The organism is Ruminococcus sp. RTP21198st1_G1_RTP21198_201120 (genome assembly GCF_040924265.1).
Taxonomy (GTDB): domain Bacteria; phylum Bacillota; class Clostridia; order Oscillospirales; family Ruminococcaceae; genus Hominimerdicola; species Hominimerdicola aceti.
The window spans coordinates 1-57,671 of sequence record NZ_JBCOMH010000009.1 but is presented as its reverse complement, the minus strand read 5'-3'; the positions used below and the strand labels follow the sequence as shown (position 1 = coordinate 57,671).

Sequence of the window (57,671 nt, the reverse complement as noted above, 5' to 3'; positions counted from 1 at the left end):
TGACCAAATGAACGATGACCCGTTCCCTGTTGAGTCGGGGACGTTTGGCAAGGTCGATCACGTTGATGACATCGGCACTTTGCATTGTATCTTTGACAACGGGAGAACGCTCGGAGTGATCCCAGGCGTGGACGATTTTCACGTTATCAGAGAAGAATTGGAACAAATTGAGGAAGAAGAAATGAATATGTCAATGTAACGGTCAGTGGGTTTGATCGGTGAGCCTTTTGAGATCAAAACGACTTCGAAGTTCGATAAGGCTACGCTTACATATGTGATCGATAAGTCTAAGCTTGGTGATACTGAGTTTGACAACCTACTGTTTTTATGGTATGATGAAGAAAATGACAATTTTGTTGAGCTGGATACCATTCTTGACGAGGAGAATTCAACTGTAAGTGTGGAGACTACACACTTCAGTAAGTATATGATTGTTGACGGAAAAGAATGGTATAGAGCATGGCAAGATATTTACACTAAAATAAACGAATCAAAAGGCCAGCATATTCCAAATGCATTGTTTGGCGGTGATTCGGGAGCGCAACAGTATAACCTTTTGGGTCAAGAGAAAGCTGAATGGTTTTACAATAAAAGAAAAATATAAGGAGATGTTTTTTTTGAAAGTATCCATTATGAATAACATTCTCACATATAACGATAAGTCGGTAACTATGAAAAGAAAAATAATAGATTATATCGTTATGTCAGAGTATCTGATTATACTTGAGGACTTCACAGGCGACGACTATAACTTAGTTTATTGCTTTGATAATGAACTTCACAAGTTGTGGAAAATCAAAAAGCCTGACAGCAAATTTATTGGTCAAAAACAGCTTCCGTATGTGGGCATCACAATAACCAAAGGGTTGACAGTCGTTGATACTTTAGGAAGATACTTGATAATAGATATGGATACAGGGAAAATCACAGATATGTTTTGCAATAGATTTTAACCAGCACCCAGTACAATGAAATAGAGCATATCAATAATCAATTTCGGGTATTGCTGTCCGCAATGTAAGATTGATCCAAACCACGAAGGCTCAGACAGTAAGAATCATTTTAAATATACAAGAACTATTTCAACAGTTATTTGGATAAGAGATGGAAATATGTTGTATTATAACAAAACTTAGTAACAAACGGTGGTGCAGATTATATTGATACATCAACAAATAAAAAATATGATATAAAAAGCTTTCGCTCATATCCAAATGGTCAAACCGCTCCAAGAAAAGGCGCATTTAAATTACAAAACGCAACGGCGGATGTTACAAAAGAAATCAAGAAAGGTTATTATGTAATAATAGATACTGTTGGTTTAACAAATGAGCATTTGTTTGAACTTAAAGCTGCATTGGAAGAAATGGGATATTCTGAGTATATCTTGTGGTACTATTAATGGAGATGCTATATGTTTAGGAATTACGAAAATAAATCATTTTCTTATCTTAGTGAACCTCATTACGAATCTATTTATGTTGCAGATTGTAATTTTTTTAAAGTAAATCATAGCAATTTTGAACTATATGATTCAATGATTTTCGAAAGCCAATTGGATTATTGTACTTTTTCAACTGCTCGTATTGGTAAAAATAAATTTGGGTATTCATCATTATCTAATTGCAGTATTTGCCATACTAATTTTATAAGAAATGAGTTTAATGATATTAATCTTAGTTCTATCTCCTTTTTTGATTCATTAATATGTGGAAACAATTTTGAAAAATGCAAATTTGAATCTGTTATGTTTGAAAATGTTAATTTCGAGAATAGTTATTTTTCGGATTGTTTATTTCACGATATTACAATAAATAACTGTAAGGGATTAAAAAACGCATTTTTTGAGAACATTAATTTTGGAACAATCGAAACACCCGTAATATTATCGGATGAAAAAGCTCTTCAATATCTACTTAACTATAATATTTAGCTATTGCTATTATTTTTGCCGTACAGACTAAAATCTGTACGGCAAAAATAAAAAGGAGAACTTACATGAAATTGCAAATTATACCTGGGGAAAGTGTTGGCAAATATAAGTTGGGAATGACATATCATAAGTTGATAAAAACTATTCAATTAGAAAATATTGCGTATAAGAAGATAGTATTACCAACTTGTATCAAAATTGTAACAAAGAATATGATGTTCTTACTGGTTAATAATGTTATTATGCAGATTACAGTATATGGGGATTTCAAAGGAACATTTAATGATACCATAGGTATAGGTTCTTCCTTGGCTGATGTTAAAGAATACATCGGTGACATCAAAACCGGTGAATATGATATTGTGCCGACTTATGAATTACGAGATATATCGGGTATATGCTTTGAATTAAAAGATGAAGATAACTGTGATGAATATAAAGTACCTATAGATGCAATCAGTATTTATTATCCGTAGGGGTTTAACTTGAGATTATGTTGTAAACACATAGGCATGCGCGTATATCAGCCAGAACCAAATGATTTGAAATATGATGTGCGGAGATGTGAAAAATGTGGCAGTGTATATTTGTTCAAAAACAATAAAGATAAGATTCTATTTATTTGATTGCTATAAGTGGAGTAATGATTCTTCGGAAGGTGATTTGTATAATTTACATTACTATGGTCTAGCACATTCCTTTAAAGATTACGGGTGTTATGAAACAACTGTGACCTGGAAACAGGGATCGAGATATCCTAATAAACTGACCGAGAATGAATTAATGACTACATACTTTAATGGTATAGTAGATTCTAATTTAGCAAACGCATATATAGAAGGATACAATTATTATAACAAAATTAGCGCTATTATGTAAAATAAGTTACTAAGAGGTCGTTCTTATGAAAAAATATAATGTGCTCACTAAGATAAATACATTTTTACTGATTTTCATTCTATTGTTGCTATTTGTAAACAGGTATTACGAGCTATTCAGCGACCATATCAGCGTATTGCTTTTATGCACTTATCTGTCGTACCTTGTGATAGCATTGACGATCGTAAAGCTAATAAAATACCAAAAAGGTGCCCTGTCAAAGATCGAAATATTCGGCTTATTGATAATTGCGGTAATAATCAGTTTTGTTGGTAGAGATATGTTTTCTGACTGGAAAAATCATATCATATATTCATCTGATGATATATCAGTAATTGCCCGTGTGAACAGAACAATGTTCGGAAACAGGTGTGATATATGTATTTGCAGGAACGGAGCAGTAATGAAAAAAGTTGATGAGCCATTGGCTTTGCAAAGTGACTATGATCCGATTGAAAAACACTATTATGAAGTCCTAGAAGATGAACAAGAGCTGACTATTAGAGTTAAATGTTCCGAAGATAGTAGTAGATATGAAGAAGTGACAATAGAGATTTAATAGAAGTTTGTTACTTATATCAAATATGGAAGATTATCTTTACACTCGTACAAATTGATGACAATATCTCAAACTTAATAATGTTCCTAAAGACAGCCGTACTCATAAAGTGGAAGTCAAGGGCGGGGATTTTTTAGTCAAGCACACCAAATCTGGTGGGCTTCGCTCGCAGGGGATCGTCACGATGCTGTCACCTCCCTACCATAGTCCTATGCTGTCAAACAAATGACGCTGTGAGATGTTTTCGGCAACTCTTATCATTACTTTATCATAGTCTGACATAAAGCTGTCCACAACTTCTATGATGGTGAAGCCGCTGTTGTTCAGGGCTTCTGTGAGCTTTTGTTTATCCTTGGTATAGGCTATATAGGCAGTTTGCAAGGACCTGTTATTTTGCACTGTGATAAGCTGTGAATATGGTATCTTGCTGTTTTGCAACTGCTTTTCTATTGCTTCACTCTCGCCCGAAAAGACTTTGAGGGGCTTCCCTTTTGCGGCTGTGATAAGATAGCCTTGGCAGGTGAACTTTTTCTGAGCAGACTTTATGTGAGATATCACAAAGCTTGCGTCTGTGCGGTACGAGCATTCAAATATCTGCACGGTTTTGTTGTACCATTCTTCGTTGTTCTTTTCAACTGATTTTGATGTTACCATGGTATCGCCCCTTTCACTGATATTATAATATCACAACCTATGTGTGCAATTTAGGACATAGGAAACGGTATTATCATATTGAGGTGAATAATATGATATACAAGGGAATATTCTGGCTTATCGAGGGTGAATTATATACAAAGAAGTTAGAGTGCGACAAATCGGGAAATGTTATTGGTGACGGCAGTGGACTTAACTCAAAGTCGGGGGATAATTTCAATCACAGGCTGACTTGGGAGGGACTGCCGAAAAACGTAACACATGGGAAAGAGTACAATTATTATCCTCGGGGCAGAGTGGAGATAAAGGGCGGCAAGGCTGTGATATATCTTAATCCTGCGCTGAACAGTGAGGAGATGTTGGCGGAGCTTACAAGGCTGTTCGGGCTTGATGAGCTTGATTTTGTGAGGGTCAAAAATGACGGAAGCAGGCACTACAGAGCGTATGCTCCATAGTGCCTGCGCTTTATTTTATCTCATAGATATCGTCATAGAGAAATCTCACGTTGCCCACAGTACGATCTAAATGGAAATGTCCGCAGAGCCACATTTCATAGACAAGCTTATTTCTTATTTTGGAAAGAAACTTTTCGTTATCATAATGCCGTTTGAAGCACTTGGCGGTGTTCAGGTCAGGGATATAGCGGTCTGTTGGTCTATACTCATAGGGGCAGGTATGGGTCACAACATAGTCCACTTTCCAGCCATACTGCTCGAGATTGAATTTTGCTTTATCTTTGACCACTTTTTGAGGCTTATCGGGAATAAACTCTATGCCAAAGATATCTGACCGCCACTGTTTATTCTGCATACAAGCTCCGCCTATGGTGAGGATAGCTTTATCCTCGATAACAAATATCTCGCCGTCATTGGCATAGAGGATATTGGGATAGGCTTCTTCATAATCACCTTTGCCACAGTTCCATATTTTCTGTTTATAGCTGTTATCGTGTATCTTGCCATTTGTTATATGAAGATGCCAACGCTCTGATTCTGTATAGGTAATAGAATTCAGTGCGTCAAATTCTCCTCGGACGCAGAGAAAATTTGTGGGGATAGCCGCAAGCTGTTTTTTAAGGCTTGTGGCAAACATTTCATATGTGCTTGATAGTCCGGTATCTCCGAGGAGGATAACTGTATCGCTTTTACTAAGCTTCTTATCCTCATGGAGCTTTTTTATTTTTGAAAGATCTCCGTGGAGGTCGCCAACTACATATATCATCTTTTACGCTCCTCACATAGTCTAAGTCTGGTGATAAGGTTCATTGGAAGTTCTTTAAGGCCGGGGGCGTATTTTCTCATAAAGAAAGCGTCCTCTATATTATAGGCTACATCGTCCTGATCGCAATCGAACTCCTCATCGTCACAGTAAATACAGTACATATCCACATCGGGCAGGTATGTTTCTATGAACGAAAAGAGTATGCCCTCTCGGTGGGAAAGAATATATTCAAGCTCCTTTCGGGTGTTTCCGCCAATGGTGAAATGGTGATAAGATTCGCCTACATGGTCGCCTGCGGGGTCGCTTGAAACATATATATCCTTATAAAAAACTGCTATATGCCAATATCTGTTCATTTCATCATCATTTTTTCTGTCGGGGTTGCCTTCCTCATACCTTACAGCTCTGTTATAAAGCTCTTCTATTTCTTCAAGCATTTCTTCGGTGGTGAAATATTTTATTTTTGCAGGGTTGTTGCCTCCCTCAGGAAAACACTTGCCTATATCAAGCTTGCCCTCCTTATAGCTTTTGATATGATAACCCTTTGGTATCTTCCAATCCTCGTGGCCTTTGAATATTATTTCGGTCACTTCTCCTGTTTTGCCTGTATTAAGTCCTCTGCCCCAGCCATTTTCAAGGGTCTTTATGGTGGTAGGGAGAACGAGCTTTTTAAGGCTTTTGCAGTTGTCAAAGGCATTCCACTCTATTTTCTCAACACCCTCGCTTATCTCGATATTTTTTAAATTGATGCAGTTGTCAAATGTATAGCTTGTGATCTCTTTGATACAAGGGGGAACTGTTATGCTTTCAAGGCTTGGGCAATCGTCAAACCACGCATCCATTTTGGATATTTTGTCGCTGTTTATTGTGACTTTTTCAAGAAATTCATTACGGGCAAATGCAAAACGGTCGATACTCTCAACGTTTGGTGGGATAACTATTTCTGAGATATTAGTGCTTGAGAAGCTATCCTCGCCGATAGCTTGAAGAGAATTTGGTAATATCACCTCGTCAACAGGCATATGCTCAAAAGCACTATCGCATATAAACGTAACGCCCTCGGGTATTCTGGCAATAAAATCTTCATATGGGTCTTTTCGGTTAAGGATATAATCTGCGTAAAGCTCTTTGGCGTTATATCCAGTAAAAACATATCTTTCGCCGCCATACTGCTCATTGGCACTTATTACGCCATACTCTGCGAAGTGTTGTGCTGTTGGCTTCGTGGCAAAGGCAGAAAGGTCTATAGGCTCGTGGGAGTAGCAGCAGTCGATCTTTATATCAGGGTTTGAGAGTATAGTCAAGTCAAGGTGTTCGTCTTCATAAAAGCTCTCTGAACGTGCAAAAGCGTCTCTGCCGATATATTTTACGCTCCTCGGTATTTCGATACTGTATGTGCTGTTAATGTCAGTAAGACTTATGCAGTTATAGAAAGCACGATCACCTATATATTCTATAAGGTCATACTCAAACTCGACATTGTGGAGGGATACACAATCCTCAAAGGCACTGTTGCCTATATATCTGACCTGTTCAGGAAAACGCACCTCTCTCAGTCTGCAGTTTTTAAAGGCGTTATCCTCGATAACTTCAAGGGACTTAGGGAATATCACAGTGTCGATATCCATATTTTCGAAAGCGCCCTTTTCTATCCTTGTGAAGCCCTCCGGTATAGCAAGTCCAAGAGAACTCGAGCCAAAGGGAGTCTTTATTTCATAAGCTACCATTCTTTTTGCCATATCCTGTGTAAAAACTTTTGTCATAAATATTATCCTTTCTTTATCTGTTAAATCCTATATGCTTTGGCTCTTCTTCGAGGGTATCGTCCTCGGTGAGGTCAAAGTCACGGGCTTTTAGGGTCACGATATCGTCCATTGTCATGGTGCTGAAATTCTGTCTTGTGAGCCTGAGTGCCTGACCGAACAGTGCTCCCTCTATAAGATTTCTTGCAAATCTGCCGTTGCCGAAATTCGGCTTCTTGCAGACCCTTTCAAGAAAAGGCAGGAGGGTTTCGTCAACGTCGTCGGCAAGCTTATGTTCATTGTTTTTAGCCATAAGATGGACGATACTAAGAAGCTCCTCGGCGGTATAATCCTCAAAATTGACGTGGAACGCAATTCTTGATCTCAGACCAGGGTTGCGGTCGAGGAAGTCGTTCATTTCCTTTGGATAGCCTGCGAAAATGACTACCATATCGTCACGGTTGTTCTCCATTTCCTGCACGATAGTGTTTATGGCTTCGTCGCCATAAGAGCCTGAGCGGTCATCGCAGAGGGAATAGGCTTCGTCGATAAAAAGCACTGAGCCTTTAGCTTTCTTGAACATATTCTTCACCTGAACAGCTGTCCAGCCAACATATTTTCCAACAAGGTCGGAACGTCCGCACTCGATAAGGTCGCCTTTGGAAAGCACGCCGTTTTCTTTGAGTATTCTTGCAAACAGCCTTGCAACTGTGGTCTTTGCTGTGCCGGGGTTGCCTGTGAACACCATATGCATGGCTGTTCGGCTTTCTTTCATGCCCTTATCGGCAAAAATTTTCTGCGCCTTTGAATATGTTATCGCCTTTTCGATAACGCTCTTGGCGGAATCAAGTCCGATAAGCTCCTGAAGCTCGCTGTAGGCAGAGCCTTTTATCTCCTTGGCTTCTTCCCTGTCATAAAGCTTTTTGAAGTTTGAATACTGGGGATAGATTTTTGTTTTCAGGACATTTGAATACCAAGTATCGTACATACCCATAAGCTCGCTTGCTCTATATGGGGTATCCTTTGCGCACAGGGAAAGGAGGTCTTTATCGCAGGAGGTATTCTCTTCTCTGCAAAGCTTTCTGAGATATTTATGTGCATCTTCGTTTTCTACAGTATCGTCCGCAAGCTTCACGAATGTGATAGCGCCGAGCTTTTCTTCCACAGCGTCAGGGAGAGAAGGTCCGTCATTTGAAAAGGTAAAAATAAACTGTATCTCGTTTTTGTAGGCATTGATGAGGTCAAATATAATATCGGGGATAGTTTCATCGGCTGTACAATTATCGCTGTTGGTACACTTTAAACCACAACAATTCATTATGATAGTAGAGCCGCTGCAAACACGGAACAGTTCACGGATATCTGAGCTTCGGGCTGATAAATTATAAAGGTCGAGGACGGTATATCTTGCACAGCCTAGTCTGTTATTTGAATACAGGGAGCTTACAAGGGTATCGGCAAGCCTATGGGCATTATCGCTTTGGATCAAATAATGTACCGGTATGCCTTTTGTCACACCGACGCTGTTCTTTCTGAATATTCTTTTAAGCTCAGGCTCAAAGGTATCTGAGCAGAGATATTTTTTTGCTACGGCCAGTGCATCTTTTTTATCAATGGACTTTGTGATATTTTCGTTTATGTACGATCTTCTATAGTTACTGAACAGGTCGTCCAGTTCATAATCATTCAGCAGGTCTTCATCGAACTTGAAATTATCATGATAGCCGTTGGGGATCATTCTTTTGAACGTTTCCACTGTTATTTCCTCGAAGCTTATATCCACGCACTCAAGCTTTATAAAGGAGAAAAAGTTCTTTACATAGGCTTTCACGTCGGCTTCAATGTCTGTCATCATTACCCCTATGGTCGCCTGATCTTTTACGGCGCTTGATATAAAGGCACAGCTTCTGTTGGGCATGATGCGTGCCATTTCATTGAACTCGTTTATAAGCTGGTTTTTCTCATCAAAGAATATATCGTACTCTTCTTCATTATCCCTTGTTCTTCTGATAATAGACTCTTCAAGTATACATCTTGCTCTGTAACAACGCATAAAAATCCGCCTCCGTGGTCTTTTCTCATTCTTGTTTTTCGTCTGTATCTGCATTATAGCACCTGGAATGTTCAAAAATGTGGACATAGCGGAAGTTTTTAATATCCGAAATTTTACCCATGGTGGGTGGTATGATAAGAGCAACACAAAAAGAAAGGACTTGATACAATGGATAAGAGCAAGATATACACCGCAGAAATGGCGGCGAGGAAAATATGCTGACAGCGGATTTCGGGCACAGGCTGCCTATTAGGGTGCTAAAGCAGGTGATGTATCCTTTTATGATACAAAAACTTGGCGGCACACAATTGACAAAATAAAGCAAAAGTGATATATTGAAAGAAAGATATCACAGAACAGGAGGGCAAAAATGTCATATACAAAAACAGATATGCTTTCGCACAAGATCATTGAGATACTCAAAGAACACAGTGACGAAAAGCACCCCCTTACTCAGCAGCAGATCTGCGGTTATCTTGAGGAAAAGCTTGGCATAAAGCCTAACCGCAAGACGGTGGCTCAGCATTTGAAGAGCATAATAGGCAATGAAAGCTGCAATGTTTTCATCGCAGACAATGACAACGATGATGATGATAAAAGCGATAAAAAATACATCACAGATATTTACTACGCCTCTGACATCACCGCTGAGGAATATGAGTTTCTGGCAGACAGCATCATATACTCGCCAATGCTCCCTGCGGACTATGTGAGGGATCTGATAAAAAAGATAAACATCTTATCTACGGGTAACACAAAGAGCAAGGAAGCCAATCTCAGAGAGACCTTTCACTATGGCAACAAGAGCATTTTCTTGGTGATAGAAAATATCAAAGAGGCTATGAACACCAACAGGAAGCTTGATGTTACCATAAGCGATTATGACAAGAACGGCAAGCTTCTCACTAAGAGCGACCCACAGAGCGGTATAAAGCTTCAACGTGTTATGCTCAGCCCTTATGGCATCGTTATGGTAGACGGCTTTTACTATCTCCTTGCAAGTGATGTTCGTTACAATGATCTTCGTCATTTCAGGATAGACAAGATCCTAAAGGCGAGTATCTGCGAAGAGGACGGCTCTATGAGAGATGTAAAGACGCTTAGCAATGTTCCGAGGGATCTGAAGCCTGTGCAATACAAAAATCTTAACAGGTATATGCTTGACGGAACTGTGGAGCGTGTACATATCAACATAAAAAAGAAAGACATAAGTCTTGTGCTTGATACATTCGGGAATGAGTTCACCTGCAATAAGGTCATAGGTAATGACGATATCTATGACGTGACGTTCAGGGCAAATATCCAGACGGCTGTACGCTGGGCGATAGCTAACAGAAAAGCTGTGAAGCTGACCTCGCCAAAGAGGGCTGTGGATATTGTAAAAGAAGAGATCTCGGCATTGTCTGAGATGTATGGAAATCAAGAGAGGTGACTAAAATGAATGTAAATACAGTTAATTTCGGAGATATCATAAAAGAGATAAGTCATGGACTTATGGCGGAGAGTTATATTTCGGACAATGAGTTTACTAAGCCATGCGAATATCTAAGGCTTGTGGACATTGACGACGGCGTTATTGCGGAAAACTGCATTGAGATAGTTTATGACAGCAAGCGTTTTGAGAAATATGCCATAAAGGACGGAGATGTGATACTTTCTACCACGGACAAGAATTTCAAGGTGGTATGTGCAGGCGATATGGGGGACAGGAAGCTTCTTGTTTCACCCACGCTGATAAGGATAGGACTTGACAAGGAGAAGGCTGACCCTTACTATATTGCGGCTTATCTTTCATCGGCAGAGGGAAAGGCTATGCTTGACGGCTGTCGCAGCGGAAAGGTAGTAAGGATATTGCACACAAAGGGGTTGAAAGAGTGTGAGATACCTTTGCCGACTTTGGAGGAGCAGAGAGAGATCGGTGAAAAATACCGACATCGTCTTCATGAGATAAGACGGCTTAAAGCTGATATAGAGGGGCTTTATGAGGATATAGAGATGATGAGATAGAAACATAAGCGCATAACGTTGCAGTGTGTACGTTATGCGCTTTTTCATGTCCAATTTTATACCCACTGATATTTGTATAATGTGATAAGAATAAAAGGAAAGGTCTGATCACATTGAAAAGCAGAGAGTGGGAATACATATTCACAAAGAATGGAACGATAAAGCTTATGAAATATCATGGTGCGGAGACTGACGTTTCACTGCCTGCGTTCATCAACGGCACGGCGGTGACGGATATAAGCGTAAACACATTCGGTGACAGGAAGCTGAGGAGCCTGTATATTTCGGAAAACATTCAGTTTATAGAAAAGGGCTTTTTCAAATACAACTATATTTCAAAAGAAATAACGACTTCAGCGAAAAGTGACAGATATTATTCTACTGACGGAGTTCTTTACAACAGAGAACGCACTGTTCTTATAAGCTGTCCTAAAGAACGGGAGCAGGTCGAGATACTACCCATAACGCTGAAGATAGCCGACTATGCTTTTTACAAATGCCGTAGGCTAGAAAATGTTTTTATGCCAAGATGCCTGTGCGAGATAGGAGAATACGCATTTTATGAGAATGTGTCATTAATATCGGTAACGCTCCCTTGGGGCTTGACTTTTATGGGAGAGGGGTGTTTTTGCGGCTGTGAGAAGCTTGAAAGTATCGTTCTGCCTGCAAATGTGGAAGTGATAAATGACTATACTTTTGAAAACTGCGAAAGCCTTGCGAGCGTTAAATTGCCAGAAAGGCTAAAGGTCATTGGAAGTCATGCTTTTCATCAGTGTAAATGTCTTACGGATATGATCTTGCCACCTAGTCTTAGAGAAATAAGGGACTGTGCTTTTTACGATTGTCACAAGTTGAAAGAGATAGCTGTTCCAAACGAATGTATAAAGATAAGCGCAAATGCGTTTTTCTTCTGTGCAGAGCTGACAGTGTATTATCCTGAGAAAAGCAATTATTACATCATTGAAGCTGCAAGAGTGAGCTGTTCAAAAGAAAAATGCAGAAAGCTTTATCCAAAAAGAAAGTTCACCAAAAAGGAAGAAAAAGAAGCTTTCGTAAACGTTGACCCTAACCCTAGCTTTCAGCTTGCATACGATGTCAGCGACCAATACATCTACATTACGGACGTTTACGATAGTGACAGATCAGCAAAAAAACGCATAAGAAAAGAGCTGTTTGGCAAAAGTGTGTTTATCAGCACAGAAGATATGGAAGAATAGGACAGCAATAGTTTATCTCCACTTGAAAATTTCATAAATACGCTATATAATAAGGATATATCTGAAAAGGGGTGGAGATATGACCTTACAGCAGCTTAAATATGTGGTGGCTACGGCGGAGAAAGGTACTGTCAGCGAGGCGGCGCAGTCGCTTTTTATTTCTCAGCCTAGTCTTACTAACGCTATCCGTGAGCTTGAAAAGGAAATGAATATCACTATATTCATACGCACAAACAAGGGCATAACGGTATCAAAAGAGGGTGAAGTCTTTTTGGGCTATGCAAGGCAGGTGCTTGAACAGGCGAGTTTGCTTGAAGAAAAATACTGCGGAAAACAACACGGCAAAAGGCAGTTTTGCATATCCACTCAGCATTACTCCTTTGCGGTGAACGCTTTTGTTGACCTTATAAAAGAGTTTGGCGGAGATGAATATGATTTCAGCATTCGTGAGACGCAGACCCACGAGATAATCGAGGACGTGGCAAGAATGAAAAGCGAGCTTGGCATACTCTATCTCAACGATTTCAACGAGCCTGTGCTTTCAAAGGAGATAAAGTCCAAAGAGCTTAAATTCACGGAGCTATTTTCTGCAAAGCCACACGTTTTTGTAGGCTCTGCAAATCCTCTTGCGCAGAAAAAGTCTGTGACCCTTGACGACCTGCTCCCCTACCCTTATTTATCCTTTGAGCAGGGGGAATACAACTCTTTCTACTACTCGGAGGAGATACTCAGCACCATAAAGCGACCAAAGAATATCCGTGTCCGTGACCGTGCGACCCTTTTTAATCTTCTTATCGGTCTTAATGGCTACACCATTTGCAGCGGTGTTATTGACGAAAAGCTCAACGGCAGTGATATCGTGGCTGTTCCCCTTGAAGCGGAGGGGTCGATGCGCATTGGCATAGTTACTCACAAAAAGGTACTTTCTAATCCACTGACGGAATTTTATATCAATGCACTGAAAAAATATATAGGCGAGGAAACAAGGTTGACAACATGAGAAATATGTGATATTATAAAAACATACAAAGCCTATAGGAATTATGTATAAAGGAGAATTTTCATGACAGAGCTTATAAAGCTTGAACAGAATATAACTGATACTATAAAAGAGTCGCAGATAAAGCTTGGGTTTACCCCTAATGCGGTGACGCTTTTTTATCCTCTTGACTCCCTCAACGCCATAACAGGGGGCGAGCTTACGGCTGAGGAAATGATAAAAGCCATAGACGAATACAAAAGCGAGATACTTTCATGCAAGGCTTCACTTGCTCAGGACGGCAGGATAGCTGTTACGGTATCAGAGGAGAGCGTGAGGGCTATCCACGAAAAGGTGGAGGCAAGCCCGTTCCTTGTGGAGTTTATCGGAGCGGTAAAAGAGGGGTGCTCTCTTGAAAGAGCGGCTGAGATATTCAGAAAATACAATGACAAGGCGGTAATAACTGCTGCACCTGATGATGAATTTGACCTGCTTGCATACTTTCCAGACGGAGAACCTGACGGCTGCCGATACTGTTTGCAGGACGATCTGGGCGGCATAACATATCACAGATTCACCAAGCTTGACTATGACGCACTTTATCCCGAAAAGTCAGGAGATAACACAGAAAAATGAAAAATTTCACCTGCATAAGCGTAAATCACAAGCTTTGCGGACAAGCCTTTCGCAGCCTTTTCACATTTGACAGTGCTCAGTGTGAAAAGCTGCTTTTTGACGTAAAGGACCTTTCACCTGTGCTTATTTGCACCTGCAACAGGACGGAGCTTTACTTTTGCGGAACACCTGAGGAGGGCATAAGGCTTCTTTGCGAACAAAGCGGAGTGGAGATCGCAAAGCTCAAACGCAAGGTCATGATATTCACAGACAAGACGGCGGTAAAAAGGCTTTACAGCGTATCGTGCGGTATAGAATCAGCGGTCATAGGTGAGGACGAGATACTTGGACAGGTTCGCCGTGCATATGATCTTTCAAGGGAGCGCATTGGGCTTTCCTCTGAGGTGAACATGATATTTCAAGGGGCTATCGCTTGTGCGAAGAAAATAAAGACGGAGACGGAGCTTTCAAAGACTTCCGTTTCCACGGCTACTCTTGCGGCTAAGGAAGCGGCACATTATAAGGATAATGTCAGGGTGATGCTTTTGGGAGCGAGCGGTGAGATAGGCTCGCTGGTCTTGAAAAATCTTCTTTCATACAAGAACGTAACTGTGCTTGCGACGGCACGTTCTCACAGAAATGCGCTGGAATATATTTCAGACGATCCAAAGCTTGAGCTTATACCATACGAAAAGAGATATGAGCGCATTGGCGAATGTGACTGCATAATTTCGGCGACTTCAAGCCCACACTACACTGTTACGGCGGATATGCTCAGTGATAATGAAAACAAGCTTTTTATAGACCTTGCAGTGCCGAGAGATATTGACCCTGCCGTAGAAAAGCTTGCAGGGGCCAGGCTTATAGACATGGACTTTTTCACGGAGCTTGCCAAAGAAAACAATCTCAAAAAGCTTGACAGCGTGGAGAGGTCAAAGCTTATCATTGACGAGGAAACTGACGAGCTTGAAAAACAGCTTATGTTCCATGATTTTCTTCCGCAGTTTGAGAGCCTTGACAGAAGACTTTGCGAGGTTTCGGCGAAAGATCTTTTTTTCAGGCTAAAGTCGGAGCTTGATTCACAGACTTTTGGCAAGGTTATAGAAGTAATAAAAGAATACGGAGAATGACAATGCCATACTTTCCTTTTTTTGCGAATATTGAGAATATGCCATGCCTTGTGGTGGGTGGCGGACAGGTAGCTTTGAGAAAGCTCGAAAAGCTTCTTGACTTTTCGCCTATAATAAAGGTGGTGGCATTAAAAGCTTGCGGTGAGATAAGAGAACTTGCAGACAGGGGCATGATAACACTGTTTGAGCGTGCTTTTAAGGACAGCGACATAGACGGCAGTACATTTGTGATAACTGCCACAGGGGACAGCGGTGTAAACAGGCACATTTCTCAACTTTGCAGGCAAAGGCACATTCCATGCAACGCAGTTGATGACCCTGAGAGCTGTACGTTCTTCTTCCCTGCCATTGTTACAGAGGGGGACGTGTGCATTGGCATTTCAACAGGCGGAAAAAGCCCTACCCTTGCTTCTCACCTGAGAAAGACGATCCAATCGCAGACAGGGGGCAGGCTTGGGGATATATGCAATGTCATGGGAAAAGCCCGTGACTATGCACTTGAAAATATATCCACGGAGCAGGCTAGGAAAAAGGCTATGGCAGAGGCATTGAAAATATGCCTTGAAAGTGACGTGCTTCCAACAGAGGAACAGCTTATAGAGATGATAAAGGAGCAAAAATGAAACTGAGAGCAGGCACAAGAAAAAGTCCACTTGCAATGGCGCAGACTTATATGGTACTTGACATGATAAAGGCGGCATTTCCTGAATGTGATACTGAGATAGTCACCTTCACCACAAAGGGCGACAGACAGCTTGACCGACCTCTTGACAAGATAGGCGGCAAGGGTGTGTTCGTCACGGAAATAGAACAGGCTCTGCAAAGCGGAGAGATAGACTTTGCAGTACACAGTGCAAAGGACTTGCCTGTTACGCTGGGCGAGGGTCTGGAGATATCAGGAGTTTGCCCTCGTGGGAACTATCGTGATATGCTTGTGACCAAAAAAGGCGTTGTATTTAACGATTGTGATGTTTTCACTGTTGGCACAGGAAGTCAGCGTAGACGCGGGGGCTTTGCAAGGCTTTATCCTAACGCAAAGTTTGCTGATATAAGAGGCAATGTTGGTACACGGCTCAAAAAGCTTTCCGATGGGCTTTATGACGGCATAATACTTTGTGCGGCAGGAACGGAGCGTTTGGGACTTTCCCTTTCGGAATACGAGGTAAAAGAGTTTGAGCCTTGGGAGCTTTTGCCTGCACCTTGTCAGGCTATAATTGCAGTGGAATGTGCAAAGGAGAGCAAGGCGGCTGAGATAATTTCGCAGGTATCACACAAGGAAACTATGCTCAGGTTTGAAACCGAGCGTGAGGTGATAAGACTTCTGGGTGCGGACTGCACTGTGCCTGTGGGGGCATACAGCGAGATAAATGGGGAAAAGATATCTCTCACTGTTTCAGACGGCAAGGGGCATTTTGCTCAGGGCGAAAAAGAGATAGAAAAAAGATTTGAACTTGTTAAGGAGCTGACTGATAAGCTATGAGCGGCAGAGTTATAGTTGCAGGGGCAGGCTGTGGAGATTATGACCTTATCACAATGAGAGGTTATGAGGCTCTGAAAAGCTGTAACGTGGTGATATATGACAGCCTTATAGACAGCCGTTTGCTTGACTTTTGCAAGGACGGTGCGGAGAAAATATGCGTTGGAAAGCGTGCAGGCAGACACAGTTCCACGCAGGAGGAGATAAACACGCTTCTTGTGGAAAAAGCCGCAGAGGGCGGTGTTGTTCTCAGGCTAAAAGGCGGCGACCCTTTTGTGTTCGGCAGAGGGGGCGAGGAGATAACTGCACTCAAAGCCGCAGGCATACCATACAGCCTTATACCGGGGGTGACTTCCTCGTTGGCAGTGCCTGAGCTTGCAGGTATACCGGTGAGCCACAGGGGACTTTCAAGGAGCTTTCATGTTATAACAGGTCACACTGCGAACGACCTGCTCCCTGAGCATTTTGAAAGCTATGCAAAATGCGGTGGAACGCTTATTTTTCTTATGGGGCTTAGAAATCTCCCTGAGATAGCAGGCAGGCTCATTGAAAACGGCATGGACGAAAATACTCCTGCGGCGGTGATATCAAAAGGGGCTACCCCTGAGCAGAGGGCTGTAAAGGGCTGTCTTGGCGACATTGCCGAAAAGGTGAAGAAAGAGGATCTGCCTGCGCCTGCGGTGATAATAGTTGGAGAAACCGCCGGGCTTGATCTTTCGCCTACCTACCTGCCTCCATTGTATGGAGTTTCTGTGGCTGTCACTGCCACAAAGGGGCTTTCAAGGCGGCTTATAAAGTCGCTCAATGCCCTTGGGGCTTATGCTCACCGCTGCGGCGGATTTGAGCTTAGGGAGCTTCACGATGAGGTCACGGAAAAAGCTTTCCAACGGCTTGCAGAGGGCTTTTACAGCCATGTTGCTCTTACAAGTCCAAATGGTGCGGAGATATTTTTGAAAAGGCTCAGAGAAAGCCGTATTGACATAAGAAAGCTAAACGGAGTGAAGATAGCTGTCATAGGCAAAGGCACTGGGGCGAAGCTTGAAAAGGCTGGGCTTTATGCAGACATAATGCCTGAAAAATTCAACAGCGTGGCTCTTGGAAATACGCTCTCGGGCACTCTTACCTGTGAGGACAGGCTTCTTATAGTACGCTCCTCGGAGGGGTCAGCGGAGCTTGTTAAGCCATTGGCTGAAAAAGGGCTGAACTTTGATGATGTTCATATTTACGAGCCTGTTTACAGCACAGGCGAGAAGATAGATGATGACTACGCTGTGTTTGCCAGTGCAGGCGGAGTGAGGAGCTTTTTCCGTGGTGGAGGAAGCTTATCAGAGAATACAAAGTGTATCGCCATAGGCGAAGTGACGGCGGCAGAGCTTGAAAAATACGGTATAAATGGCCCTCTGCTTCCAACAGAAAGCACGGCAGAGGGAATAATACAAAAGATACTTTCAGATAAGTGAGAGGAAGATAAAAATGCGAAGATTCAGAAGATTAAGGGCAAACCCAGCAATGAGAAGAATGGTTTGCGAAACAAGATTAAATGCGGCAGACTTTATCTACCCGATTTTTGTGGCAGAGGGCAATGACATCATGAAGCCTGTTGACTCTATGCCAACAGTTTATCAGTATTCTATCGACAATCTGGAGCAGATATTGCCGCAGATAGCAGACAGCGGGATATCAGGCTTGCTTATTTTTGGCATACCAGAGAAAAAGGACGAGCTTGCAACGGAGGCTTACAATGACAAGGGTGTTACACAGCAGGCAATAAGATACATCAAAGAACATTATCCTGACCTACTTATTATTGCGGACGTTTGTCTTTGCGAATATACGAGCCACGGACACTGCGGAGTTGTAAAGGGCGACAAGATACTCAATGACAGCACTTTGCCGCTTCTGTGCAAAATGGCGGTGAGCCTTGCAAAGGCCGGCGCTGATATTATCGCACCATCCGACATGATGGACGGCAGAGTTGCGGCAATAAGGGCGGCGCTTGACGAGAATGCTCTTACTGATATCCCTATAATGTCATACAGTGCAAAATTTGCTTCGGGATATTATTCTCCGTTCCGTGACGCCGCAGAATCTGCACCATGCTTTGGCGACAGAAAGTCATATCAGATGGATCCTTGCAACGGACGTGAGGCTCTCCGTGAGATAGAGGACGATATCGAGGAGGGTGCTGACATGGTAATGGTGAAGCCTGCACTTTGTTATCTTGATATCCTGAGAGCCGCCAGGGACAGATATGATCTGCCTATTGCGGCATACAACGTAAGCGGTGAGTTCTCTATGGTAAAAGCGGCGGCACAGCTTGGCTGGATAGACGAGAAGCGTATCGTTCTTGAAAATCTCACTGCTATAAAGCGTGCAGGTGCGGACATTATCATAACATACCATGCTCTTGACGCCACAAAATGGATAAAGGAGAACAACTGACATGAAAACTGCTAAGTCTGAACAGCTTTACAAAACTGCCTGCGGTTTTATGCCCGGTGGAGTGAACAGCCCTGTCAGAGCCTGCAAGGCGGTGGGCACTGTTCCGCTTTTTATCGACCATGCGAAAGGGTCAAGGATATGGGACGAGGACGGAAACGAGTTCATCGACTATGTATGCTCATGGGGACCGAACATTCTCGGTCACTGCTGTGAGCCTGTGATAAATGCTGTGAAAGCCGCCTGCGACAAGGGGCTTACCTTCGGTGCTTGCCACAAGGGCGAGATAACCTTGGCGGAGCTTATTAAAAAGCACTTTCCGTCTATGGAAATGCTCAGGCTCGTAAACTCAGGCACTGAGGCTGTCATGAGCGCAATAAGAGCCGCAAGAGGATATACTGGCAGGGACAAGATAATAAAATTCGAGGGCTGTTATCATGGTCACTCGGACGGACTGCTTGTAAAGGCAGGCTCTGGACTTATGACGCAGGCTATCCCATCGGGTGCAGGAGTGACTGAGGGCTGCACAAAGGACACGCTTCTTGCAAAATACAATGACACTGCTTCTGTGGAAAAGCTTTTTGAGGAATACGGCAGCGAAATAGCCGCACTTATCGTTGAACCATGCGCGGCGAACATGGGCGTTGTTCCGCCTGAGAAGGGTTTTCTTGAATTTCTCAGAGAGATAACGAAAAAGCACGGCACTGTGCTTATATTTGACGAAGTGATAACAGGCTTCAGGCTTTCAGAGGGAGGAGCTTCAAAATATTTCGGAGTTACCCCTGACATGACAACTTTGGGCAAGATAGTGGGCGGAGGAATGCCCCTTGCCTGCTATGGGGGAAAGCTTGAGATAATGCAGTGCGTTGCACCACTAGGCTCGGTATATCAGGCAGGCACGCTGTCGGGAAACCCATGCGCAGTGGCGGCAGGAATAGAAACTATCAGGCAGATAGAAAGCATACCAAACTTCTATGAGGAGCTTGACAAAAAGTCGGCTATGATAGAGAATGCCATAAGGGAAAAGGGTCTGAACGTGAATCGCTGTGGCTCGCTTATGACGGTATTTTTCAATGACGAGAGAGTGAAAAGCTATGATGAGGCAAGGGCTTGCGACACGGAAAGCTACGGCAGATACTACCGCCATATGCTTCAAAGCGGCATTTACACTGCACCGTCGCAATTCGAGGCAATGTTCGTTTCCTATGCTCACAGTGACGAGGATATAACAAAGACTATAGATGCTATAAAAGCTTACAGATAACAAAAACGGAGCTGTTCAAATAAACCGAACAGCTCCGTTTTTTATATTCAATATATGTAGGGGCGAACAGTGTTCGCCCGCTTTGTTTGCCTGACAAACTCACGATATCCGCACAATATTTGGCTCAATATTCCGAAGAAGTGGCTTATCAACATAAATTTGCGATAAAATCATGCGGGCGAACGCTGTTCGCCCCTACAATGTGCCAACGTGTTATGCAGAATATTTTTTATATCAGCAAATTCTAGGGAGAAGCTCTCCGCCCGGCTGTGGAAGAAGGGTCTGTGAGCCTATCTCTGTTTTCATTACAACTCTGCCTGCGTTATCCTCTGTGACCTCGCCTATGACAGCGGCGTTCTCTGAGTTTTTGCACTTTCTAAGGGCAGAAACGATATCCTCCGCTTTGTCCTTTGGTGCGAATATAACAAGTCTGCCCTCGCAGGCAAGATACAATGGTTCTAAGCCCAGCATACCGCACACGCCTTTCACCTCGTCTGCCACCGGTATTTTCTCAGCGTCAAGGGTTATTCCCACACCGCTTTGACCTGCTATCTCGTAAAGAACAGTGCCTACACCGCCTCTTGTTGCGTCACGGATAACGTGGATATCGTTTGTAACGTCGAACATTGCTTTTACGTTTGCCCAGAGGGGTGCACAATCGCTTGTTACGTCTGCCTCTATGCCGAACTCGTCACGAGCTAAAAGTATGGTACAGCCGTGTCTGCCGATATCACCTGACACTATAACGGCGTCGCCTGCTTTGGCAAGCTTGCCTGAGGTGTTGGCGTTGTCCATTATCCTGCCTATGCCCGTAGTGGTAATGAAAACGCCGTCTACCTGACCTTTTCCTGCCACCTTTGTGTCACCTGCACATATCTCGACACCTGCTTCCCTAGCGGTCTTTGCCATGGCGGCGGCTATCTCCTCAAGCTTATCCATTGGAAAGCCCTCCTCGATAACGAAAGCACAGGAGAGATACAAAGGCTTTGCGCCCATGCAGGAAAGGTCGTTCACAGTGCCGCAAATACTTAGCTTGCCGATATTTCCCCCTGCGAATTCGTATGGAGAAACTATAAAGCCGTCTGTGGTGAATGCTATCTTGCCCTTTTCCATGGAAAGCACGGCGGCATCGTCGGCGGTCAGGTCAGGGTTAGCGAAATGCTCCTTAAAAACACGGTCGATAAGCTCGGAAGTCTGCTTTCCTCCTGCGCCGTGGGCAAGGGTAACAAATTTATCTGTCATAATTATTCCTCTTTTCGGATAGTTTATTTTACAAATTGCCATACTGATAATATGCTGAGCAAGCGCCCTCGTTTGACACCATGCACGCACCTATAGGGTGCAGCGGTGTACAGACCTTGCCGAAAACTTTACAATCCGAGGGCTTGCACTTGCCCTGCAAAACATCTCCGCAGCGGCAGGCTGGGTTTGGCTTGCCTGTTATTTTCGGCAGGGCGAATTTCTTTCGTGCGTCAAAGTCGGCATATTCGTCACGGAGTATCATGCCTGACATTGGTATGATACCAAGTCCACGCCACTCGCTGTCGCATGGGGTCATGACCTTTTCCATAAGCTTTATGGCGGCAGGGTTGCCCTCGGGCTTTACCACTCTAGGATAGCAGTTTCTGAAAAACGGCTCGCCACGCTGAGAAAGCTCTATGGTAACAGCAAGAGCCGTAAGAAGTTCAGCAGCCGTGAAGCCCGTAACAACGCCTGAAACGCCCTTTTTCACAAGCTCCTCGCACACGGCTGTGCCTGTGATAGCGTTGACATGGCCGGGATACAAAAATGCGTCTGCGCTTCCCTCCAAAGCCTTATAAGCGTTTGGCATGGTCTTGTTTGCACCAAGAATAGAGAAGTTTTCAAGTCCCAGCTTTTTCGCTTTTTCTACTGCAAGGCAGGCTGATGGGGTTGTGGTCTCAAAGCCAACGGCGAGAAATACCACCTGCTCATCCCTATGGCTTTCGGCATATGAAACTGCGTCAAGGGGCGAATAAACTGTCTTTATCACAGCACCCTTTGACCTTGCTCCTGCAAGACTCATTTCTGTACCGGGTACTCTTATAAGGTCACCGAAAGTGCATATCACCGCACCTTTTTCAAGGGCGAGCATACAAGCCTCGTCGATAAAGCCAATGGGGGTAACGCACACAGGACAGCCGGGACCTGAGATAAGCTCAACGCTCTCAGGAAGGAGCTTTCTTATGCCAAGCCTGAAAATCTCGTGGGTGTGAGTGCCGCAGACCTCCATTATGCGAAGCTTTTTGCCGTCCTCACGTTTGTAGGAGCTTATTATCTCCTTTGCATTTTCTATAGTGTTCATTGGATACTCTCCATTATCTCGTCAGTTTCTTCGCTATCGTCAGAGGTTATCTTTGCGATAGCCACCCCTGCGTGTACCATGACATAATCCCCTACCTCGAGATCGTCGATAAGGTCAGCAGATACCTCTCTTTTTGCACCGCTTGCGTCAATAACAGCAGTGCCCTCGTTTACACTTACTACCTTTGCAGATAAACCTACACACATATTAATACCTCCAAAAAATTTAATCTATATCACCAAGTCGAAATCACAGAGCAAAAAATGAGATACACAGGCGACCCAAGGTCGCCCCAGCTTATTGAAAAAGTTCGACAAAAGCGGGACGTCGAGGGCGCCGTCCCCTACAATTGGCGTAAATACGCTGTTTATATGTAGGGGCGAACAGCGTTCGCCTGTTATTTTGGTATTTTTAAACAGCCTCAGGCGACCAAAGGTCGCCCCTACAGAATAAGAAAATCATCGCCGCAGGCGATACCTTAATTCCTCACTCCTCACTCCTCATTCCTCATTCAGATAAAACGCCTGTCCCAAAGCTATACCACCGTCATTGGCAGGCACAAGGCTGTGGATAAGCACTCTAAGTCCCATTTTTTCAAGGCGGCACTTCACCATTTTAAGCAGAAGCTTGTTCTGAAAAACTCCCCCGCTCAAGGCACAGACCTTTACGCCTGTTCTCTCGCTTATGGTTCTGCACGCCTGTGCGGTCATGTCCGCAAGAAGTGAATGGAACTCATAGGCAAGGCGGTTTTTATCCTCACCATTTTGCATACCCTGGCAAAGACGCTTGATAAGAGCCTGAGTGCAGAGCATTATCCTGCCCTCTTTTTCGGCAGTGAGCTTTTCCATAGGCTCGTAAATGCCAAACGACTCACGGCTGAATTTTTCTGCCGCAAACTGCAACGCCATGGAAGCTTCGCCCTCAAAGGTTGAAGAACGCCTTATGCCAAGCACCGCAGAAGCGGCGTCAAAAAGCCGTCCTGCACTTGTGGAGCTTACTGCGTTTACTTTTTTCTCTGCCATTATGGACAGAAGCTTGTACTCTTTCGCTGTACAAATACCAAGCTTTTCACAGATCTCTCCGCCCCTTTCCCCATAGGCTGAGCCTGCAATCATTGCGGCGATACGCCAGCCCTCTTTAGAGGAAAGGTCGCCGCCCACCTGCATGAAGGGCTTTATGCTTCCCATACGCTCAAAGCCTGTGCGGTCGCAGAGAAGTAGCTCTCCTCCCCATATGGTGCCGTCTGTGCCAAAGCCTGTGCCGTCATATGATACGCCTATGACCTTTTCACTATAGTCGTTTTCTGCCATGCAGGATAGGATATGAGCATAGTGGTGCTGGACTTTTTTCAGAGGCAGGTCAAGCCCCTCGGCAAATGCAACTGTATTGTATTTGGGGTGCATATCACAGACTACGTTTCGGGGTGTTGCTTCCAGAAGTTCGCACATACGCTTTACTGACTCCTCAAGCGCCTTTACAGTGCGGATATCCGCCATATCCCCCACATAGGAAGAGAGATAATAAAGGCTTCCCTTTCTGATACAGAAAGTATTTTTAAGCTCACCGCCTATGGCAAGGGTCTGACCTTTATCACTGCATGATGTCATAACAGGCAATGGGGCATATCCTCTTGAACGCCTTATTATGTAAGGCTTGCCCTCAAATGTGTCCATGACAGTATCGTCTGAGCGTATCAAGATACGTCTGTTGTGGGATAATATCAGGTCGCAGAAGCCTGAAATCTCGCTGAGTGCGTCCTCGTCGCTTCGACAGATAGGTGCGCCACGGACGTTTCCGCTGGTCATAACAAGGCTGTCGGTCATTTCCACGCCGTCATCGTAATCAAAAAGGAGCAGGTGCAAAGGGGCATAGGGGAGCATTACTCCCACTGTAGGATTATCGGGTGCAACGCTTTCGCAAAGGCTTCCGCTAGTTTTTTTATCAAGAAGCACGATAGGCTTTTGCCAGCCTGTGAGAAGCTTTTCCTGCACTTCGCCAAAATCGCACTCACGCCTTGCGGCAGAAATATCCTTCAGCATAACGGCAAGTGGTTTTGCAGGGCGGTTTTTAAGCTCTCTGAGCCTTTTCACTGCGCTCTCGTTTTTTGCGTCACAGCAAAGGTGAAAACCGCCTATGCCTTTGACAGCGATTATCTTTCCTGCCATGACGGCTTCTCTTGTGGCTGTGATAGCCTCAGCGCCTTTCTTTTCACTGCCTATGATATAGACCTCCGGACCGCATTTGTTACAGCACACAGGCTGGGCGTCATAACGCCTTGTGGCAGGGTCGGTGTACTCCTCCTCGCAGTCTTTGCACATTGGAAAGTCAGCCATTGTGGTGCGAACTCTGTCATAAGGCATAGAGTCCATAATAGTGAGCCTTGGACCGCACTGAGTACAGTTTATAAAAGGGTGGAGATATCTTCTGTTTGTTTTATCGAAAAGCTCTCCCTTACATTTTTCGCACACAGCGATGTCAGGGGATACGAAAATATCACCTTTTTCCTTTTCGCTTTCGATTATCTCAAAGCTGTCAAAAGGCGGTTCGTCGGCATGGGCTGAAATTATCTCCATTATCACCGAACGCTCAGGGGGACGGCTTTCAAGGGCTTTTTTCAGCTCCTCCACAGCCTTTTCACTGCCCTGTGCGTGTATCTCAACATAAGAGCCTTTGTTTGCCACAGTGCCGCAAAGTCCAAGGTCTGACGCTTCACGGCTAACAAAAGGTCGGAAGCCCACGCCCTGAACGATACCATAAACACGAATCATCTCAGTTTTCATCAGATAAGCTCCCTGACGGTGTCCTTTATCTCGTCCTCTGCTTCACTGCTGAGAACGTCTATAAGCACGTCCTCAAACTCCTCGCCGTCCTGACCCTCATCTATGGCGGCATTTCTGAGCCTGCCTAACATTCTCACAGTATGCACTGTAGGTCTGCGACGAACGGAGTCCATGAGAATGTTCTCATAACCTCTGCCGTAAAACTGCTCCATATATCTCACCACGGCACTTGTCATGCTGATATCAGCCATGGGGTGTCTTTCCAGAAATCTAAGCAGGGGCAAAACTGCATTTATCCCCTCACCGCTTTCGTCAAGCTCCTCCATGCAGTTTTCAGCTTCATATTCAAACTCCTCTGAGCCGAGATATTCTTCAAGACGCTCTATAATTTCTTCTGTCATATCTTTTCACTCTCTCCCTGCAAAAGTCTGCCTGAAAGTCCGAAATGCGGAAAGTCTATAAACTCGCCGCTGAAATTTTTCATAACACGTCTGAGGGTCTTGTCTGCAATAACAACGTCATAGTTATCACCAACATTGTCGCAAAGGTCGCTTTCGTCTGCAAGGAAAAAATCACTCTGCTGCAAAAGCTCCTTTTTCTGCATAAAAAACGTTGCCGATGTGCAATGACACTTGCCGCTTTTTTCTGTGATAAGCTTTCTTACAGCGTCAGCCGCTGTTTGGTTATGTATCACAAGGACGTTTTTATCCGTAAAGTTATAAGCTTTTTGCACTATCTCCTCAGGCAGACAGCTTTGTGGATATTCTATCTCATAAGGCGTGCCGAACTTTTCTTTGAGATACTCCGCCGCCTTTATTGCCGCCGCTGAACAGACTATGTTCATCTCTGCCGCAGCCGCATTTTTCACATCATCAAGGGAGCTTCCCATGCCGTAGCATATAACATTCTCCCAACCCTTTGCCTTATATTCCGCCACTATCTTCTCGGGGCTTATGATACTAAGCTCCAAAGGCGTTGCACCTATAATGCCAAGCCTGCCTTTCTGAACAGGCTTGCTCTCAGTGGCAAAGGTCTTGAAAAGCTCTATCCACACCGGCTCTGAGCCACTGTCATAATAGTTCGTGCCTGTACACTCGGCTGTTATGCAAGGAAGTCCTGTTTTCTTCTCTGCCATTCGTTTCAACGCTCTCATATCTGTTGCGATGACAGCAGGCACAGGTGTGCCTATTATGGCGGTGAAAGCAGGTGATATCTGCTCACAGGCTTTGGAGAGCTTTTCGATAAGCCTGTCGTCACGTCCTAAAATTGCGTCCATATCACGAAGCCCCGCGCTGAAAACTGCGCTCTTTTTGGTAAACCACCTTGGCTCGTCAAAGCCACAGACGTTGCCTGCACAGCCGCCTGCGTCGCATATTACCATTAGTCCTCCAAGCTCGTAAAGCACTGCCGATGCACCTGATTGGTCAGGGGCAAAGGGTGACAAAAGCTTCAAAAGATTTTTCATTTATCCTCCGCTCCTTTCCAATCAAGCGCCTTTTCAAGGTCGCAAAACAGCTTTTTTACACCTGCATAGCCAAAAGGCTGGATCTCGTCATTGAAGTCTGCTCCTGCTATGTCAGGGTGATAATAGGCACAATCCTTGCCGATATAAACGTTCACCCTCTCGTCAGGCTCATAAAAGAGCATTGTTGGCGAGAGGTTTGAATATATTTTTGTTTCAGGGGAAAGCTGTGCTATCTTTTTCACAAAGCCGAAATTTCGCTCCCCCACAGTGCCGAATATCTCCGCCACCTTGAAGCCGTATCTTATAAGAGCCAATGCCATTTCTATAGGGTCGCAGTTGGAAAACTCGCCCACTGCAAAGCACAGCCCTTTATGCTTTTCTCTGAAATCATCTATAAGAGCCATTGTCTGCTCATAATACTCTTTATCGCAAAGCTCCGTTCCTATCGCCTGACCCAGCAGACGATACTGCGTAGATATCTTATCAGCCTGAAAAACTCTCGCAAGCTCTATAAAAGGTATGTTAAGCTCCTGCTCCATTTGCTGGGCGGCATATCTTGCTTCCGCATTGAGTACAAGAGAAAAATTTGCCTGCGACATCTGCTCATACTCCTCAAAGCTTTCGCACCTTGAAAGCTCCCTTATGGTCTTTACGCCTGCGCCTTTGAGCAGGCTGTAAAGCTCGCAGTCCTCCTGCAAGGGTGAGAAATAACCGAGGATATTCACCTCGTCAGACTTTCTCTTGCGAGGTTTCAGCAGTGAATACACCGATTTTCGCACTGAAGCCATAGGGGGCAGACGCTTTTCCCTTGTAAGGGCATACATATAGCATGGCACAACAGGCACGCCTGCTCGGTCACTGGATTTTCTGCACACTCTGTCCATATCAGTGCCGAGGAGAGCGTCAACGCAGGTTATACATATCATCACCGCTGAGGGAGTGTAATCAAGGCTTTGACATACCTCCTCCACGGCTTTCGGTATCTTTGTAAGGTGCCTGCCTGTGACGATATCGGTATCGTCAAGAAGCAGGTAGAAAAATCTGTCGCCGTAGCCGCTTTCCGCACTGAGCATAGTGGTGTTTCGTCCACAGCAGGCAGGAGCTACAAGAAGCATAACCGAATTTGGCACTGCAAGTCCTGCTCTTTTTACACCAAAGCCCTGCGCTCCCGGTGAATTGAATGCCAATGTTGCAGGAGAACTGTAGATAAGGTGCTTTGCCGAAAGAAGCTCGTCGGGGATATTATCTTTTCCCTTTTGGGCAAGCTCCGCCGCTGTTATGTAAAACGCTTTAGTCATCGTCGTCCTCCTGCATAAGGGTCTGGGCAAGCTTCAAAAAGCATTTTGCCGCCTGACAATCAGGCTCGCCCTCTATGACGGTCATGCCCTTATCCTCACATCTTATGATATCGTCGCTTCTTGGTATATCCGCAACGATATCAAGCCCTGCGCTTTCTGCAAAGGCTCTGACCTTTTCTTCCTCGCCCTCAACGTTTCGCCTGTTCATGACGATACCACGGACTTTTGCATAGCTTCTGTCGGCAAAGTTTTTCACCGCACTGTTTATATTATTTGCGGCATACAATGCCATTTTCTCGCCTGAGGTGACGATAAGCACCTTTGAAGCGTAGCCCTCTCTGATAGGTGCGGCGAAACCTCCGCACACAACGTCGCCGAGGACGTCATAAAGCACAACGTCAGGCTTATATTTTTCAAAAAGCTTTAAGTCTTCAAGCAGGCTGAACGTGGTGATTATACCTCTGCCTGCACAGCCAAGTCCGGGGGTAGGACCGCCTGTTTCTATACAAAGCACTCCGCCATAGCCCTCTTTTGATATCTCCTCTATGCTCTCAGGCTCATCGTCATGCTCTCTGAGATAATTCATCACAGGCATAACAGGCTCGCCCCCAAGAAGATTTATGGTGGAGTCAGCCTTTGGGTCACAGCCTATTTGTATAACTCTTTTCCCAAGACTTGCAAATGCGGCGGCAAGGTTTCCCGTAACTGTGGATTTTCCTATTCCGCCCTTTCCGTAAACGGCTATTTTTATCATAAAAGTATCCGTGCGAAAGCACGTTCCTCCTTTTTATAGGTTAAGTATTTTGCTTACATCTTTATCTATCAGATCGGGGATATCTTTAAGAAAACATCTTCCCGAAAAAGCAACGTGTGGCAGTGAAACAAAGCTTGCCCCTTTGCATATAGGTCCGAAAAGCGGGTCTGCTATGACGGTCTTATGCTGTGAAAAAAGCTTTTCAAGCTCTGCTTCTTCCTCACAGAAAATGTCCGTCCCTGACAGCACCTCGCTGTTTCTTATGCCAACTGTCGCCACAGTTTTTGCGCCAAGTTCAGCACCTAGGGAAGAAGCAAAAACGCTTTCCCCTGCAACTATCCTATGAGCATTCTCTACAGATTTTTCACCGCAGGAATTTATACAAACGCCCTCTGACACTGCTCTTTTCATGTCAGCGGAAAGCTTTTTGGAAAAGCTTTTCCCCACAGGCACGCCCACTACATATGGCACTCCATAGGTATCAAAAAGATACTTTGCCGCAGCTATCCCGTCTGAGGATATAACAAGGCTTACAGCCGCCTGTGGTGCAGTAGAAATCTCATTAAGACCGCTGTCCATAGCAAAACAGCTTTGCACTGAAAAACCGTTATCCAAAAGCCACTTTTTTATGGAGCTTACGCTTGTGTTCACTGAAAAGTCAAGAGGCGTTGCACCAATAATATTCACTGAATTTGCCTGCTTTTCTTTTCCCTCACGGCAGAATAGCTTTGCAATATTCAAGAAAGCTCCCTCTGCTCCTTGAAGATAGGAATGAGTGCCGTTGGTATCAACGAAAAATGTGGTCAGACCCGTTTGGCACTCTATCTCCTCAGAGGCTGAACAGTAGTCAAAGCCTGTCATTGCAGGCATTGGCGAACCGCAAATGGCTATGAATTTGGGTGAAAGCTCACCTGCCGCTTTCGCCACATCACGAATGAACTTGCCGTCATTGCCCATAACGGCGTCCGCTTCTGTTAGTGCAGAAATATATATCATGCTTTTGCGGTCATACCAGCGTGGCTCGTCATGAGTGGCGTAGGTGGAGTTACAGCCCGAAGCGTCATGGACGACGGTCATTCCACCAAGCTCATAAAGCGCCGAGCATACTCCCGAAGTATCCGCCGCATATATGGATATCACTTTTGCATTCATAGACAGCTTTCACACCCCCAGCCCTTGTGTTGTATCACCTTACGTCTGTCCTTTTTGTTTACTGCACCCTCAGCCATAAGCTCTGCAAGCCTTTTTATGCCCTTGAAGCCGTATCCACCGCCCCCTGCGACTATATCAACAAAGTTATCAGTCTGGCAGAAAAACGCTGCTTTCTGACCTACTGCAAGATATTTTTCTTCGCAATGTGAAAACTCCATTTTCACATTCACAGTAGGGAGAATTTCAAGGTCGTGGCAATGGGCTTTCAGCCACTCAAAATCTGCCCTTTCCTCCTCTGAAAAGCTGTCGGCGTAGCAACGCTTCACATTGAAGCCTTTCTCTGCAAGAAGTCTGCAAAAGCCAAGGGGTCTTGGCAGAGCGGTATAATCCACGGCTATAGGCATATTTTCCACTATCTCAAGGGCATTTGCAAGAGCCTTGTCGGCACTTTCCCTATCAGCCGCAAGGTCAGGCATCTTCACACCAAGCTGGGTGCAAAGCCTGCTGTAATTTTCCTCTATCTCATCATAGCCATAGCACAAGGGCAGATACAAATGCTTTGTGCCAAGTCGCTTTTCAAGTTCCTCTCCTGACGGCTTTGCCGTGGGTATATAGGTGATATTCAAAGAGCTTTCCGCCATGGAGAGATACTCCTCATAGGTCTTGCACTTTGTTATGTCAAGAAGCTCAAAGCCTGCTGAGTTTATTATTTTTACAAGTTCGGAGGCTTCGTCTGTGGCTCTGTCACAGCCTATTATTGCCGCCGTTTTAGGCTTCTTTTCGCACTTTTCAAGTGGCTCGTAAAGCTGTTTTCTCATAAGGCTGTCAGGAGAGATAGACTTTCTCATGGTTGGCGTCATGTAACAATCTATAAAATGCACCTGCGGAAACAATGCCGAAAGTTCGTCTATTATCATTTTGAAGTCACAGCCCGCAAAAAGGTGAACACAGCTTAGAAAAATCAAAACGCATTTTGGCTTTTCCTCAAGCCTGTTTATTATATCACTCACTCCGTCGATAACGTCCTGCTCCATTGTGCCGTCATACAGATCCTGCTCAGAAACAGTCACCCATGACATTCTGTCCATGGCATTCATCTCTGCCGCAGTGAGGATAACGCCCCTTAAACAGCCCTGTGCGCAGACAAATATCTGACGTGACTCAGGGATAAGCATACCGGTATGGACGATATTCCACACGCCCCTTGTTGGGGGATTATATTCAAGACCGCTTTCAAAAGGCGCAGGAAAAGCCGCCTTCGTTATATTTATGCCGCTCTCTTTTGTCATTTTTCTTCTCCCATACCGCACAGCTCGGCTATCTTATCCGCCAATGCTCTATACTGCTCTGCCGCAGTGCTGTCAGGAAAAGCTTCCATGACAGTTTTGTGCATATCCTCAGCTTCGCTCACAAGGTCGCTTCGGTCTATCTCGGCTATCACAGAGCTGTGAAAATCAGCCGCAAGTTCTGCCGCTTTTTCCTCCTCGTTTTTTACGTTGCGTTTATTGAGGATAAAACCGCCAAGTGAAGCATATCCACGGCTTTTGAAATTTTCCACCGCCATTGCGATGTTTGCGGCGGCATATACAGACATACTCTCGCCTGATGTGATGATAAACACCTTATCGGCATAGCCCTTTCGCATTGGCATTGAAAAACCTCCGCACACCACGTCTCCGAGAACGTCATAGATAACAACGTCAGGCTGATATTTTTCATATGCGCCCTTTTTTTCAAGCTCCTCCAAAGCGGCGATTATACCTCTGCCTGCACAGCCAAGTCCCGGCACTGGACCGCCTGCTTCAACGCACACAACACCGTTATAGCCTACCCTTACCATATCTTCAAGGTCAAAGCTTTCGCCTTTTCGCACAAGGTCAAGAACGGTGGGTATCCGCTCTCCCCCATGGAGAAATATGGTGGAGTCAGCCTTAGGGTCACAGCCTATCTGCATGACTTTCAGCCCTTTTTGTGCAAGTGCAACACTGACATTTGATGCCGCCGTTGACTTTCCTATTCCGCCTTTTCCGTAAAAAGCAAGCTTTATCATTATCTGTGATCTCCTCTTGATATCTTTATTTTATAGCCTATGGACTCCATTCGTCTTTCAAGGCAAGCCCTGCACTGTGCAGACTCGTCACCTGTGCATATCTTGTTGTCATAGAGCATATATTTTTTTCTCACTGCCACAGGGGACAGATTTGGCATTATAACGTTCGCACCTGACAGCACCCCTTGTTCTCTCCCTTTGGGGTTTATAGTACCAAGGGCTGTGGTGGCAGGCAAAAGAACGTCAGGGAGCATTATCCTGCAAATGCTCAGCAGAAAGAGAGTAAGCTCATATGAGCCTTGTGGACAGCTTCTGAAAGGCGTGTCTTTATGTGGGAGAAAAGGTCCAATGCCTATCATTTCGGGCTTGAAATCGCACATAAGCTCCATATCCTCAGCAAGACACTCCGCCGTCTGATACGGCGAGCCTATCATCATTCCACAGCCTGTCTGATAGCCTATCTCTTTTATATCTGAAAGACACTCCATTCGGTTTTTCCAAGACATTTCGGCTGGGTGGAGCTTTTTGTAATGCTCCTCGTCGGCAGTTTCGTGCCTGAGAAGATACCGGTCTGCACCTGCATTGAAAAGGGCTTCATAGTCCTCATGGCTTTTCTCACCTAGGGATAATGTTACCGCACAGTCAGGGTGGCGTTTTTTTATTTCTCTGACGATACAACAGAGCATTTCCCTGTCATAAAAAGCGTCCTCACCGCTTTGAAGCACAAAGGTACGGAAACCATAGCCGTAGCCCTCGTCACAGCACTGCAAGATCTCCTCAGCGGTGAGCCTGTATCTGCTCACGTTGCCATTTGAACGTCTTATTCCGCAGTAAAGGCAATCATTTTTGCAGATGTTTGAAAACTCCACTATGCCCCTTATGTAGATATCCTTGCCGAACATTTCCTGCGAAATGCCCCTTGCAAGCTCTGAGGCATATGCTCTGTCGTTCTCGTCATATTCTTTTATAAGCTTCACCCACTCTCCATGGGAAAGCTTTTTCTCGCAGTTTAGTTTATCAATAAGTTCTCTGACCGCCATTGTGATCTTCAAGCTCCTTTACAAGATGTGGAAACACCCCTATGCTCCGTTTGAGAATACCTTTCATGTAGGCAATTGCAATGCCATAATTTGTGAACGGCACGCCTGCATCATCTGCACATTTCATTCTGTAAGTAAGCTCTTTTGAGCCGAGCATACAGCCGCCACAGTGTATACAAAGCGCAAAGTCTGAAAGCTCCTCTGGAAAGCCGTGACCTGAGGACAATGTTATATCAAGTTCCTTGCCTGTGTATTCTTTCAGCCAGTTCGGAAGCTTCACAGAGCCTATATCACCGCACTGTCTGTGATGTGTACAGCCCTCTGAGATAAGCACCTTGTCACCGTCTTTAAGATCGTCGATAGCTTTCACGCCCTTCACCGCGGCGTCAAGAAAGCCCTTATATCTAGCCATAAGAATAGAAAACGAGGTGAGAGGGATATCCTCAGGAGTATCCTTTGAAACTCTTGCGAAAGCCTGACTATCCGTTATAACAAGTGCAGGCTTCTCTATCCTGCCAAGCACTCCTGAAAGCTCAGTTTCTCTTACCACCACTGCACAGGCGTTTGCTTCAAGAACATCTCTTATCGCCTGCTGTTGTGGCAGGATAAGCCTGCCCTTTGGTGCAGCGCTATCGATAGGGGTGACAAGCACCACCATATCGTCAGGCTTTATAAGGTCGCCCACAAGCTTCATTGTCATGGTGTCTGTTTCAGTAAGCTTTGCAACGGCGTTTTTAAGCTCCTCTATGCCTGTTTTCTCTTTTGCGCTGACGTACACTGCGCCCTCCTCTTTTGGGATATCAGTGAGCAGGTCGGCTTTGTTTTTGGCTATAATAAAAGGTATGTTTTTCTCTTTGAATATTGAGATAAGCTGTTTTTCGCAGTCGCCAAGGGGCAAAGTGCAATCGGTAACAAGAACTGCGCAGTCCGTTCTGTTTAGTATCTGCTTAGTTTTCTTCACACGAAGCTCTCCAAGCTCGCCCTCGTCGTCAAAGCCAGGGGTATCTATTATCACAACAGGGCCAAGGGGCAAAAGCTCCATTGCCTTTGTAACAGGGTCAGTGGTAGTGCCTTTCGTATCGGATACCACTGCAAGATCCTGATTTGTTACTGCATTCACAACGCTTGATTTTCCTGCGTTTCGTCTGCCGAAAAATCCTATATGTATACGTTCTCCGCTTGGTGCGTCATTAAGTCCCATTGCAAAAGCTCCTCTCAAAAAAAAAAGCCATACCCCTATGGATACAGCTTTTCTATAGCAAAACAAGACCACACGATAGTGCAGTTTTCTGCTTGATGTGTATTCTTTCGCCTTAAAGGAGAAAACTCGTTTTCGGCGTCAGGGTCACAAATATTTATTAGATTTTTATTGTGGCGAATAAAGGGTCTTGGCGGTCACTCCCTCAAGCCTGCCTATCTTGCCTGCAAGAGAATTTATAACGTCCTGCGGAGCGTCAACTGCCACACTTATTATGTTCATGCCACGCTCTCGGTATGGCAGACCCATTCGTCCTATTATATACTCGGCATGCTCATGAAGAATTGCGTTTATCTCCTGCGCAGAGCCGTTATCGTGTGCGATTATTGCAAGTATTGCCACACGGGTATCCATAAAACACCCCCGTAATGTAAAAGTGTACTTTATCTTACTTTATGATAGCACGATTTGTTGGCGTTGTCAATTGGAAGTTATCTATTTGAATAAAATTTTTAGATAACATTTGACTAAAATATACGACATATACTATTGACAAGTAAAGTTAGCCATGGTAAACTTATTTTGTGGAGTTCTTTTAGATAAAACATAAGAATAAAATATAGCTATGGAGGAAAAGACAATGACTCTTGATAAGCTTAAAACGGGTGAGTCTGCCGTAATAAAAGCGGTAGGCGGCGAGGGTGCGCTTAGGCTGCGTTTTCTCGACATGGGACTTATACCCAAAACAAAGGTGAAAATGCTAAAGCGTGCGCCAATGGGCGACCCTCTTGATATAGTACTGAGAGGCTACGAGCTGACGCTCAGGATAGAGGACGCAAAAAACATAGAGATAGAAAAAACAGAGGAGAATGACCATATATGAGATTTGCCCTTGCAGGAAATCAGAACTGCGGAAAGACCACGCTTTTTAACGCCCTTACAGGATCTAATCAGCACGTTGGAAACTTTCCCGGTGTAACAGTCGAGCAGAAGGTCGGTGACATAAAGGGGCAGAAAAACTGCACTGTGGTGGATCTGCCGGGAATATACTCACTGCGCCCTTACACGCAGGAAGAGATCGTCACCCGTGACTACATAATAAATGAAAAACCTGACGGCATTATAAACATTGTTGACGCCACCAATATAGAGCGAAATCTGTATCTCACTTTACAGCTTCTTGAACTGCGTGTGCCAATGGTGCTTGCCTTAAACATGATGGACGAGGTAAGAGCCAACGGTGGAACGATAGACGTAAAAATGATGAGCGACGCACTTGGCATACCTGTTATACCAGTAAGTGCGGCAAAGGGCGAGGGTATCTCAGACCTTATCGACAAGGCTGTAGAAACTGCCCGGAACAAGACAAAGCCTGTTGTCACAGACTTTTGCTCAGACGATTCCGCTGTGCACAGATGTATACACGCTGTTGTCCATCTTATCATGGATCACGCAAACCGTGCAGGCATACCGCCGAGATTTTGTGCTTCAAAGCTTATTGAGGGTGATAAGAATATCGAAGATCAGCTTGAGCTTAATCAAAACGAGTTGGAGCTTCTCGAACACTGCATAGTGGAAATGGAGGACGAATCAAAGCTTGACAGAAATGCGGCGCTTGCAGATATGCGATACGACTTTATCGAAAAAGTCGTTGCCATAAGCGTTGTGAAATGCCACGAGAGCCGGGAACACAAGCGGAGCGTAAAAATAGACCGCATTTTAACGGGAAAATACACTGCACTGCCTGTATTTTTCGGGATAATGTTTCTTGTATTTTTCCTCACATTCAATGTTATCGGCTCGACCCTTTCTGATTGGCTTTCCCTTGGTATAGACAAGCTCACCGACCTAGCAGACAAAGGGCTTACAGCCTACGGCATAAACCCTGTTGTACACAGCCTTATAATAGACGGAGTTTTTGCAGGCGTTGGAAGCGTTCTAAGCTTTCTGCCTATAATAGTGACGCTGTTCTTTTTCCTTTCCATACTGGAGGACACGGGCTACATGGCACGAGTGGCGTTCGTAATGGACAAGCTTCTTAGAAAGATCGGTCTTTCGGGACGAAGCTTTGTGCCTATGCTCATAGGCTTCGGCTGTTCAGTGCCTGCCATAATGGCGACGAGAACGCTTGTATCAGACCGTGACAGAAAAATGACCATACTTCTTACCCCTTACATGAGCTGTTCGGCAAAGATACCTATTTACGCAGTTTTCTGTGCAGCATTTTTCAAGAAATATCAGGCGCTTGTGATGATAGGCTTATACATAACGGGCATAGTGCTTGGGATAATAATTGCGCTGATACTGAAAAATACAGCTTTCCGTGGCAAGCCTGTGCCATTTGTAATGGAGCTTCCAAACTATCGTCTTCCTTCGGCAAAAAGCGTAGGACTTCTTCTTTGGGACAAGGCAAAGGACTTTATACAAAGAGCTTTCACAGTTATATTCTTTGCGACTATCATAATATGGTTTTTGGAGACCTTTGACGCAAAGCTCAACGTTGTAAAAGACTCCTCCGACAGCCTGCTAGCTCTTATCGGTCAGGCTATATCGCCAATATTCAAGCCTTTGGGCTTTGCAGATTGGAGAGTGACCACCTCGCTTATATCAGGCTTCACTGCAAAAGAGGCGGTAGTAAGCACAATGGCGGTACTGATGAACACAAGCACTGCAAATCTTGGCACTGCTCTTTCGGGAGCATTCTCCACCCTTTCCGCACTGAGCTTTCTCGTATTCACCCTGCTTTACACCCCATGTGTTGCGGCGGTGGCGACCATAAAGAGAGAGCTTGATTCAAGGATACAGACAGTAGGCGTTGTGATAATGCAGTGCATGGTGGCATGGCTTTGCGGCTGTGCGGTATATCAGATAGGAGCGTTATTATGAATACAGCCGACTGGATAGTGGTGATACTTCTGCTTTTATGGGCAGTAACGGCGGCAATAAGTATATCAAAGCAAAAGAAAAAAGGTAAATGCTGTGGCTGTTGCTCACACTGTCACAGCAGATGCGGCAAAAAATAAGGCATAAAAATAGCGGAGAACTGCAAAAAGAATGCGTTCTCCGCCATTTTATTAATATATAAGCAACACTAAGAAAATCAAAAATTTACAATACGTCTGGCTTTTTTCGTTAATACACCTGACAAATAATCAAAAGTGTGATATAATATAGCTTAGGGCAAAGTTATCCACCCTGTTTTTTTTGAGATATGGTTAGTTCAATCTAACTTTATAAAGAAAACCAGCTTAGAAAGGTCGGTATTATGAAGAAACAATTTTTTAGCAATGAGAAAGACGGTTTTTATGGTACATATTATGAAAACCCAAAGGGTGCAAACTACGCAATGATAGGTCTGTTCGGCGACGATCCTAATGACTTTATGGCAAAGTGCGGAGCAAAATGGCTTCACAAAAATGGCGTGAACGTTATGTGTATGTCGCCTGACATGAAGAACTACAGCCATGTGAACTTCCCGCTTGAAAGGATAGAGACCTCTATAAAGTGGCTCAAAAGCCATGGAAACAAGAAGATAGGCATAATGGGAATGAGTACGGCAGGAATGGATTCCCTTGTGGCAGCTTCATATTTCCCTGACATAACACTCACTTTCGGTCTTACGCCAAGCGACTTTGTATGGCAGGGCTTTGAGCAGGGCGAAAAAGACGGCTGCAAGGAATGGCCTATCCCTGACGCTTCCACACTTTCATGGCAGGGCAAGCCGCTTGCCTATATGCCGTTCGTTTATGCCCACCCTGAATACTATCACAAAATAGAAGAAGAAACCAAAGGCTCGGGAGATATAACACGAAGCACGCACCTTTTTATCGACTCTGAAAAGGCAAGAGAACATACAGAGGAAGAAATGATAAAGGTTGAGAACATCAAGGGCAAGCTTATAATGGTGGGTGCTGATGACGACAGCTTCTGGGAGGCAGGAAAATACGTCCGCCGCATGGATAAGCGCTTGAAAGAACGCCCTCACGAGTGCGATTACGAAGCCCTGACTTACGAGCATGGAACGCACTTTGTGCTCCCTGAGACAATGCTCAGAAAAGCACTTCCTGTGGGACTTAAATTCGTAATGAAATTTATTTTCAAGGCTGCAAAGGACTATCCTAAGGAGTGCGAGCAGACAAGAAAGGATATCGACAGACGGCTTTCTGCGGCTTTAAAACAGTGGGTAGCTGAATAAAAAAGCCCATAAAATACGCTATTTTGTGTAGGGGCGACCTCTGGTCGCCCCTTGCTCGATATGTTTTACGATAAACAAAGACCGACTTCCAGCGAAAAAAGCTGAAAGTCGGTCTTTGTTTTTTGCAACAGAATAAATGCTTTCAAAAAGAAGATTTTTGTGAATTTTGTGAGTTTTCTATTGACATTAGAGTGCGGATATGGTAAAATTAACGGTATGTGAATATTTTCTAATAGCAGTCACATATCAAAGCAAAAAAGCGATTATTTTATATAGATAGTGGTGGGTCATCATGACCCTGACGAAGGAGCAAGCTATGTTTATAAGCGATACAGCGAAATATAAAATAATAGGTATCTGCACTTCATGCGTACAATCTGACTATGTGAGAGATATAGTATCTTCCATAAGCCGAAAGGGTGTAAAAGAGGGCTACAAGGTGCTTCTTTTTAACACCTTTTGCGACCTTTATCACAACATTTCCTACAACCATGGTGAAGCAAGCATTTTTGATCTTATAAATTATGACATTCTTGACGTACTTATAATAATGCCCGAGGCAATAAAAAGAGACAGCATTTCCAACGAGATAAGCAAGCGTGCCCATGAACACGGTGTTCCTGTCATATGCGTTGACAGTACAATGGATAATTGCTGCAGTGTGACATTCAATTACTCTGACGTTTTTGAAAAGATAGTTCGCCATGTGATCGAATTTCACGGCTGCAGAAGAGTTAATTTCATTGCTGGCGTAAAGGGCAATGCTTTCTCAGAAGAGCGTATAGAAGCATACAAAAAGGTGCTTGCGGAAAACGGCATAGAATTTGAGCCTGAGCGTCTTGGCTATGGTGACTTCTGGGATATGCCAACAAAAGGAGTATTGGAGAAATTTTTAGAAAGCAGTTTGGAATTTCCGCAGGCGATAATATGTGCAAACGACGCTATGGCGATAGCAGCTTGCAGCATACTGAGAGAACGCGGCATAAAAGTGCCTGAAGACGTTATTGTAACGGGCTTTGACGGCATCGAACTTGAACAGTATAACAGCCCTCGTCTTACAACGGCGGCTGTAGACAATGATGTGCTTGGCGAAAAGATAATAAACGCCATAGACCATATGATGAACGGAGTGCCTCTTCCTGAAAAAATAGAGGTCAGCTACACCATGAGGATATCCCAGTCATGCGGTTGTAAGAAAATAGACCCGAGAGAAGTAGGCGACAAGATCCTTGAGCTTTACCACAGAATGAACAATTCTGATGGTCACGAACAGCATATGTTCTCTTATCTTGCAAAATCAGTGGAATGTCACACCGTAGAAGAAATGGCAAAGGTAATGGCACGTTCGGGAGATTATTATAGCTGGGTATGCACAAACTCTGATTTTCTGTCAAACACGAGGCAGAGAGAACGCTTTAATAACAGCTTTACAAAGCAGATGAGAGTTTTCATGCAGACTTTTGACAACAAATACAAGACCGGTGAAGTTTTTGACACCAAGGATCTTTTGCCTGATATGGAGCAAGTCCTTGGACGCCATAACTGCTTAATGTTCTCGCCGCTTCATTTTCAGGACGAGGTCATAGGCTATGCGGCAAATTCATTTAGTCCTATATATTTTCTTTTCCAGAACACAAGACGTTTTATAAACAACACCAATCAGATAATGGAGAGCTTTAAAAACCGCCAGCGGCTTGAAAGGGCAAATGCGGAGCTTGCAAGGATACATATGCTTGACCCCATGACGGGGATATATAACCGCAGGGGCTTTTACAAGAACGTAAAAAAGCTTATTTCAAAGGCTGAGAAACAGGGCGTAGGCGTATGGGTATTCTCTATTGACATGGACAACCTTAAAAAGATAAATGACCTCTATGGTCACAACGAGGGTGACAAGGCGATAAAGGCAGTGGCGTCGCTGATGACAAAATGCACTGCAGAAGGTGGGATATGCTCACGCTTCGGCGGTGATGAATTTGTAGCTGTTATCGCTGAAACAGACGGTGCGGACAGCTTTTACGAAAAGGTATCCCGCAGCATTGCAGAGTACAATCGCAGAAGCAAGTCGCCATATGATGTGTCGATAAGCTGTGGCTACAAGGCGGGAAAGCCGAAAACGTTGAAAGAGATCGACGATCTTATGAAAGCGTCAGATCGTGAGATGTACACGCAAAAGCGTAAACATCATAGTCGGCGGGACTAACAGACATAACCAGAGGGCGGATAGTTTGAAAACTTCCGCCCTTGTTTTTATGCTATTTGAGTATGCCAACTCCCTCAAGAAAGATATTCAGGAAAGCGAACGTTATTCCGACTGCAAGTGCGTCGATACTTGTTGCTATGGCGAGCCAACTTTTTTTGTCAAATAAACATTTGACAAAATTGCAAAACTGTGATATAATAACGATTGTAATGTGTTTCCGTAGCTCAGCTGGATAGAGCGACCGCCTCCTAAGCGGTAGGTCGGGTGTTCGAATCACCTCGGGAACGCCATAATGTGGAGACAAAAAAGATGTCTCCTGCGAAAAGCCCGAATATATCGGGCTTTTTTGCTACCCAAATGTAAACAAAAACGAATGAAGGCGAAATGGGGTCTGTTTATGACCGAACAGAAAAAGAATACTATCATAACAAGCGGCATCGCTGTACTTGCCGTGATACTGGCATATTGCTTCCGAATTGTGGGCAGGGGCAGCTTTTACCCGATGCTGTTTTCCTATCTGCGCAGCTTTATCTATATCGGTCTGTTCGCCGCCTGGGGGCTCTCCGTCCGTCAGCGGATCGTGCAAAAGCAGGTGTGCAGGTTTATGACGGTCACCGCAGTACTGCTCATCATATGGATGGTAGTCCGTTCGGCAAAGTATTTTATATTCTGGCAGCCGGATGCCGTCCGTTACCTGTGGTATCTGTTCTATCTGCCCATGCTGTTTGTGCCTATGCTGGCGCTGCTGATCGCCATGTCATTGGGAAAGCCGGACGAATACAAATTCCCCAAGGGAATGTCGATTCTGTGGATCATCTCCGGCACATTGCTTCTGCTCGTGCTCACAAATGACCTGCACCAATTCGTATTTACCTTTCCGAAGGACGCCGCCGTGTGGACAGACAAAAACAACGGCTACTCGATAGGCTACTTCATTATTGTAGGCTGGCAGGTGCTGTGTGCCTTTGCCGCACTCGTAATTATGTTTTTCAAATGCCGTGTGCAAAAAGGAAGACTCCACTTTCTGCCCATTGTTCCTATGCTGCTGACGATCGTTTACAGCGTGCTTTACTATGCAGGTGCGGATTGGCTGCTCCACTTGTTCGGCGATATTGCCGCATTCCAAAGTGTGATGTATATTCTGACCTTTGAGCTTTGCATCGCCTGCGGATATATACATTCAAACAGCCGTTATGTGGACTTGTTTGCCTCCTCTGTCGGCACATCGGCAGAGATCACCGACAAGGACTTTACCGTTCGGTATGCAGCTGTAAACACTGCGCCTATTTCAAAGGAAACGATGAAAAAAGCCGAGCAAAGCCCGGTCACGATGGGCGGCTTGACCGTTCACACCATGCCCATTGATGGCGGCTATGCCGTATGGACAGAGGATGTGTCGGCTTTGCGTGACATCAAGGAGGACTCTGAGCTTCTTGCAGACGAGCTTGCCGACAGGAACGAAATACTCCGTTATGAATACAAGCGTGAAGCCAAGCGCCGCAAGGTGGAGGAGCAAAACCGCCTGTATGATCTCCTGCGTTCCGCTACGCAGACGCAGATCGACCGCATTGCAGAGCTCACTAAGGAATACCGCCGAATCTCAAGCACCGATCCCGACAGTGCCAAAACGCTCCTTGCCGAGATTGCCGTGCTGTGCAGCTATATTAAACGCCGCAAGCATCTGACGCTCCTTACCGACCGAGATATTAAAATAGCGGAAACGGAACTCCACCGTGCCTTCAATGAGTCCCTCCAAACGCTGAAGCTGTTGGGCGTCCGCAGCTCGCTCTATGTGGACGAATCTCTTTCCATGCTCTCCGGCAAAACGGCGACTGCTGTATTTGATTTTTATGAATCGGTTATTGAAGCCGACATTTTGAATTTAACAGGCATACAGGTAAGCCTCATAAAGGCAAACGGCTTGCGCTTGTCACTGAATGTGTGCTGCAAAGCCGACCTTTCCGCTTTGGTAAACGGAGACAGTATCCGCTGTGAAAAAGAGGATGACGAGGAATACCAGCACCTTGTATTTGAAGCGAAAGAAGGTGACAGAAAATGAGTGCATTTTCTTCCCTTTCCGAATTTTGGCAGACCATGCTGCCGTTTATCATGCTTGTGGAGATCGTCCTTGAAATCGGGCTGTTTATGTATCAGCTTCTTCGCAGCAATAAGCCGGTGCGCAGCCTGCTGAGTCTGGCGGTCATGGCGGTGATGATCCCGCTGCTATTCTCCGTTTCTCAGGCAGATCCCGATAATATCGGGGACGCATTTCTGCTGGACGCACCGTGGCTGATATTTGCCGCTGCCATTTTCCTTGCGGCAGTTCACTTTGCCATTGCTCTGCCGCGGGAATACCGCCGTAAAAAGAACGAGCTCTCGCCGTTCTCCATTAAGGAAGCAACCGATAAGCTGCCTATGGGCATCTGCTTTGCCGACCCGAACGGCAGGATCATCCTGTGCAACAACCGTATGCGCAGGCTCTCCTTTGCCCTTTGCGGCCACGAGCTGCAAATCAAAAGCGATATGGAAAATGCCCTGAGCGTGCCGGACAGATCCGTAACCGTCAAGGATGATTGCTACATCCTGCCCGACAAGACCGTCTGGCAGTTTCGCACACAAAATATCACCGTGGACAGCGATGACCGCTGGCAGCAGATAACGGCGCACAATGTAACCGAGCTGTATAACGGCTACCAAAAGCAAGAGGAAATAAATGAAGAACTGGCAGAAGTCAATCGAAAGCTCAGGAAGATGTACGCTCGCATGGAGAACGATGTCAAAGAGAAGGAAAGCCTTGACCTAAAGGTCTATATTCACGATACCATCGGGCGAAGCCTCCTGACCATACGTGACATCATAGACAGCGGAGAGGATACCGAGCGAAAGCTTGAGGCGCTGCAAAATGCCATCGGTATGCTGGCAAGCAACCGTGTCACCTCTGTCAGCACAATGGACGAGGTAAAAAGAACTGCACAGCAGCTTGGCGTGGCTGTAAAAATCGACGGCTACCTGCCCCGTGATACCGCAGCCGAGGAGCTGACCGTTGCTGCCGCCAAGGAGTGCGTGACCAACTGCATCAAGCACGCAGACGGGAATGAGGTATATATCCGCATTGCCCAGCGCGGCGAACGCTATGATGTTACCATAACCAACAACGGCAAAATACCCACAGAACCGATAAAGGAGGGCAGCGGCCTGTCAACGCTTCGCCGCAGTATTGAAAGCTCCGGCGGTGAAATGCATATTTCGCACAATCCACGCTTTGCTCTTCTGATTACGATTCCCGCAAAGGAGATCAGCCTATGATAAACACCATACTTGTAGAAGATGATCTATACATCCAAAAGCACTTTGTCGATCGTCTTGCGGCAGACGGCGAGTTTCATCTTGTCGGCGTTTTCCGTGACGCCTTTGAAGCGGAAAAGCACTGCGACGCCACCGTAAAGCTCGTCCTTATGGATGTGCAGACGCAGCATAAACATTCTGGTCTTGCCGCCGCAAAGCGCATCAAAAAGGCTTTTCCGCAAATCAAAATCGTTGTGGCTACCTCGCTTGTCGATCCCGAAGTTTTGCAAAGAGCCAAAATGGGTGCTGCCGACAGCCTGTGGTATAAGGACCACGGAACAGAGGAGCTGATGAGCGTGGTAAAGCGCACTCTGGCAGGGGAAAAGGTATTCCCCGATACCGCTCCGGCCATTGAAATGGAGGGTACGATGTCCGATGTCTTCTCGCCCCGGCAGTTAGACATCCTACGCCTTTATATAAAGGGCTTTACCTATCAGGAAATTGCCGATAAGCTGGGCATCTCCAAAAACGGCGTTCGCTGGAACCTGGACGATATGGTGGAAAAGAGCGGCTTTGAAAGCAGAGAAGCGCTGGTTGCAACCGCCATTGAAAACAAACTCATGGTGATCACCTTAAAAGACGAATAAGCAAAACTGAACCCCTTGGCTGTACGGTCAAGGGGTTTTTCGCGCCCAAAAGGCAAAAATTTTTGAAAAAATCGGGATTTTTCTTCTGTCACTGGCACAAGTGCCAGTGACAAACGCCAAAAAATCAGTATAATAGATAATGTAAGATTAGGATTGTGCTTTTAGAAGGTGGTGATGAATGATGAAAAAAATCGTTCTTGACATTCAAAGCGATATCCATGCGCACACCATGGAGCGAATGCTGATGCAAAAATTGGACGATTGCCAAGTTGTGATCTCCGAGTCGCCGGACGCAACCGCCGAGTGGTGCAAAACGCATCAACCGGATGTGCTTTTAATGGAGGTCAAGGCGTATTCGCCATGGATGTTCAAAGAACGAATGGCAATCCGTGACAAGGTAAAACGGAACACGGAAAGCTGTCGTGTCATTCTCTTTGTGGATGATGATACAGATGAAGATTTGACCGAAAAGGTACGGCAGGCAAAGCGCGAGGGTCTGATAGACGCTTTTCTCTTCGGTTCGGTATCCGAAAACTACTTTGCTTCGGTCATCGACAGTGTTTAAATCAGGCAACACAAAAAGCATAAAAATCTTCAAAATAATTATGAGGGAGGAATAATAGTATGACAAAAACGAACAAACGAAGGCGCGTCGCCAGCGTCCTGTTGGCGCTTGTGATGCTGCTCTCACTGATGCCGAGTCAGGAGCTTCATACCCATGCCTTTTGGGAGGACTACGACCAAGGCACAGATTGTATCTACTGCGACCACTACCACTGGGCTGAGAATATGTGCGACGGTTGTGGGTTCTGCACCGTTGACTGCAACTCCGACTGCTTCGCTGAATTTCACTGCAACGATTGTGGTGAGTGTCTGTTCAATACACCCAATTGGTGCGATCAATGCTACAAATGCGCCGACTGCATGGAGGAAACGCACTGCTCGACCTGCGGCAAATGCTACATCGGCGAGGATGACCAGCTATGCGGCGAATGCTATAAGGGTCCCTGCTGCTCCATAACCATTTGCGACTCCTGCGGCTTCTGCGATGACTGTGCAAACGATGACAGCGACCCGATGCACTGCTCGCTGTGTAACGCCTGCTTCGGTTCGGTGGACGAGTGCGTGGACGATGATGATACCGGCGTCATCCACTGCATCGATTGCCACACGGCCTGCGAACAGTGCGAGGAATGCCTGCTGAATCAGGAGTCCTGCGAGGATTGCGGCCTGTGCCTTGAGTGCTGCCGAGATAACTCTGAGGGCGGCGGCTGCCCGGACGGCGAGACCTGCGTGGAAAGCGCCGAGTGGGACGAGCACATCTGCCAGGGCTGTGACGGCTGGGTCACAGATAAGGAGGACGAGGACGAGTTCTGCGAAACCTGCGAGATGTGCAAGGAGTGCTGCGAGGGCAACTCCGACTGCTCCGAGGGAATGTGCGCAATGGACACGGACTATGCGGATCACTTCTGTGAGGACTGCGGCCTGTGCTTCCACGACAGCGATCCCTGCGAGGACGGCTGCGATCAGCGCTGCAAGGACTGCTGCCGAGATGCCGTGAGCGCTATGGGCTGCGATCATGACGACTGGTGCTTCAGCGACTCTGATTTTGAGGATCATTTGAAGACGGAGCATTCCGGCGCCGGACATACTCACATAGCCTCCGCCACCTGGGAGGCTGACGGAACGCAGCACTGGCACCCCTGCCGCTATTGTGACGATAAAAAGCTGAATGCCGCCAACCATGAATTTGACGCCAAGGGCGTGTGCAAGGTCTGCGGCTACATCAGCGGCAGTTCCATCGTCATCAACCGCCAGCCGAGGGGCGTCAAGTGTAAGACCTCTATCTACGATGATTATAACGAAGAGCCGGAAAACGGCCTGCTGTTCTATGAAAATAACCCGCTCACCTTCTCTGTCTCGGCAAGAAGCCTGAAGGGCGACGAGTTGACCTATCAGTGGTATCGGAAGAATAATGAGAATCCAACGGCGGCGCCCTACAAGCTGCCGGAGGGTAGGTTTTACACGGGTGTGACGACCTCCACACTGAAGATGTCGGTTTCCACTCAGGCCTGCATGGAGGACTACTCCTACTACTGCGTCATCGGCAGAAAGGGCGACCCTTCCGACACCATGAAAACGGCGGAGGCAAAACTGACTGCCACCCATGCCTACAGCCACAAGCAGGCGGGTGTGCGTGTGCCCACGGAAGACAGCGAGAAAACGCCGGAATACAAGGTCACTTGGGTCGATAAGCATGGGAATACCCATAACGGTGTCGTGGGCGGCGACCCGAAATGCGACGGTCACAAGCTCCCGTGCCTGTTCGAAGCAGGCGAATACGAAGCGCATTATATGACCACCGGCTCCAAGGAGCGCATCTTCCCGCATACCTTTGTGCTTGACAGAAGCCTTGACGCGGTAGGCGGCGGCAGAGTCGATGTGCTCAGATGTTCCGTCTGCGACTATACCGTTCCTGTGAAGAGCCATGTCCATGATTACGGCTGGAACTGGGACTGCACCGGCTTCGGCAGTATCTATGAGTATACCTTCAACATCGGCGGCTCGACCAAGACGGTGGAGCAGCTCATCATTGAATCTGACTATGCCCACCCCGAAAAGTGCAAGGTTCCCGGCTGCGAGGAATTCATCATGGTTCCCCATAGTTGGGGCCGCTGGAATGTGGTCGAAAACCCCGATACCACAGGCAGCAATGGCGGCATGGAGGCTGAATGCAGCATTTGCGAGTACACAAAGACAAAAATCGACAAGGATGATGACGGAGGAGCCGATCAGTGGACAAAGGACACTGCGCTGGTGACAGTGAAAAACGGCCGGGCAACCCGTATGATCGTCAAGCCCGGCGACAAGATCAGGCTTTATCCCGAAGAGAGAACCGATCAGAAGGCCATCGGCTGGAAGGTGGAGTATCTCCGCGAATACAACGTGTCTGACAGCACTGCACCGGTTCATAAAAATTGGAGTGCCAACGAGGCGAAGTCCCAGTTCAAGCTGGTGACCAACGGCTCCGCCCTTGAGTGGGGCTGCACGATCCCAGAGTTCAGCGCCATGGGTGCCCCCGGCGGCGGCAGTTTCTTCTTTGAGCCTGTCTATGCAAGCTGTGACCACAGCGGCGACACCACGGTGCTCAATGCGAAGGAGCAGATCTGCGACCGTAAGGGCTACACCGGCGACACCGCCTGTGCAGACTGCGGCCATGTCATCAGTGCCGGTTCGGATATCTACCCACCTGCAAACGCCGGTCATACCGGTCCACTGCAGCCGCTGTACTACTACGGCACGGCCAACTCGGCAACCACAGACGCGAGCCATGGCGGCAAACGCTATAACGCCAAATCGGGAGACTGCCGACACCGCGCCTATGAAGGCGACTACCGCTGCACGGCTTGCGGCGGCACCGTAAAGGGCGAGACCGGCGACTTCAGGCATAGCGGTCCCCTTGAACTGCGGGATGTAAGAACGGCGACCTGTACAGAGAGGGGCTATTCCGGCAACCAGTACTGTACATCGTGCGACAGGATCGCACAGAAGGGCGTCTCTACCCCGTCCCTCCACGAAATTGCCGATAACTACAAGCTGATCAATGAGGTTAAGCCCGGATGCACCACCTCAGGCTATAGCGGCGACCAGCAGTGCACAGCCGGCTGCGGACAGATTATCCGCTACGGTCATGTCGTTAATAAGCTCAGCCACGACTGGGACGGCGGCAAACCTGCAAAACAGGGCAAGAGCGAAGGAATTCTCTACACCTGCCAGCGTGCCGACTGCGGCGAGACAAGGTTCGTAAAGAACTCCGCTGCGACCGGATACGTTGTCACGGTCATCAAGGGCACAGCCTCCCTTGCCGCAGGGACACTCATCACGGACAAGATCGCGCAGAACACCGTTGTGACCGTTACGGCGGACGCACCGGAGACAGGCAAGGTCTTTGACAAGTGGGTCGTGCTGGAGGGCAATGTCACTCTGGCAGACGCCACCAAGGCGACTACCACCTTCACCATGCCCGGCAATGATGTGAAGCTCGAGGCCACCTATAAGGATGCGCCTCCAAGCCATACCCACAGCTACGGTACAGAGTGGAAGTATGACGGCACCAACCACTGGCATGAGTGCGAGTGCGGCGATAAGGCCAATATTGCGGCTCACAGCGCCAGCGAGTGGATCGTTGACACGGCAGCTACCGAAACCGCCGACGGCACTAAGCATAAGGAATGCACCGTCTGCAAGAAGGTTCTTGAAACCGCACCGATCCCCGCAACAGGCAGCACTCATACCCACAGCTACGGTACAGAGTGGAAGTATGACGGCACCAACCACTGGCATGAGTGCGAGTGCGGCGACAAGGCCGACACGGCAGCACACAGCTTCCAGTGGGTGATCGACAAGGCCGCTACCAAGGAGGCCACCGGCATCAAGCACGAGGAATGCACCGTTTGCGGCGCCAAGCGCAGCGAGAATACGGTCATCGACAAGCTCCCCGACGGCGGCAACACCAACAATACAGGCAGCAGTGATAATAACACCAATAAGCCAGGAAATGACGACTCCACCAAGTGTCCTCAGACCGGTGGCAGCAGCAACCACATCTGTTGGCTGGCTGCTCTGTACGTCAGCGGCGGCGTTCTGACTCTGCTGGGCGTAAGCGGCAAAAAGAGAAAGGAATCCTAGGTTAAATAAGCCGACGCTTCCGAAATCGAAATAGCCTAAACACAATAGGCGGTGACGGATCATTCCGCCACCGCCTATTTTCCTGAAAGCGAGTTTGCCAGCAAGTCCCTTTCCTAAAGGCGGCAAGCGACACCCACATTCTGACCATATATCCCCAACCGAACGGGGACGGCAATCTCCAGCGCTCTTTCTTTATGCCTTCGACAAAAATCAGAGCAAAGCTCAAAAATCTTTTAGAAAATTAAAAAACTTGGTTGTAGCCCCCTCAACTTTTCGGCATGGAAAGTGAGGGGGCTTTCTCTATAGCCTCCGCCCGTTCTTTGAAAACCGAATAGTACAGCGCATCCTTTTGTAGGGCATAATTTTTTTGTGCCTAAAAGCAAATTTACTCACTGTCAAAAGCTTGAACTCACTACAAATAAAAAAATGGTAACACCAGCAGGAAGTTATTTTCCTGCTAATGTTACCTCATTTACAAGTATCACAAGATTTAAAGGGGAAATGATAAAGACTTTGTAATGCTTATCGTAATTCTTGTAGCTTTACGCTTAATTCTTGTAAATGTTTTTTGGCTCTTTAGCTTGATAGCCACCATACATTGATGCACATCCGCAGGCAGCTATACCCATTCTCTTAGTTGCTCTGGCAATAAGGCTGGCAAGCAATTTCTTAAATGATCTCATTTTTATCACACCTCTTTTCTTTGATCTTCGCTGATATTATTAAAACTGCAATTAATAGATTTGTTAACAGGATCATAGATCCAACCATCTGATATCTATTGATAATCGCCCCGCCAAACAGATCAAGCAACAGAAAAACTATCATTCCCATCGCTTTGAACTTTGGCTTTTTATCTTTTTCTATAGGCTTATTTTTGTTCTCCACAGGGCAGAATACAAAAGCTATTATCTCTTCAAACACCACAAAGGCAACTATCACCCATATATTTATATATCCGCATACCTTGTCATTAAGAAAAGCTGTAGCAATAAATGTCGAACACATCAGCAGATTGCATCTGAAATATGTATCTGCATGATACCCTCCGGTAATAACCCTGACAGCAATAAACACTGCCAAATATATTACGCTTTCCAGCAAATGCCCCGTCAATGCTCCCATAAGCAATACAAGCACAATGTTTAACATTGATGAGATAGTTATTTCTATGCCATACCGATAAAAATCCTGTACCTCATCTGCTTTTCCGATAGCTTCCTGCTCGGTCAAAAAATTAAGTATACCCGATACAACAAGATCCATAAACTACCGCCTCGCTTTTGTCTTACCCTAATTTGAATTTTACTAGAATAACAGCAATATGTCAAGCTTTTTGGAATGAGTTGCAGGTTTTTGTCACGAAATGCAGCAACGGTCCGGAACAATTAGTTCAGGACCGTTGTATCTGCCATCAATGTTACCTGACAGCAAAACATTCCCTCCGACTCATAGAAATCGCATCTGCCATTATATTTTCTTGCTATCTCTCTGATTATTGAGGTCCCCAGACCATGCTGTTTTTTATCAGCCTTTGTGGTCGTAAGCCTTGGATTACTATCCATAACAGAATGATCTATTGAATTTTTTATCAAAAACGTATATGTATCCGTTTCTCGGTCGATCTTCAGATACAGAAATTTATTTGCGTCGTCGGCTATTTCCTTGCATGCCGTTATAGCATTCTCCAACGTGTTGCTCAACAGGTCGCAAAGGTCAGTTCCCTTTATTCCCTCAAAATCTGAAACTGTTATACATGATATTTTTATCCCCAAGGAAGAAGCCATCGTAAGCTTTGCGTTAACGATAGCATTTACAATATTATTTTTCGTTTTAACATAGGACTCCGACTTCCCGATAAGGTCAAAGCTTTCTGAGATAAATTTTCTCGTTTCATCTATTTTTGGGGCTTTCAACAGTTCATTAACCGTTTCATATTTGTCTTTTATATCATGCCTTAGTTTTCTCATGGCGTCATATTGCGACTCGGCGTTTCCGATAAACTGCTCAAGATACTGCTCTCTTAGTTTGACTATCTCCATTTCCTTGAGCTTCCGATTCTTTTTTATCAAAGAATTTATTATCCAGAATATAAGTATATTAAGAACAAAGACAAGCATATATGACAGATTTATATACAGCCTATGGCCATCGTCTGCCGAAAGGGACAGTTCATGTATTACCATAACGAGAGAAAACGAAATAATAAGCACTGCAATTATCGTAACCCAATCTGAAGCCGTATAATCATCTGTATGTTTAAAGGCCATCAGTATTAATCTAAATACAATGAATATAGAGATCTGGAGCATTATAAGCGTCACAAATCTAAGCAAGCTTTGTTCGACCACAAGCTCCCTGAGGGATATTTTAAAAAATGACGATACAGCATTTAGTTCCAATGACGTTATCAACAAGATCGCAACCTGCGAGAGGGATATGGAAAGAAATTTCTTTACTGCATTGTCACTAAAAAAGCAAAACGCAAAAACAAGCAGACTTGCCCAGTACAAAGCACTTCCAAAGCCCTCAAATACAGTGAAATAATTAAAAGCAGTGACCAGACAGCCTTCACAAACGGCAAATATAACAGCCCATATCTTAGCCCTTTCATGAGATCTTGGCGTAAGAAATCTATATATAAACCATGTTTCCAGACCGCCCTGATAAAAGTTTATCAAGATCTCAAATATCGTCCACAATGTAATAGTCATCACTTTCTCCTCAGATATTCAGTCAAAGCGTCGTCAACTGCATTCTTATATCCTCGGCTCATGGGAAGCTCTGAGCCGCTTTTGAAGATCACTGTTTCATTTGAACGGCTTATGTTAAAAACATATTTCAGATTGACGATATATTTTTTATGCACCCGTATAAAATCAAATTTACGATAAGCTTCTTCTATCTCGCCAATGCTATCTCTGACTGCAATAGTATCCTTATTATTTGCAAAATGATATATGATGCTGTGGCTATTGCTCTCTATATAAGTTACATCCCGAAGCTTTACAGAGATCCTTCCCTGCTCCCTATTCTCCAAAACCACTGTCTTTTCCTGCTTAAGTGCGTCCGTCAACTGTCCTGCTACCATATGGAGCCTATCATTCATAACATCGGCGTCAGGATCTTTGCAGATAAAATTCAGCGGTCTGAAATTAAAGCTGTCATAAACCAGCTCCTGATGACTTGTCACAAAGATCACGAAGCAATTACCATTCTGACCTAGCTGCCGCGCGACTTCAAAACCGGTCATTTCAGGCATATCAAGGTCAAGAAATATAGCCGCAAAAGGCTTTTTACCATGGCAGTAAAAAAAGCTCTCAGCTTTGGTAAACGTTTCTATTTCAGCTTTGACCGACCTTGATTCAAGTTCATTTGCCAGCATAGATTTAAAAAACTGAAGAAAAACAGCATTATCATCACAAACTGCGATCCGCATTTTTTCACGTCCTTTTATAACATAGTCTATGTACGATTTTATATTACCATAATTATACCATAAGGTCAAGCCATAAGGCGTTTCACAGCTTCCTGCGTCAAGACCACACCTTGCTGCAAACAAAAAAGGGCTGTTCTAACAGCCCTTCAGTCTGCCGCAAAAGTGTAAGACCAACGTCCCACTTATTTAGGACTTTTCCAGCTTATTTCGTTTTGGATCCCTACACCTTAGGCTTTTTCATAGTAAGCGAAATACGCTTTTTCTTCAGGTCAACGTTAATTACCCAAACCTTAACTACCTCCCCGACCTTTACGACCTCAAGAGGGTGCTTTATAAATCTGTCGCACATCTGAGAAATATGTACAAGTCCGTCCTCATGAACACCGATATCAACGAACGCTCCGAAGTCTATTACGTTTCTCACTGTGCCCATAAGCTCCATGCCCGGCTTCAAGTCTTTAAGCTCCATAATGTCGCCACTTCTCATAAGCGGTGGCGGCAACTCGTCACGAGGGTCACGACCCGGCTTTTCAAGCTCCCCTACTATGTCCTTTAACGTCGGAGCACCAATGCCGATATCTGTGGCAAGCTTCTTCATGCCCATTGCATTGACTTTCTCAGCTATCTGCTTTACATCGCCCATGTCCGCAAGGCTCAGCCCGCACCTGTCAATAAGCGCCTGCGCGGCCTTATATGACTCAGGGTGAACAGCCGTGTTATCCAGCGGATTTTTTCCGCCACGCACTCTCAAAAAGCCTGCACACTGCTCAAATGCCTTTGCGCCAAGCTTCGGAACTTTCATAAGCTGCTTTCTTTCGGTGAAAGCTCCGTTTTCCTCACGGTAGGAAACAATATTCTTTGCAACTGTCATATTTATGCCCGATATGTATGACAACAATGAGTATGAAGCCGTATTAAGGTCAACGCCTACTGAGTTTACGCAGTCCTCAACAACGCCCTTTAAAGCCTCGTCCATTCTCGCCTTTGGCATATCATGCTGATACTGTCCAACACCTATTGCCTTTGGGTCTATCTTTACAAGCTCTGCAAGAGGGTCCTGCAAACGGCGTGCTATTGATACTGCTGAACGCAGTGAAACGTCATACTCAGGAAACTCCTCAGCCGCAAGCTTTGAAGCGGAGTAAACGGAAGCGCCTGCCTCAGACACCACCATGTAAGAAACTTTCTGCGGAATTTCTTTGATAAGCTCGGCTGTGAACTGCTCCGTTTCTCTTGAAGCAGTGCCATTGCCTATGGAGATAGTCGTAACGCCATATTTCTTTATAAAGCCCGTCAGAACACGCTTAGCACGCTCTGTATCCTTCTTTGGCGGAGTAATGTAGATTATCGCAGTGTCAAGCACCTTGCCCGTAGCGTCCACTACAGCGGTCTTACAACCGTGAGCATATCCTGGGTCAAGACCAAGGGTAACAGTGTCTTTAACAGGCGGCTGCATAAGAAGCTGTCTGAGGTTTGAAGAGAACACCTTTATCGCCCCCTCCTGAGCGTTTGCCGAAAGCTCCGCCCTTATCTCACGCTCTATGGACGGATAAATAAGTCTTTTATAGCCGTCCTCACAAGCAGCCGTAACAAGCTGTCCGCACTCTGACTTGTTTTTCATATATCTTGACACGCAGGCTCTCTCCCCTGCGCCCTCCGGGACATTCACTGATACTTTCAGAACGCCCTCTTTTTCGCCTCTATCCAAAGCCAAAACTCTGTGACCTGCTATCTTTCCCACAGCCTCGGCATAGTCATAATAGTTCTCATACACCGACTCGGTATTCTCGTCAGATGCTTTTGAGCTTATCACGCCTATCTGCGAAAACAACGTTCTTATGTATTTTCTCAGGTCAGCATCGTCAGAGATATCCTCTGCGATTATGTCCATTGCACCCTGCAAAGCTTCGTCCGCAGACTTTACGCCCTTTTCCTCGTTGATAAATTTTGACCCCTCGACCTGCGGGTCGCATTTTTTATCCTGAGTCAAGATAAGTTCAGCCAGTGGTTCAAGCCCCTTTTCTCTTGCCACCGAAGCCCTTGTTTTACGCTTCGGCTTAAAAGGTCTGTAGATATCCTCCACCTCCACAAGGGTCTTTGCATTTTCGATAGCAGACATTATCTCGTCTGTCATTTTCTCCTGCTCAGTGATAGAAGAGATTATCTCGCTTTTACGTTTTTCGAGATTTCTAAGATATGTGAGCCTGTCAGCGATCTCTCTAAGCACCTGATCGTCCAACGAGCCTGTAAGCTCCTTTCTGTATCGTGCAATAAACGGTATAGTTTTATCGTCATCAAGGAGTGCAACAGTGTTGTCTATCTGCTCCTGTCTGAGCTTAAATTCTTCCGCAAGGGTCTTGTTAATGTCCATGTTTTTACCAATCCTTTTTATTACTTTTTGCGTATTATCACATATAATATTATAGCACATTTTCGATAAAAACGCAACGAAAATGCGGTCGAAAACTGTAACAAAGATATTATATAATACATATAGGATTTATCAGAAAATTAATAAAAGCAGGCAAAAATGCACTTGAAAAAAGGGCTTGGATATGTTATCATAAAAGAATAAAACAGTATTCAGGAGTGTTTATATGCTAAATCAGTTTTCAAGAACCGAGCTTTTATTCGGCAAAGAAGCAATGGAAAAGCTCAGCAACAGCAGGGTTGCGATTTTCGGCATAGGCGGTGTAGGCGGATATGCAGTTGAAGCCCTTGCACGAAGCGGTGTAGGCGAGCTTGACCTTATAGATGATGACAAAGTGTGTCTGACCAACATCAATCGTCAGATAATTGCCACAAGAAAAACAGTAGGAAAATACAAGGTAGACGTGGCGGAGGAGCGTGTTCACGACATCTGCCCTGACATAAAGGTAAACACATACAAGTGTTTTTATATGCCTGACACAGCGGATCAGTTTGATTTTACTCAGTATGATTACATTATCGACGCCATTGACACTGTTACAGGCAAGCTGGAGATAATAAAGCGAGCAGACGTCGCAGGAGTACCTGTTATATCCTCAATGGGTGCAGGCAACAAACTTGACCCTACAGCATTCCGTGTGGCGGACATTTATCAGACAAAGGTCTGCCCTCTTGCAAAAGTCATGCGACGAGAGCTTAAAAAGGCAGGCATAAAGTCGCTTAAAGTTGTTTACTCAGAGGAACAGCCTATCAGACCGATAGAAGATATGGCTATTTCATGCCGTCAGGACTGCATTTGTCCTCCTGGTACGGCAAGAAAATGCACAGTGCGCCGTGATATTCCAGGCTCAACAGCATTTGTTCCGTCAGTGGTGGGTCTTATCGTGGCAGGAGAAGTTATTAAAGATCTGGCTAAGAAATAATACAAACAAAGGACGAACTATTGATCAGCTGTGGTATAATGGTTTTGGAAATCAATCGGGTATACAGCCCGACAAATCGTAATTTAGTGGAGGAGTACAAAAAAAATGGATAAAAGTGAAATTATTAAAAAGGTTGCACCATGTTCTTTAATGTGCCACACTTGTTCGGCATATAATGATGGGATAATTTGTGCGTCGGCTAAAACATTATTAAAATATTTAGAGGGCATAAAAGAATTTTATGAGGTACATATGCCCGACGCCGTAGAAAGCTATAACAACTTTGAGGGAGTACTTAGCATATATGCGGGTGCTTCTTGTTCAGGTTGCCGCAGCACAGAACATAATGGATGCAGCATCGAAGGGTGTTTTTTGCTTGAGTGCACAAAGAACCATGGCGTTGATTTTTGTGGAGAGTGCAATGAGTTTCCGTGCAAAAAAACGCAGGGAATTTTTGAAGAAATAGTATACAGGCAGTGGCTGGAGGGTAATCAACAAATTAGAGAATATGGTATAGAGGCATTTTGGAAAAATAATTCCGAAAATCCGCATTATAGACCATATAAAAAAATGATTTAAATTCCAATTTGTCGAGCAGATCACTTATCACAGCACTATTATTTGAATTTTTCAGAAAGGAAAAAATGTTATGCAAGAATGGCTCATGACTATAACGCTTGGAATAATCGGAGCATTTTTGATAGCTGTTACATATGCCGCATTATATCAAAGCAAAAAAAGCAAAAAACACATATCTGGATTTCCATTTTTCGGTGGGTTTATTCTTGCTGTTGCATTTCTCTTCTCTCCTATTAAATGGTTAGCTTTTCTGGGCTTCATTGATTATGGTTTGTGGCTCCTGCCATATGTATTGATTATGGATTATTATAACAACAAAAAATTCAAAAAGATATATATGCAGCAGAATTTTGAACAACGCATCAGTGATGAATCAAAAGAATTACGTATCAGAATTTCTGAAAGAAATGAAGAATGGGTACAGCCGTATATTACGAATTTAGTTTATGAACTCAAAGTGCCTAAGCTGTTATATGCTGTTTGTACAGACCAAAATGGAAAGAAATTTTTACTTATTGATAAATGCAAAAGAAAAAGCAACATTGAAATAGTTCCTTTTGACAATAATACTATTCTACTTACAGACCTCAACTCAAAAGATGTTGATTATTCAGTAGAAATTGAAATCAAAGACAATCCATAAATAGTTTCCCATTTATCGAACAGCTCCCTCATCGCAGCACTCATAACGGGTGCTATGATTTTTTCTACTTAAAGATTTTGTGCAACAAAAAGGACTTCCGTACACCTACATTAGTGTAAGCATACGGAAGCCCTGTTTCCATACATTACATTTACAAACTTCAATACAAAATCATATATACAAAAAAAGAGCCACAGCAAAAGCTACAGCTCTTTGGCTCCCCCTGTTGGACTCGAACCAACGACCCTTCGGTTAACAGCCGAATGCTCTACCGACTGAGCTAAGGAGGAATATGACTAAACAGAGAAGAAAATTATCTTCTCTGTTTAGTAAGGTGTCGGCAGCACCCTATCTTACCGGAACGTTACCATCCAAGTATTTTCGGCGAAGAAGAGCTTAACTACTGTGT

55 protein-coding genes and 2 tRNA genes (1 of these 57 running past the window's edge) are annotated in these 57,671 nt (G+C 45.2%); 32 read left to right on the top strand and 25 right to left on the bottom strand.

Annotated elements, in window-relative coordinates; genetic code table 11:
* The 6 genes from AB5627_RS07355 to AB5627_RS07330 all read left to right on the top strand — a co-directional run.
* Nucleotides 1–199 carry the 3' portion of a DUF4314 domain-containing protein gene (locus AB5627_RS07355; protein ID WP_265291069.1) on the top strand. It extends 68 nt beyond the left edge of the window, so the window shows 199 of its 267 coding nt (coding positions 69–267); the start codon falls outside the window, past its left edge; the stop codon is at nucleotides 197–199.
* A gap of 12 nt (nucleotides 200–211) precedes the next feature.
* Entirely contained in the window at nucleotides 212–604 is a 393-nt protein-coding gene (locus AB5627_RS07350; protein ID WP_265291068.1) for a hypothetical protein, read from the top strand.
* A gap of 13 nt (nucleotides 605–617) precedes the next feature.
* On the top strand, nucleotides 618–953 hold the full coding sequence (locus tag AB5627_RS07345; RefSeq protein ID WP_022287692.1) for a hypothetical protein: 336 nt from the start codon (nucleotides 618–620) through the stop codon (nucleotides 951–953).
* A gap of 461 nt (nucleotides 954–1,414) precedes the next feature.
* Nucleotides 1,415–1,933, top strand: coding sequence for a pentapeptide repeat-containing protein (locus AB5627_RS07340; RefSeq protein WP_038670388.1), 519 nt, complete (start codon nucleotides 1,415–1,417; stop codon nucleotides 1,931–1,933).
* A gap of 65 nt (nucleotides 1,934–1,998) precedes the next feature.
* Nucleotides 1,999–2,409 (top strand): hypothetical protein, encoded by a 411-nt coding sequence (locus AB5627_RS07335; RefSeq protein ID WP_022287858.1) that lies wholly within the window; start codon nucleotides 1,999–2,001, stop codon nucleotides 2,407–2,409.
* A 428-nt stretch (nucleotides 2,410–2,837) separates the two neighbouring features.
* On the top strand, nucleotides 2,838–3,371 hold the full coding sequence (locus AB5627_RS07330; protein ID WP_022287082.1) for a hypothetical protein: 534 nt from the start codon (nucleotides 2,838–2,840) through the stop codon (nucleotides 3,369–3,371).
* Between the two features lie 198 nt (nucleotides 3,372–3,569).
* Here the strand turns inward: AB5627_RS07330 and AB5627_RS07325 are convergent, their stop codons facing one another.
* A complete protein-coding gene (locus AB5627_RS07325; protein WP_022287083.1) occupies nucleotides 3,570–4,025 on the bottom strand; it encodes a hypothetical protein in 456 nt (151 codons plus the stop codon).
* A 92-nt stretch (nucleotides 4,026–4,117) separates the two neighbouring features.
* Here AB5627_RS07325 and AB5627_RS07320 point away from each other — a divergent pair, with 92 nt between their 5' ends.
* Nucleotides 4,118–4,480: a hypothetical protein gene (locus AB5627_RS07320; RefSeq protein WP_022287084.1), complete on the top strand. Its 363-nt coding sequence runs from the start codon at nucleotides 4,118–4,120 to the stop codon at nucleotides 4,478–4,480.
* A gap of 10 nt (nucleotides 4,481–4,490) precedes the next feature.
* On the opposite strand, the gene AB5627_RS07315 is transcribed toward AB5627_RS07320, so the two are convergent.
* From AB5627_RS07315 to AB5627_RS07305, 3 genes are read right to left on the bottom strand one after another with little or no spacing between them, the layout of a single operon-like run.
* Complete coding sequence (locus AB5627_RS07315) at nucleotides 4,491–5,246, bottom strand: metallophosphoesterase (protein ID WP_022287085.1); 756 nt, start codon at nucleotides 5,244–5,246, stop codon at nucleotides 4,491–4,493.
* Nucleotides 5,243–7,009, bottom strand: coding sequence for a leucine-rich repeat domain-containing protein (locus tag AB5627_RS07310; RefSeq protein ID WP_368369761.1), 1,767 nt, complete (start codon nucleotides 7,007–7,009; stop codon nucleotides 5,243–5,245). The genes AB5627_RS07315 and AB5627_RS07310 overlap by 4 nt, the downstream gene beginning before the upstream one ends.
* A 16-nt stretch (nucleotides 7,010–7,025) precedes the next feature.
* The gene (locus tag AB5627_RS07305) at nucleotides 7,026–9,041 is read right to left on the bottom strand and encodes an AAA family ATPase (RefSeq protein ID WP_265290912.1); all 2,016 of its coding nucleotides are present in this window, start codon (nucleotides 9,039–9,041) and stop codon (nucleotides 7,026–7,028) included.
* Nucleotides 9,042–9,411: 370 nt separating this feature from the next.
* Here AB5627_RS07305 and AB5627_RS07300 point away from each other — a divergent pair, with 370 nt between their 5' ends.
* From AB5627_RS07300 to hemL, 11 genes are all read left to right on the top strand, one after another.
* Nucleotides 9,412–10,473 carry a YafY family protein gene (locus AB5627_RS07300; RefSeq protein ID WP_022287088.1) on the top strand — a complete coding sequence of 354 codons (1,062 nt, stop codon included), beginning with the start codon at nucleotides 9,412–9,414 and terminating at the stop codon, nucleotides 10,471–10,473.
* A 5-nt stretch (nucleotides 10,474–10,478) separates the two neighbouring features.
* A complete protein-coding gene (locus tag AB5627_RS07295; protein ID WP_022287089.1) occupies nucleotides 10,479–11,048 on the top strand; it encodes a restriction endonuclease subunit S in 570 nt (189 codons plus the stop codon).
* Nucleotides 11,049–11,161: 113 nt separating this feature from the next.
* Complete coding sequence (locus AB5627_RS07290; RefSeq protein ID WP_022287090.1) at nucleotides 11,162–12,265, top strand: leucine-rich repeat domain-containing protein; 1,104 nt, start codon at nucleotides 11,162–11,164, stop codon at nucleotides 12,263–12,265.
* Between the two features lie 79 nt (nucleotides 12,266–12,344).
* The gene (locus AB5627_RS07285; protein ID WP_022287091.1) at nucleotides 12,345–13,265 is read left to right on the top strand and encodes a LysR family transcriptional regulator; all 921 of its coding nucleotides are present in this window, start codon (nucleotides 12,345–12,347) and stop codon (nucleotides 13,263–13,265) included.
* A 63-nt stretch (nucleotides 13,266–13,328) separates the two neighbouring features.
* On the top strand, nucleotides 13,329–13,880 hold the full coding sequence (locus AB5627_RS07280; RefSeq protein ID WP_022287092.1) for a DUF3877 family protein: 552 nt from the start codon (nucleotides 13,329–13,331) through the stop codon (nucleotides 13,878–13,880).
* Nucleotides 13,877–14,989, top strand: a complete 1,113-nt coding sequence (gene hemA, locus AB5627_RS07275) for a glutamyl-tRNA reductase (RefSeq protein ID WP_022287093.1) — start codon at nucleotides 13,877–13,879, stop codon at nucleotides 14,987–14,989. Before AB5627_RS07280 ends, hemA begins: the two co-directional genes overlap by 4 nt.
* Before the next feature lie 2 nt (nucleotides 14,990–14,991).
* Entirely contained in the window at nucleotides 14,992–15,612 is a 621-nt protein-coding gene (locus tag AB5627_RS07270; protein WP_022287094.1) for a bifunctional precorrin-2 dehydrogenase/sirohydrochlorin ferrochelatase, read from the top strand.
* On the top strand, nucleotides 15,609–16,469 hold the full coding sequence (gene hemC, locus AB5627_RS07265) for a hydroxymethylbilane synthase (RefSeq protein ID WP_022287095.1): 861 nt from the start codon (nucleotides 15,609–15,611) through the stop codon (nucleotides 16,467–16,469). Before AB5627_RS07270 ends, hemC begins: the two co-directional genes overlap by 4 nt.
* The gene (cobA, locus tag AB5627_RS07260; RefSeq protein ID WP_265290915.1) at nucleotides 16,466–17,926 is read left to right on the top strand and encodes a uroporphyrinogen-III C-methyltransferase; all 1,461 of its coding nucleotides are present in this window, start codon (nucleotides 16,466–16,468) and stop codon (nucleotides 17,924–17,926) included. The genes hemC and cobA overlap by 4 nt, the downstream gene beginning before the upstream one ends.
* Before the next feature lie 13 nt (nucleotides 17,927–17,939).
* Nucleotides 17,940–18,908: a porphobilinogen synthase gene (gene hemB / locus AB5627_RS07255; RefSeq protein WP_265290916.1), complete on the top strand. Its 969-nt coding sequence runs from the start codon at nucleotides 17,940–17,942 to the stop codon at nucleotides 18,906–18,908.
* A 1-nt stretch (nucleotide 18,909) separates the two neighbouring features.
* Nucleotides 18,910–20,169: a glutamate-1-semialdehyde 2,1-aminomutase gene (gene hemL, locus AB5627_RS07250; RefSeq protein ID WP_022287098.1), complete on the top strand. Its 1,260-nt coding sequence runs from the start codon at nucleotides 18,910–18,912 to the stop codon at nucleotides 20,167–20,169.
* Nucleotides 20,170–20,403: 234 nt separating this feature from the next.
* On the opposite strand, the gene hypE is transcribed toward hemL, so the two are convergent.
* The 14 genes from hypE to AB5627_RS07180 form a co-directional block, all read right to left on the bottom strand.
* Entirely contained in the window at nucleotides 20,404–21,411 is a 1,008-nt protein-coding gene (gene hypE, locus AB5627_RS07245) for a hydrogenase expression/formation protein HypE (protein WP_022287099.1), read from the bottom strand.
* Between the two features lie 28 nt (nucleotides 21,412–21,439).
* On the bottom strand, nucleotides 21,440–22,492 hold the full coding sequence (gene hypD / locus AB5627_RS07240; protein WP_022287100.1) for a hydrogenase formation protein HypD: 1,053 nt from the start codon (nucleotides 22,490–22,492) through the stop codon (nucleotides 21,440–21,442).
* A complete protein-coding gene (locus AB5627_RS07235; RefSeq protein WP_022287101.1) occupies nucleotides 22,489–22,698 on the bottom strand; it encodes a HypC/HybG/HupF family hydrogenase formation chaperone in 210 nt (69 codons plus the stop codon). The genes hypD and AB5627_RS07235 overlap by 4 nt, the downstream gene beginning before the upstream one ends.
* Nucleotides 22,699–22,992: 294 nt before the next feature.
* Nucleotides 22,993–25,272, bottom strand: a complete 2,280-nt coding sequence (gene hypF / locus AB5627_RS07230; RefSeq protein ID WP_022287102.1) for a carbamoyltransferase HypF — start codon at nucleotides 25,270–25,272, stop codon at nucleotides 22,993–22,995.
* A complete protein-coding gene (locus tag AB5627_RS07225; RefSeq protein WP_022287103.1) occupies nucleotides 25,272–25,673 on the bottom strand; it encodes a hypothetical protein in 402 nt (133 codons plus the stop codon). Before AB5627_RS07225 ends, hypF begins: the two co-directional genes overlap by 1 nt.
* Nucleotides 25,670–26,737: a nitrogenase component 1 gene (locus AB5627_RS07220; RefSeq protein WP_022287104.1), complete on the bottom strand. Its 1,068-nt coding sequence runs from the start codon at nucleotides 26,735–26,737 to the stop codon at nucleotides 25,670–25,672. The genes AB5627_RS07225 and AB5627_RS07220 overlap by 4 nt, the downstream gene beginning before the upstream one ends.
* On the bottom strand, nucleotides 26,734–28,035 hold the full coding sequence (locus tag AB5627_RS07215; protein WP_265290917.1) for a nitrogenase component 1: 1,302 nt from the start codon (nucleotides 28,033–28,035) through the stop codon (nucleotides 26,734–26,736). The genes AB5627_RS07220 and AB5627_RS07215 overlap by 4 nt, the downstream gene beginning before the upstream one ends.
* A complete protein-coding gene (locus tag AB5627_RS07210) occupies nucleotides 28,028–28,789 on the bottom strand; it encodes an AAA family ATPase (RefSeq protein WP_022287106.1) in 762 nt (253 codons plus the stop codon). The genes AB5627_RS07215 and AB5627_RS07210 overlap by 8 nt, the downstream gene beginning before the upstream one ends.
* 33 nt (nucleotides 28,790–28,822) lie before the next feature.
* Nucleotides 28,823–29,941 carry a nitrogenase component 1 gene (locus AB5627_RS07205; protein WP_022287107.1) on the bottom strand — a complete coding sequence of 373 codons (1,119 nt, stop codon included), beginning with the start codon at nucleotides 29,939–29,941 and terminating at the stop codon, nucleotides 28,823–28,825.
* The gene (locus tag AB5627_RS07200; RefSeq protein ID WP_022287108.1) at nucleotides 29,938–31,230 is read right to left on the bottom strand and encodes a nitrogenase component 1; all 1,293 of its coding nucleotides are present in this window, start codon (nucleotides 31,228–31,230) and stop codon (nucleotides 29,938–29,940) included. Before AB5627_RS07200 ends, AB5627_RS07205 begins: the two co-directional genes overlap by 4 nt.
* Complete coding sequence (locus AB5627_RS07195; protein WP_022287109.1) at nucleotides 31,227–31,991, bottom strand: nitrogenase iron protein NifH; 765 nt, start codon at nucleotides 31,989–31,991, stop codon at nucleotides 31,227–31,229. The genes AB5627_RS07200 and AB5627_RS07195 overlap by 4 nt, the downstream gene beginning before the upstream one ends.
* Nucleotides 31,991–33,031: a [FeFe] hydrogenase H-cluster radical SAM maturase HydE gene (hydE, locus tag AB5627_RS07190; RefSeq protein ID WP_368369760.1), complete on the bottom strand. Its 1,041-nt coding sequence runs from the start codon at nucleotides 33,029–33,031 to the stop codon at nucleotides 31,991–31,993. The genes AB5627_RS07195 and hydE overlap by 1 nt, the downstream gene beginning before the upstream one ends.
* Nucleotides 33,009–34,232, bottom strand: coding sequence for a [FeFe] hydrogenase H-cluster maturation GTPase HydF (gene hydF, locus AB5627_RS07185; RefSeq protein WP_117892841.1), 1,224 nt, complete (start codon nucleotides 34,230–34,232; stop codon nucleotides 33,009–33,011). The genes hydE and hydF overlap by 23 nt, the downstream gene beginning before the upstream one ends.
* A gap of 165 nt (nucleotides 34,233–34,397) precedes the next feature.
* Nucleotides 34,398–34,643, bottom strand: a complete 246-nt coding sequence (locus AB5627_RS07180; RefSeq protein ID WP_022287112.1) for a TM1266 family iron-only hydrogenase system putative regulator — start codon at nucleotides 34,641–34,643, stop codon at nucleotides 34,398–34,400.
* A 226-nt stretch (nucleotides 34,644–34,869) separates the two neighbouring features.
* Between AB5627_RS07180 and AB5627_RS07175 the strand changes: the two genes are divergently transcribed.
* The 5 genes from AB5627_RS07175 (at nucleotide 34,870) to AB5627_RS07155 (ending at nucleotide 40,627) form a co-directional block, all read left to right on the top strand.
* Nucleotides 34,870–35,112, top strand: coding sequence for a FeoA family protein (locus AB5627_RS07175; protein WP_022287113.1), 243 nt, complete (start codon nucleotides 34,870–34,872; stop codon nucleotides 35,110–35,112).
* Nucleotides 35,109–37,115, top strand: a complete 2,007-nt coding sequence (gene feoB / locus AB5627_RS07170; protein ID WP_046441150.1) for a ferrous iron transport protein B — start codon at nucleotides 35,109–35,111, stop codon at nucleotides 37,113–37,115. The genes AB5627_RS07175 and feoB overlap by 4 nt, the downstream gene beginning before the upstream one ends.
* Nucleotides 37,112–37,252, top strand: coding sequence for a FeoB-associated Cys-rich membrane protein (locus AB5627_RS07165; protein ID WP_171028911.1), 141 nt, complete (start codon nucleotides 37,112–37,114; stop codon nucleotides 37,250–37,252). Before feoB ends, AB5627_RS07165 begins: the two co-directional genes overlap by 4 nt.
* A 242-nt stretch (nucleotides 37,253–37,494) precedes the next feature.
* Nucleotides 37,495–38,424: an acyl-CoA thioester hydrolase/BAAT C-terminal domain-containing protein gene (locus AB5627_RS07160; protein ID WP_278643467.1), complete on the top strand. Its 930-nt coding sequence runs from the start codon at nucleotides 37,495–37,497 to the stop codon at nucleotides 38,422–38,424.
* Between the two features lie 292 nt (nucleotides 38,425–38,716).
* A complete protein-coding gene (locus AB5627_RS07155) occupies nucleotides 38,717–40,627 on the top strand; it encodes a diguanylate cyclase (protein ID WP_368369759.1) in 1,911 nt (636 codons plus the stop codon).
* 52 nt (nucleotides 40,628–40,679) lie between these two features.
* Here AB5627_RS07155 and AB5627_RS07150 read toward each other — a convergent pair whose 3' ends face one another.
* Complete coding sequence (locus tag AB5627_RS07150) at nucleotides 40,680–40,823, bottom strand: manganese efflux pump (RefSeq protein WP_272481044.1); 144 nt, start codon at nucleotides 40,821–40,823, stop codon at nucleotides 40,680–40,682.
* A 17-nt stretch (nucleotides 40,824–40,840) separates the two neighbouring features.
* On the opposite strand from AB5627_RS07150, the gene AB5627_RS07145 reads away from it, so the two are divergent.
* The 6 genes from AB5627_RS07145 to AB5627_RS07120 all read left to right on the top strand — a co-directional run bounded on the left by AB5627_RS07145 (nucleotide 40,841) and on the right by AB5627_RS07120 (nucleotide 49,248).
* Nucleotides 40,841–40,917, top strand: a tRNA-Arg gene (locus AB5627_RS07145).
* A 107-nt stretch (nucleotides 40,918–41,024) separates the two neighbouring features.
* Nucleotides 41,025–42,686, top strand: coding sequence for a hypothetical protein (locus AB5627_RS07140; protein WP_265290919.1), 1,662 nt, complete (start codon nucleotides 41,025–41,027; stop codon nucleotides 42,684–42,686).
* A complete protein-coding gene (locus AB5627_RS07135) occupies nucleotides 42,683–43,933 on the top strand; it encodes an ATP-binding protein (RefSeq protein ID WP_265290920.1) in 1,251 nt (416 codons plus the stop codon). The genes AB5627_RS07140 and AB5627_RS07135 overlap by 4 nt, the downstream gene beginning before the upstream one ends.
* Nucleotides 43,930–44,559 (top strand): LuxR C-terminal-related transcriptional regulator, encoded by a 630-nt coding sequence (locus tag AB5627_RS07130; RefSeq protein WP_117877879.1) that lies wholly within the window; start codon nucleotides 43,930–43,932, stop codon nucleotides 44,557–44,559. The genes AB5627_RS07135 and AB5627_RS07130 overlap by 4 nt, the downstream gene beginning before the upstream one ends.
* Nucleotides 44,560–44,737: 178 nt before the next feature.
* Complete coding sequence (locus AB5627_RS07125; RefSeq protein WP_265290921.1) at nucleotides 44,738–45,124, top strand: hypothetical protein; 387 nt, start codon at nucleotides 44,738–44,740, stop codon at nucleotides 45,122–45,124.
* 59 nt (nucleotides 45,125–45,183) lie between these two features.
* Nucleotides 45,184–49,248, top strand: a complete 4,065-nt coding sequence (locus tag AB5627_RS07120; RefSeq protein WP_368369758.1) for a hypothetical protein — start codon at nucleotides 45,184–45,186, stop codon at nucleotides 49,246–49,248.
* A 548-nt stretch (nucleotides 49,249–49,796) separates the two neighbouring features.
* Here the strand turns inward: AB5627_RS07120 and AB5627_RS07115 are convergent.
* The 5 genes from AB5627_RS07115 to AB5627_RS07095 form a co-directional block, all read right to left on the bottom strand.
* Nucleotides 49,797–49,931, bottom strand: a complete 135-nt coding sequence (locus AB5627_RS07115) for a hypothetical protein (RefSeq protein WP_022287121.1) — start codon at nucleotides 49,929–49,931, stop codon at nucleotides 49,797–49,799.
* The gene (locus AB5627_RS07110) at nucleotides 49,918–50,481 is read right to left on the bottom strand and encodes an accessory gene regulator B family protein (RefSeq protein WP_265291092.1); all 564 of its coding nucleotides are present in this window, start codon (nucleotides 50,479–50,481) and stop codon (nucleotides 49,918–49,920) included. The genes AB5627_RS07115 and AB5627_RS07110 overlap by 14 nt, the downstream gene beginning before the upstream one ends.
* Before the next feature lie 155 nt (nucleotides 50,482–50,636).
* Nucleotides 50,637–51,962, bottom strand: coding sequence for a sensor histidine kinase (locus AB5627_RS07105; protein WP_022287123.1), 1,326 nt, complete (start codon nucleotides 51,960–51,962; stop codon nucleotides 50,637–50,639).
* Nucleotides 51,962–52,810, bottom strand: coding sequence for a LytTR family DNA-binding domain-containing protein (locus tag AB5627_RS07100; RefSeq protein WP_265291093.1), 849 nt, complete (start codon nucleotides 52,808–52,810; stop codon nucleotides 51,962–51,964). Before AB5627_RS07100 ends, AB5627_RS07105 begins: the two co-directional genes overlap by 1 nt.
* 97 nt (nucleotides 52,811–52,907) lie before the next feature.
* Entirely contained in the window at nucleotides 52,908–55,058 is a 2,151-nt protein-coding gene (locus AB5627_RS07095; protein ID WP_265291094.1) for a Tex family protein, read from the bottom strand.
* Between the two features lie 226 nt (nucleotides 55,059–55,284).
* Between AB5627_RS07095 and AB5627_RS07090 the strand changes: the two genes are divergently transcribed.
* From AB5627_RS07090 to AB5627_RS07080, 3 genes are all read left to right on the top strand, one after another.
* The gene (locus AB5627_RS07090; RefSeq protein ID WP_022287125.1) at nucleotides 55,285–56,040 is read left to right on the top strand and encodes a ThiF family adenylyltransferase; all 756 of its coding nucleotides are present in this window, start codon (nucleotides 55,285–55,287) and stop codon (nucleotides 56,038–56,040) included.
* Between the two features lie 105 nt (nucleotides 56,041–56,145).
* Entirely contained in the window at nucleotides 56,146–56,619 is a 474-nt protein-coding gene (locus tag AB5627_RS07085; protein ID WP_022287126.1) for a DUF3795 domain-containing protein, read from the top strand.
* A 70-nt stretch (nucleotides 56,620–56,689) separates the two neighbouring features.
* On the top strand, nucleotides 56,690–57,262 hold the full coding sequence (locus AB5627_RS07080) for a hypothetical protein (protein WP_022287127.1): 573 nt from the start codon (nucleotides 56,690–56,692) through the stop codon (nucleotides 57,260–57,262).
* 214 nt (nucleotides 57,263–57,476) lie between these two features.
* Here AB5627_RS07080 and AB5627_RS07075 read toward each other — a convergent pair.
* Nucleotides 57,477–57,552, bottom strand: a tRNA-Asn gene (locus AB5627_RS07075).
* Nucleotides 57,553–57,671 lie beyond the last annotated feature (119 nt).

Coding starts and splice junctions, on each gene's coding strand:
- AB5627_RS07340 (WP_038670388.1), top strand. CDS start 1,415: ATGTTTAGGAATTACGAAAATAAATCATTTTCTTATCTTAGTGAACCT.
- AB5627_RS07335 (WP_022287858.1), top strand. CDS start 1,999: ATGAAATTGCAAATTATACCTGGGGAAAGTGTTGGCAAATATAAGTTG.
- AB5627_RS07330 (WP_022287082.1), top strand. CDS start 2,838: ATGAAAAAATATAATGTGCTCACTAAGATAAATACATTTTTACTGATT.
- AB5627_RS07325 (WP_022287083.1), bottom strand. CDS start 4,025: ATGGTAACATCAAAATCAGTTGAAAAGAACAACGAAGAATGGTACAAC.
- AB5627_RS07320 (WP_022287084.1), top strand. CDS start 4,118: ATGATATACAAGGGAATATTCTGGCTTATCGAGGGTGAATTATATACA.
- AB5627_RS07315 (WP_022287085.1), bottom strand. CDS start 5,246: ATGATATATGTAGTTGGCGACCTCCACGGAGATCTTTCAAAAATAAAA.
- AB5627_RS07310 (WP_368369761.1), bottom strand. CDS start 7,009: ATGACAAAAGTTTTTACACAGGATATGGCAAAAAGAATGGTAGCTTAT.
- AB5627_RS07305 (WP_265290912.1), bottom strand. CDS start 9,041: ATGCGTTGTTACAGAGCAAGATGTATACTTGAAGAGTCTATTATCAGA.
- AB5627_RS07300 (WP_022287088.1), top strand. CDS start 9,412: ATGTCATATACAAAAACAGATATGCTTTCGCACAAGATCATTGAGATA.
- AB5627_RS07295 (WP_022287089.1), top strand. CDS start 10,479: ATGAATGTAAATACAGTTAATTTCGGAGATATCATAAAAGAGATAAGT.
- AB5627_RS07285 (WP_022287091.1), top strand. CDS start 12,345: ATGACCTTACAGCAGCTTAAATATGTGGTGGCTACGGCGGAGAAAGGT.
- AB5627_RS07280 (WP_022287092.1), top strand. CDS start 13,329: ATGACAGAGCTTATAAAGCTTGAACAGAATATAACTGATACTATAAAA.
- hemA (WP_022287093.1), top strand. CDS start 13,877: ATGAAAAATTTCACCTGCATAAGCGTAAATCACAAGCTTTGCGGACAA.
- AB5627_RS07270 (WP_022287094.1), top strand. CDS start 14,992: ATGCCATACTTTCCTTTTTTTGCGAATATTGAGAATATGCCATGCCTT.
- hemC (WP_022287095.1), top strand. CDS start 15,609: ATGAAACTGAGAGCAGGCACAAGAAAAAGTCCACTTGCAATGGCGCAG.
- cobA (WP_265290915.1), top strand. CDS start 16,466: ATGAGCGGCAGAGTTATAGTTGCAGGGGCAGGCTGTGGAGATTATGAC.
- hemB (WP_265290916.1), top strand. CDS start 17,940: ATGCGAAGATTCAGAAGATTAAGGGCAAACCCAGCAATGAGAAGAATG.
- hemL (WP_022287098.1), top strand. CDS start 18,910: ATGAAAACTGCTAAGTCTGAACAGCTTTACAAAACTGCCTGCGGTTTT.
- hypE (WP_022287099.1), bottom strand. CDS start 21,411: ATGACAGATAAATTTGTTACCCTTGCCCACGGCGCAGGAGGAAAGCAG.
- hypD (WP_022287100.1), bottom strand. CDS start 22,492: ATGAACACTATAGAAAATGCAAAGGAGATAATAAGCTCCTACAAACGT.
- AB5627_RS07235 (WP_022287101.1), bottom strand. CDS start 22,698: ATGTGTGTAGGTTTATCTGCAAAGGTAGTAAGTGTAAACGAGGGCACT.
- hypF (WP_022287102.1), bottom strand. CDS start 25,272: ATGAAAACTGAGATGATTCGTGTTTATGGTATCGTTCAGGGCGTGGGC.
- AB5627_RS07225 (WP_022287103.1), bottom strand. CDS start 25,673: ATGACAGAAGAAATTATAGAGCGTCTTGAAGAATATCTCGGCTCAGAG.
- AB5627_RS07220 (WP_022287104.1), bottom strand. CDS start 26,737: ATGAAAAATCTTTTGAAGCTTTTGTCACCCTTTGCCCCTGACCAATCA.
- AB5627_RS07215 (WP_265290917.1), bottom strand. CDS start 28,035: ATGACTAAAGCGTTTTACATAACAGCGGCGGAGCTTGCCCAAAAGGGA.
- AB5627_RS07210 (WP_022287106.1), bottom strand. CDS start 28,789: ATGATAAAAATAGCCGTTTACGGAAAGGGCGGAATAGGAAAATCCACA.
- AB5627_RS07205 (WP_022287107.1), bottom strand. CDS start 29,941: ATGAATGCAAAAGTGATATCCATATATGCGGCGGATACTTCGGGAGTA.
- AB5627_RS07200 (WP_022287108.1), bottom strand. CDS start 31,230: ATGACAAAAGAGAGCGGCATAAATATAACGAAGGCGGCTTTTCCTGCG.
- AB5627_RS07195 (WP_022287109.1), bottom strand. CDS start 31,991: ATGATAAAGCTTGCTTTTTACGGAAAAGGCGGAATAGGAAAGTCAACG.
- hydE (WP_368369760.1), bottom strand. CDS start 33,031: ATGGCGGTCAGAGAACTTATTGATAAACTAAACTGCGAGAAAAAGCTT.
- hydF (WP_117892841.1), bottom strand. CDS start 34,232: ATGGGACTTAATGACGCACCAAGCGGAGAACGTATACATATAGGATTT.
- AB5627_RS07180 (WP_022287112.1), bottom strand. CDS start 34,643: ATGGATACCCGTGTGGCAATACTTGCAATAATCGCACACGATAACGGC.
- AB5627_RS07175 (WP_022287113.1), top strand. CDS start 34,870: ATGACTCTTGATAAGCTTAAAACGGGTGAGTCTGCCGTAATAAAAGCG.
- feoB (WP_046441150.1), top strand. CDS start 35,109: ATGAGATTTGCCCTTGCAGGAAATCAGAACTGCGGAAAGACCACGCTT.
- AB5627_RS07165 (WP_171028911.1), top strand. CDS start 37,112: ATGAATACAGCCGACTGGATAGTGGTGATACTTCTGCTTTTATGGGCA.
- AB5627_RS07160 (WP_278643467.1), top strand. CDS start 37,495: ATGAAGAAACAATTTTTTAGCAATGAGAAAGACGGTTTTTATGGTACA.
- AB5627_RS07155 (WP_368369759.1), top strand. CDS start 38,717: ATGACCCTGACGAAGGAGCAAGCTATGTTTATAAGCGATACAGCGAAA.
- AB5627_RS07140 (WP_265290919.1), top strand. CDS start 41,025: ATGACCGAACAGAAAAAGAATACTATCATAACAAGCGGCATCGCTGTA.
- AB5627_RS07135 (WP_265290920.1), top strand. CDS start 42,683: ATGAGTGCATTTTCTTCCCTTTCCGAATTTTGGCAGACCATGCTGCCG.
- AB5627_RS07130 (WP_117877879.1), top strand. CDS start 43,930: ATGATAAACACCATACTTGTAGAAGATGATCTATACATCCAAAAGCAC.
- AB5627_RS07125 (WP_265290921.1), top strand. CDS start 44,738: ATGATGAAAAAAATCGTTCTTGACATTCAAAGCGATATCCATGCGCAC.
- AB5627_RS07120 (WP_368369758.1), top strand. CDS start 45,184: ATGACAAAAACGAACAAACGAAGGCGCGTCGCCAGCGTCCTGTTGGCG.
- AB5627_RS07115 (WP_022287121.1), bottom strand. CDS start 49,931: ATGAGATCATTTAAGAAATTGCTTGCCAGCCTTATTGCCAGAGCAACT.
- AB5627_RS07105 (WP_022287123.1), bottom strand. CDS start 51,962: ATGACTATTACATTGTGGACGATATTTGAGATCTTGATAAACTTTTAT.
- AB5627_RS07095 (WP_265291094.1), bottom strand. CDS start 55,058: ATGGACATTAACAAGACCCTTGCGGAAGAATTTAAGCTCAGACAGGAG.
- AB5627_RS07090 (WP_022287125.1), top strand. CDS start 55,285: ATGCTAAATCAGTTTTCAAGAACCGAGCTTTTATTCGGCAAAGAAGCA.
- AB5627_RS07085 (WP_022287126.1), top strand. CDS start 56,146: ATGGATAAAAGTGAAATTATTAAAAAGGTTGCACCATGTTCTTTAATG.
- AB5627_RS07080 (WP_022287127.1), top strand. CDS start 56,690: ATGCAAGAATGGCTCATGACTATAACGCTTGGAATAATCGGAGCATTT.